Below are 57671 nucleotides of genomic sequence, written 5' to 3' on the forward strand. Positions count from 1 at the left end.
CAACACCTCTTTTTCAACTTCCTTTCGGCTTCGATGAACTGAAGCACTTGCTGCCGAAAACCTCATAACTCATTGTTTACCAAGGAGTTTTCCGTTTCGACTGCGCCGGAAGTGGGGCGAATTATAGGCCTCCAGAATCTGCCGTCAAGGGTTAATTACACTTTTGTTGCAGAAAGCGTTTTTTTAGCAATAAGGCGAGGAATTCGACGCATCACGGGTGGTATCCGCAGCACCAGGAGCAGCGCACCTATAGAAGCGTAGATAGCCCACTCTTTCAGATCAGCCCGGACTATCCACAACATGTGCAGCAATCCGAGCCCAAGGATCACATAGACCAAACGATGCAATTTCTTCCAGCGACTGCCCAACCGACGCTGGCTATAGCGATTCGAGGTGACGGCCAACACCAAGAGAGAAAGAAACCCCAGCGTACCGACAATTATATAGGGCCGCTTGCGCAACTCCACACCGAGCTGCGACCAATCCAGCCCCAGGACAAACACACAATAAGCCGCCAAGTGCAGCACAACATAAGCAAAGCACCACAACCCCAACTGTCGACGCACCGCTATCCACCCCGCCCAACCACTCAACTTCTGCAGCGGCGTCATCCCTAGCGTTACCAGCAGCAGGATCAACGTACCTAGACCCAGGCGATCGACCAACACTTTTCCTGGGTCAGGTCCCAGTGCAAAACTCCATGCCTCATAGAGCCAGAGCAATGGCCACACTGCCGCAGCTATAAAGACGCCGATGCGCCAGATCGGATAGCGCATCAGTAGTTGTTCCGCAGGTCGAGGCCTGTATATAAAGAAGCAACCTCATCCGAGTAACCATTGAACATCTGCGTCTCGCGCACGTTAGGGCTGAACAGGCCACTGGGTAGACGCCGCTCCCGCGCCTGGGTCCACCGCGGATGGTCAACCGTAGGGTTTACATTCGCATAGAACCCATACTCATCGGCCGCGATGCTTTGCCAGGTGGTTTTCGGCTGGTCGCTGACAAGACTGATCCGTACGATGGATTTCACACTCTTGAAGCCATACTTCCACGGAACGACGAGGCGCAGTGGTGCTCCATTCTGGTTAGGCAATTCCCGCCCATACATACCCACGGCCAGGATCGCCAGTGGGTTCATCGCCTCATCCAGGCGCAGCCCTTCTACATAAGGCCAGTCGATCAAGCCGAAACTTGAGCGCTGCCCCGGCATGCTCTTAGGATCCTGAAGGGTTTCAAAACGGATGTACTTCGCTTTGGACGTCGGCTCAACTTGCTTGAGCAGGGCCGAGATAGGGAAGCCGATCCATGGGATAACCATCGACCAGGCTTCGACGCAACGCAGGCGATAGATCCGCTCTTCCAATTCATAGGGCTTCATGAAGTCTTCCAAGGCGTATCGCCCAGGCTTTGCCACCTCACCATCAATCACCACACTCCAAGGCTCAGTCTTGAGCGAGCCTGCGTTTGCCGCCGGATCACCCTTGCCTGTGCCAAACTCATAGAAGTTGTTGTAGTGGGTTGCGTCCTTGAACGGCGTAATGGCCTCGTCTTTGACCGTCACCGCTTGCCATTTCGTACCTGGAAGCTTCTCGGCGAACCAATTGGGCGCCCTGCCCGGCTCGACATCGGCATAACGCGACGCATCGCCTGCAGTGGCCCAACGCGGCAAGCTGCTGGCAGCAATACCGGCAAGCGCACCGCCGAGCAAACTGCGACGAGAGAAGTAAAGGGATTCAGGCGTGACATCCGATTCATGGCAATCGGATGCTTTGGGTAATTTGATTAACATGGCAACTCCGCAGCATTGGAGAACTGATGCACCAATAGACTGCGGAGTATGGGGGAAATTACATTAAGACAATGTTTTGTCCCGACGCAGATGCAGCAAGTACTGAATCGGCCCCGAAGCGGCATAGGCCAGGAACGCCAGCAGCAGAATACGTGGCGGATCGCTGAACACCACTGCGAACACCAGCACTACCACAAGGATCGCCACGAAAGGCACGCGCCCCTTGAGGTCAAACTCCTTGAAGCTGTTGTACTTGATATTGCTGACCATCAGCATGCCGGCCGCCGCGACCATCAAGGCAACCAGGAACGACATCTTCGACCCCTGGATACCGTAGTCACTGAACGCCCACACAATACCGGCCACCACACCCGCTGCTGCCGGGCTGGCCAGACCAATGAAGTAGCGCTTGTCGGCAGTCCCCACTTGGGTATTGAAGCGCGCCAGACGCAATGCGGCGCCCGCGACATAGATGAAGGCAACCATCCAGCCGACCTTGCCCATATCGCCCAATGCCCAGGCAAACGCCAGCAGTGCGGGTGCGACACCAAAGGCAACCATGTCCGACAGCGAGTCGTACTCGGCGCCGAATGCACTCTGGGTATTGGTCATCCGCGCCACGCGACCATCCAGGCCATCAAGCACCATGGCCACGAAGATTGCGATGGCAGCAAAACCAAAGTATTTGCTGGCACTCACCGCATCACCCGCCGCCAACGCGCTCTGGGCACTCATGGAGTTGATGATGGAATAGAAGCCGGCAAACAGGTTCGCCGTCGTAAACAGATTGGGCAGAAGATAGATGCCACGATGCCGGACCTTGCGACCTTCCGCATCATGCCCTTCTTCGACATGTTCATCGATCGGTAGCAGGCTATCGGCGTCAGAAGCCTGGCTTGGCTCTTCGGGACGTTCGCTCATGGACTTTACCTTGCAACGGTGTGAAAAAAATTCGACAGATACTTGCGGCGAGTGTTCGCCCGCAAACGATGCAGCTTTATACCAGAACCAGCCCCTCAAACGAAAAAACGCGGCCTAAGCCGCGTTTTCCCTTGGTGCGTACGACTTAGTTCTTGGCTTTGTCGACGATCTTGTTGGCACCGATCCACGGCATCATGGAGCGCAGTTGCTCGCCGATGACTTCGATACCGTGAGCGGCGTTGTTACGACGCTTGGCGGTCATCGAAGGGTAGCCGGTAGCGCCTTCGCTGATAAACATTTTGGCGTATTCGCCGTCCTGAATACGTTTCAGGGCGTTGCGCATGGCCTGACGGGACTCGGCGTTGATCACTTCCGGGCCAGTTACGTACTCGCCGTATTCGGCGTTGTTGGAGATCGAGTAGTTCATGTTGGCGATACCGCCTTCGTACATGAGGTCAACGATCAGCTTCAGTTCGTGCAGGCATTCGAAGTAGGCCATTTCTGGTGCATAGCCAGCTTCAACCAGGGTTTCGAAACCGGCCTTGACCAGTTCAACGGTACCGCCGCACAGAACGGCTTGCTCGCCGAACAGGTCGGTTTCGGTCTCGTCCTTGAAGGTGGTTTCGATGATGCCGGTACGACCGCCACCAACGCCAGCGGCGTAGGACAGTGCAACGTTCTTGGCGTTGCCCGACGCGTCCTGGTAGATCGCGATCAGGTCAGGGATACCGCCGCCTTTGACGAACTCGGAGCGCACGGTGTGGCCCGGTGCTTTCGGCGCGATCATGATCACGTCGAGGTCAGCGCGCGGCACAACCTGATTGTAGTGAATCGCGAAGCCGTGGGAGAAGGCCAGGGTGGCGCCTTTCTTGATGTTCGGCTCGATTTCGTTCTTGTACAGCGCGGACTGGAACTCGTCCGGGGTCAGGATCATGACCAGGTCGGCAGCTGCAACGGCGGAAGCAACGTCGGTCACTTTCAGGCCATGGGCTTCAGCCTTGGCAACGGTGGCCGAGCCTTTACGCAGACCAACAGTGACGTCAACGCCGGAGTCTTTCAGGTTGCACGCTTGGGCGTGACCCTGGGAACCGTAGCCGATGATGGCGACTTTCTTGCCCTGGATGATCGACAGGTCACAATCTTTATCGTAATAAACTTTCATGAGGTTCCTCTATATATCCAGGCCGTAAGGCCATTCGCTAATTTGGGTTAGATGCTGAGTACTTTGTCGCCACGGGCAATCCCGGTGACACCACTGCGTACCGTTTCCAGAATCGAGGCCGTCCCGATCGACTGGATGAAGCTGTCCAGCTTGTCGCTTGTACCGGTCAGTTGAACGGTATAAACGCTGGCGCTCACATCGACGATCTGCCCGCGAAAAATATCGGTAGTGCGTTTGATCTCGGCACGTTGGGCACCCGTGGCCTTGACCTTGACCAGCATCAGCTCGCGCTCGATGTGGGCACTTTCCGACAAGTCGACCAGCTTGACCACTTCGATCAGCTTGTTGAGGTTCTTGGTGATCTGCTCGATCACCTCATCGTGCCCCACGGTGGTCAACGTCAGGCGCGACAGGGTCGGGTCTTCGGTCGGAGCCACGGTCAGGCTTTCGATGTTGTAGTTGCGTTGCGAAAACAGGCCGACAACACGAGACAGGGCGCCGGGTTCGTTCTCCAGAAGCAGGGAGATAATATGCCGCATGATTAAGTACGCTCCGTCTTGTTCAGCCACATGTCGCGCATAGAGCCGTCTTTGATCTGCATCGGATAGACGTGCTCGCTGGTGTCCACCTGAATATCGATGAACACCAGGCGATCCTTCATGGCGAACGCCTCTTCCATCTTCGGCTTCAGATCTTTCAGATCGGTGATGCGAATGCCGACGTGGCCATAGGCTTCAACCAACTTGACGAAATCCGGCAACGATTCCATGTAGGAATGGGAGTGACGGCTACCGTAGCTCATGTCCTGCCACTGACGAACCATGCCCAGTACACCGTTGTTCAAGCAGACGATCTTGACCGGAAGACCGTACTGCAGGCACGTCGACAGTTCCTGGATGTTCATCTGGATGCTGCCTTCACCGGTGACGCACGCCACGTCGGCATCCGGGAAGCTCAGCTTCACGCCCATGGCCGCAGGGAAACCAAAGCCCATCGTGCCCAGGCCACCGGAGTTGATCCAGCGGTTAGGCTTGTCGAACTTGTAGTACTGCGCTGCGAACATCTGGTGCTGGCCCACGTCGGAGGTCACAAAGGCGTCGCCCTTGGTTACCTCACACAGGGTTTCGATCACAGTTTGTGGCTTGATGATGCTGCCGTCGCCCTTGTCATACGGGAACAGGCCGCGATCACCACGCCATTCGTCAATCTGCTTCCACCAACTGGCAACGGATTCCTTGTTCGGCGCCTCGCCAATGTCCTTGAGCGCAGCAACCATTTCGGTTAACACGCTCTCCACCGGCCCAACGATCGGCACATCGGCCTTGATGGTCTTGGAGATAGACGCCGGGTCGATGTCGATATGGATGATCTTGGCATTCGGGCAGAATTTGCTCGCGCCGTTGATCACACGGTCATCGAACCGTGCGCCCACCGCCAGGATCACGTCGGCGTGGTGCATGGTCAGGTTGGCGGTGTAGCTGCCGTGCATGCCGAGCATGCCGACGAACTGACGATCCGAACCCGGAAATGCGCCGAGCCCCATCAAGGTGTTGGTCACCGGCAGATTGAGCAGCTTGGCCAGTTCGGTCAGTGGTGCGGAACCACCGCCCAGAATCACGCCACCGCCGGAGTACAACACTGGACGCTTGGCCGCCAGGAGCATTTCTGCCGCCTTGCGGATTTGCCCTGAGTGCCCACGGACGGCCGGGCTGTAGGAACGCAGCTTGGCTTTCTTCGGGAAGACGTATTCGAATTTCTCAGCCGGGTTGGTCATGTCTTTCGGGATATCGACCACCACAGGGCCCGGACGACCGGACTGTGCGAGGTAGAACGCCTTTTTCATGACTTCCGGGATTTCCGACGCATGCTTGATCATGAAGCTGTGTTTCACGATCGGGCGGGAAATACCGATCATGTCGGTTTCCTGGAACGCGTCGGTACCGACCATAGTGCTGGCGACCTGGCCGGAAATGATCACCATCGGGATGGAGTCCATATAAGCAGTCGCGATGCCGGTAATGGCATTGGTTGCGCCTGGGCCGGACGTCACCAGTACCACGCCGGCTTTACCGGTGGCACGGGCGTAACCGTCAGCCATATGGGTCGCGGCCTGTTCGTGGCGAACCAGGATGTGGGTAACAGCCGGTTCCTTGAACAGTGCGTCGTAGACATGCAGCAGAGCACCACCTGGGTACCCGTAGATATAGTCGACGCCTTCGTCACGCAAAAAGCGGACGAGCATCTCACCGCCAGATAAAAGCTCCACGTTGTTCACCTCTAAAACGCCAGAATACCGTCCGTTAAAAACCGACGGGTCTTAATAGGTTTACTTCTCAACAGAGCATGAGCGACGGTGGTCGCCGACTACGTCAGCACTGACTGAGCAAGTATTGGGATCGTCCCAAGTGTTGCGGGCTTTTCCCACCCAGCGCGAGGTAACGCGTTGCGGGTGTTACAGGTCGGCGCGGATGTGCGCCTCATGATCTGCTGAGCGGGCCTGCTTCTGGCAGTCCCGATACAGCGGACTTTGGATTCTTCTGTTTCAGGCCGTTCAAGTCAAGCAATAATTGCGCTTTTTTCCAACTAAGCGCATGAGAACGTAGAAGAAAGGGCTTTGAGGAGGGATAAAACTCGCCTGAATGTCGTCAAGCGGTAGAAATGTGCGCAAGACTGCCGGAAAACCCGACAGTCAGGCAATTAACGAGCGTCGGCGATCAATTGGTCGAACTTTTTCAGCGCGTTACGCAAGCCAAGGCTCTCCAATGGCCGGTCGGCGTAGACCATCTCGGCCATTTCCAGAATCCCCGACGCATTTGGCAATGGCAGGTCCTGCTCCAGGATCTGCTTCATGCGCACGAGGAAGATCCATTGCAGCCACTGGTGGAAGTCCAGGGTATCGACTGAAAAGGGCTCGAGGCTGCTGAGCGCTTCAGTGCTGGGGGACACTTCGTCCCACCAGCCCTGCACGCGCAATTCGCGCTCAATCAGCAATAACTGTTCGGCAATCGCTGGAAAACGCGCATCCATCAGAGGCTGACCTTGGCTTTCTGCCGTGCCTGGGCCGCACCGGCGGCGTCGCCCTGGGCGGCACGCGCATCACCGATCAAGGCCCACAAGCTGGCTTGCAGGTCCGGGCGACCATTGGCCAGGGTCAGGCCACGGCGAGCGAATTGCTCCGCTTGGGGCGCATCGCCCTGGGCCATGCGCACTTGAGCCAGGCGATACAACACTTGTGGCTCACGAGGCGCCACGCGCTGGGCACGTTCAAGGCTCGACGAGGCGCCATTCAAGTCGCCGCCCGACTGCTGCTGTTGAGCGGTAGTGAGCAGCGCCAGCACCGGGCCGTCCAGCTGTTCGTCAGCCGACAGCCCACCCGCGCTGGACGCCGACGGAATACCGCTCGGCGTCGACGGCATATTGTAGGTGCCCTGGTTGACCGGCGCGGTTTGAATCGGCGTGGCGTTCACCGGGCCTGAAGTGCTTGGGCCTGGAGTCCACGGCTCGGCACTGATAGGCGCCGAGGTCGCAGCACCACTGCCAGGCACCATCACTACCACGCCCGAATCCTGCGGTATTGCCTGGGTTGCAGCTTGGGCAGGCCGCTTGACCACGGTCTGACGGAAGCCACCATTGGCCGAGATGCGGTCGTTATTGGAGACGGACGTGCTTGAGTCCACCACGGGAATAGAGCCGCGCTGCACGCTGGAGCAACCGCCGAGCAAAGCCAGAGCCGTAATCGCTGGAATCCACAACTTGTTCACTTGAAACCCTCTTTGCTTAATTCATCCAGCCCTTGACCCAATCCATCACCGATTCCGCGTCAGCAGGAGCACTGCCACCGCATGCGGCGCCGGGTGGTGGTTCGCTGCCGCGAATATACGGCATCTGTACCGCGCCCGGACAGTTGGCATCAGAGCCTTGGCCCGTGTGCGGGTCGATCCAGGCCTGCACGATATTGTCTGGCTGCGGCATGTTGAGCGGCAATGGATCGGCCTTGCGCATGAAACTGGTCCACACCTGCAGCGCGCCGGTTGCACCGGTAAACGGCGTCTTGCCGTTGTCGTCGCGCCCCAGCCACACCACGGCCAGTACATCCTGGCCGAAGCCCGCGAACCAGCTGTCGCGCGAGTCGTTACTGGTACCAGTCTTGCCCGCCAGGGTCAGGTTCGACGGCAGCACGCTATAGACCGAACGCCCTGTGCCCTCACGCATCACACGCTGCATGGCGTTCTGGATCAGGTAGATGGACCCCGCGTCAAAACGCTGCTGGATCTGGAACGGATAGCGCTTGAGCGGCTCGCCCTCGGCGGTCAGCACACTGCGAATGCCGCGCATCGGCGTATTGAAACCACCGTTGGCCAGGGTCTGGTACATGGTGGCTACTTCCATGGGAGTCATGGCCGCAGCCCCCAGGAGCATGGACGGGAAAGCCGGGAACTCACGCTCGATCCCCAGTCGCGCCAAGGTCTTCAGAACATTAGGTACGCCCACTTCAAGCCCCAGGCGCGAGGTCGAGATGTTGTAGGAATGCGCCAGACCCTGATACAGGAACACGGTACCGTGGGAGCGGCGGTCGAAGTTCTTGGGGGTCCACACCTGGCCATTCGCGCCCTTGACCGACAGCGGGTCATCCGACAGCCAACTGGTCAGTGTGTACTTGCTGGGTTTTTCCAATGCGCTCAGATAGACCGCAGGCTTGACCAGCGAGCCAATCGGCCGCACGGCATCGAGTGCGCGGTTGAACCCGGCGAAGCTGGCCTGGCGGCTGCCGATCATGGCCTGGACTTCGCCAGTTTCCGGGTTGGTCACGACCATCGCGGCTTCGACCTCATCCGAGCCCTTACGGCCGGTCAGGCGCTTGAAGGTGTCGTTGACCGACGCCTCCGCCTTCATCTGCAGTATCGGATCGAAGCTGGTGAAGATCCGCAGCCCCTCTTCGGTCAAGTCTTCGTCGCGATAGTCTTCACGCAACTGGCGCTTGACCAGATCGATAAAGCCGGGGAATGAGCTATCCGCCAGCTTGCCGCGGGTGGTCACGCCCAGTGGCATCTTCTTCGCGGCGGCAACCTGCTCGGCCGTGGCAACGCCCTGCTGCTCCAGTACATCCAGTACCAGGTTGCGGCGCTCAAGCGCACGCTCCGGGTTGCGCCGCGGGTTGTAATAGGACGGCCCCTTGACCATCCCCACCAGCAACGCGACTTGATGCAACTTCAACTCGGATAACGGCTGCCCAAAGAAGAACTGGCTCGCCAGGCCGAAACCATGCACCGCGCGCTGGCCATCCTGGCCGACGAATACCTCATTGAGGTACGCCTCGAGGATTTCCTGCTTGCTGTAATGCAGCTCCAGCAACATCGCCATCATGGCTTCGGTGAGTTTACGGGTCAGGCTACGTTCGTTGGTCAGGTAGAAGTTCTTGACCAGTTGCTGCGTGAGCGTACTGCCGCCCTGGGTCATCTTGCCGCCAGAGGTGTTGACCCAAACGGCGCGGGCAATCGACTTCGGCGAGACGCCCCAGTGGCTGTAGAAATCGCGGTCTTCGACAGCCACCAGGGTTTCCAGCAAGTACGGCGGCACCTGATCGAGCTTGATCAGGATGCGATCTTCAAGGTTCTTAGGGTAGATACCGCCGATCATCAACGGTTCCAGGCGTACCACCGGCAGCTTGGAGCCATTGAGCGACGACAACTCGGCCACATAGTCGCCGGAGAAACGCACACGCACCGGCTGGGCTTTTTCCAGGCCTTCGTAGAACTGGAAGCCACGGGTATTCAGGTCGACGGTATTACCGCTGACAGCAGCAGCGCCCGGACCATTGCTCACGGGTTCGCGGCGGTAGCCCAGTGCGTCGAGCTCGGTCAGAAAGTCCTCCTTGCTCAGCTTCTGGCCGGAGAACAGTTCCAGCGGGCGGGCGTACACCTTGGCCGGAATGGTCCAGCGCTTGCCGGAGAACTTTTCCTGCACCACGGCATCGAGGTACACCGCAAAGCCGGCGATCACCACAAGGCCCACCAGGCCAAGCTTGAGCGCCCAGCCCAGCCAGGGGCGCAGGCCGCGGGAAGGAGGTTTTTTACGGGAACGGGGAGATCGGGTTCGAGTCATGGCGGCGGATTATACGCACTTTATTGATGATCAACATGAGCCGGACAGCGGTTTGCACGACTGGCATCAGCAGCCATAATGGCCACCATGATTTCTCCCCGACTTTGAAGGATCGCCCGTGAGCCAGTCCCTGATCGCTGCCCTGCAAAACCCGGCTTTGTACCCTCATCCGGTTGAAGCGTTTCAAGTTATCGAGACCCATATTTCCTGGGTGATTCTGACTGGCGCCTACGCTTATAAATTGAAGAAACCGATGAACTTCGGGTTTCTGGACTTCACCCAACTGGAAGATCGCGGCCACTTCTGCCGCGAAGAATTGCGCCTCAACCAGCGCTTGACCGAAGATTTGTATCTTGAAGTATTGCCGATTACCGGCACTGCCGAAGCGCCGCAATTGGGTGGTGACGGCCCGGTGCTCGAATACGCACTGAAAATGCGCCAGTTCCCGCAAAGCCAGATGCTCAGTACCCTTCAAGCCAACGGCGAGTTGACCAGCGCGCACATCGACGAGATGGCCAAGCAGATTGCGCACTTCCACCTCACCGCCCCCAAAGTCCCACAAGAGCACCCGGCCGGCACGCCAGAAGAAGTGATGGCCCCTGTGCGTCAGAACTTCGACCAGATCCGCCCGTTCCTCAGCGACAAGGCCGACCTGACTCAACTGGAAGCCCTGCAAGCCTGGGCCCAAAGCAGCTTCGAACGCCTCAAGCCTCTGTTTGAACAGCGCAAGCTCAATGGCTATACCCGTGAATGCCACGGCGATATCCACCTGGGCAACGCCACCCTGATTGACGGCCACGTGGTGATCTTCGACTGCATCGAGTTCAACGAGCCTTTCCGCTTTACCGATGTTTACGCAGATACCGGCTTTCTGGCCATGGACCTTGAGGACCGCGGCCTGAAATGCCTGGCACGGCGTTTTATCAGCCAGTACCTGGAACTGACCGGCGACTATCAGGGCCTGGAGGTGCTGAACTTCTATAAAGCCTACCGTGCGCTGGTTCGCGCCAAAGTTGCGCTGTTCAGCATGCCGAGCGAAGCAAGCCCGGTGCGACGCGCCACCACCCTGCGTCAGTACCGCAACTACGCCAACCTGGCGGAAAGCTACAGCACCATCCCATCGCGTTTCCTGGCAATCACCCATGGTGTTTCAGCCGTGGGTAAAAGCCATGTTTCCATGCGTCTGGTCGAAGCACTGGGCGCCGTGCGCCTGCGTTCGGATGTGGAGCGCAAGCGCCTGTTCGGCGAGCAGCAGGTAGAAAACACGCCACAGGCCGGCATCTACAGTCATGACGCCAGCGCTGCCACCTACGCTCGCCTGAACGAAATTGCCGACACCGTGCTACGCGCCGGTTACCCGGTGGTGCTGGATGCCACCTTCTTGAAACGCGCTCAACGTGACGCGGCAGCCCAAATCGCCGAAGCCACCGGGGCGCCGTTCCTGATCCTGGACTGCAACGCGCCTCAAGCCGTTATTGCCAGCTGGCTTGCACAGCGTCAGGCGGATAAAAACGATCCTTCCGACGCAACACTGACCGTTATCGAAGAGCAGCAAGCCAGTCGTGACCCACTGACAGCGCAAGAACTGCTGCTGAGCAAGCGTGTCGAGACCAATGAAAGCGGGACCCTCGATGCGTTAGTCGGGCATATTCGCCAGGCTTTGCCGGGGTTGTAAGAAATATTTCTTGGTCGTGTCGCCCACTTCAGCGCGCGACCCAGCAATAGTGGCACTATAATGGCGTCATAATTTCAACAGGAGTCGCGATCATGAGTCAGCCCAAGCTTCTCGATACCCCGCTCTACGCACTCCTGCACAAGGACGACATTCGCGGCTTCAATCAGGAACGCCCTGAAGACGGCACCATCGACATGCGCGGTGGCGACTTCCGAGGGCTGGACCTGCGCGACCTGAACGCCGCCGGTGTTGACTTCACCGACGCCTATTTCCGTTCCGCCGACCTGCGCGGCCTGGATTTACGCGACTGCTCGCTGGAAGGCGCCAGCCTGGCCCATGCGCAGATTTCGGGGACTTATTTCCCGCCCGAGCTCACGGCTGACGAGATTCTGATGTCAGTCAATTTCGGCACTCGCCTGCGCTACCGTACCAAGTAACCCCACGCCCAGAACCCCGGCTAAGCCCTAAGAGTGCCGGGCGTTTCCCGCCTGCCTGTCACTAAAGCCATCACCTCACTCTTATAAGCTTTTCGCCCGTCTCAGACCAAAGAACCACGCTTTTCCTACTGAGCGCTACACTCATTTTCAGGCTGCCTGGTCACGATACCCACCGCACCATTCGGCCGTCGCAAGGAGGCTTGATGAACGATGAGCTGCAACACCTGAAAAACCTTGGCAAGACGTCAGCGCAGTGGCTGCATGCGGTGGGCATCCACAGCGCGTCCGACTTGCGTCGCCTGGGAGCGGTCGATGCTTACCGGGCTGTGCGAACTCGCGGCTTCCGAGCATCGAAAGTCCTGCTGTATGCCATTGAAGGCGCACTGATGGATGTGCACTGGAACGACATTCCCACGGAGCGCAAGGAAGCACTGAACCGTCAGCTGGAGGCTATGTCAGCGAGTCATAAAAATTAGATTGGCGCTTAACCCCCCGTATATGGGCAATACAAACGAGCGTTTGAGAAAACTGGATGAGCGTGCAAAAACAAATGTTGACTCTCAAATGAGAATCGTTATGATTATCACAACTGGTCGCGAGATCAGCCGATAACTGAAAGACCATTGGTTCGGACTCTCAGATTATCTCCTCATCAGGCTAATCACGGTTATTTGACCCGGCTCTTGCCGGGTCTTTTTTTGCCCGCAGATAACCGACCTCAGCGCGCAATGATCAGCGGGTGCCCACGCTCCGGATGCGGCTGTACCAGTACATCCAAGCCAAAGACGGCCTTGAGCGGTTCAGGTCGCAGGACCTTTGAGGGTGTATCCAAGGCATGCGGGCGCCCGTCTTCCAGCAACAGGATCCGGTCGCAGTACCGCGCCGCCAGGTTCAAGTCATGCAGGATGACCAGCACCGCAGCGCCTCTATCGGCAAAGCTTCGAATAGCTTGCAAGGTTGTGTGCTGGTGCAGCGGATCGAGCATCGACGTCGGCTCATCCAACAACAACGTCTGCCCCGTCTCACCCGGCCACAACTGCGCCAATACACGCGCCAGGTGCACACGTTGGCGCTCGCCACCCGACAAGGCCAGGTAACTGCGCCCACTTAAATGACCGACATCCGCCGCCTGCAGTGCCGCGTTGATGATTTCGTCGTCGCGTACTCGCCCGGTCTGATGAGGCAAACGCCCCATGCCCACCACCTCTTCGACACGAAAAGCAAAATCCAGGGTTGAGCTTTGCGGTAACACGGCCAAGCGCTTGGCACGCTGTGCGCCACCCAGGCTTTTCAACTCTTGCTGATCCAGCCACACCTTGCCCTGATCAGGCTGCAATTCCCCGCACAGCGCTCCCAGCAAGGTACTCTTGCCAGCACCGTTGGGCCCCAGCACGCCCAGTACTTCGCCCGGCAATAGGTCCAGGGTGACATCGGCCAGCACGGTTTTACGCCCGCGCCGTATCTGCAACGCTTCAACTCGCAGCATCAGGCGCGACCCCGCAGTAGCAAATAGAGGAAAAATGGCGCACCGATAAACGCAGTGACAATGCCAATCGGTAGTTCCGCCGGCGCCAACGCCAGGCGCGCCACCAGGTCTGCAAACAACAGCAAGCTCGCCCCCGCCAGCACCGAGGCAGGCAACAACACCCGATGATCCGGCCCCGCCAGCAGCCGTACCAAGTGCGGCACCACCAAGCCGACAAAGCCAATCATCCCTGCCGCCGCCACCGCCGCACCAACGCCTAAGGCCGTGCAGAACACCAACTCACGCTTGAGCCCCTCTACATCGATGCCCAGATGATTGGCCTCCGACTCTCCCAACAACAGCGCATTCAGCGCCTTGGCCCGGCGCGGCAACCATAGCGCCACGCCTGCACTTACCAGCAGCAAGGGCCACAACCGCGAATAGCTCGCACCATTCAGGCTGCCCAGGTTCCAGAACGTCAGGGTGCGCAAAGTGGCGTCATCGGCCAAATAGGTAAACAGCCCGACCGCCGAACTGGCCAGCGCCGTAAGGGCAATACCCGCGAGCAGCATCGTCGCGACATTGGTCTGGCCATTGCGACGCCCCAGCCGATAGACCAGCGCCGTCACCCCCAAGCCACCGAGAAATGCACACAGCGACAACAGGTACGGCCCAAACGCATCCGGCAGCCCGCCCAAAAAAGAACCGCCGACAATCGCCACCGCTGCCCCCAACGCAGCGCCGCTGGACACCCCCACCAACCCGGGATCAGCCAGCGGGTTGCGAAACAGCCCCTGCATCGCCACGCCCGACAACGCAAGGACACCACCGACCGCCAGCCCCAGCAAGGTGCGTGGCAGGCGAATCTGCCCCAGGATCAACTCAGCCTGTTCCAACCCCGCCGCCTCGATCGGCACCCCCATCAGCCTTAAAGCGGCCCTGAGCGTGTCCAACAACGGCAGGCTGACCGGGCCCAAGGCCAATGAGAGCCAAATCGCCAATACGCACAACAACGACAGCCCGATAAACAGTGCTTTCGGCTTAACCAGAGTGGTCATGGAGCAGGCTTAGCCTGGGACGGATAAAACCCCGCAGACAACTTCGCCAGGCTTTGTGGCAAGCGCGGTCCCAGGCCACCTACCAGTAAGGTCGGATCGAGCTCAAACACTCGACCGGTCTTGGCCGCAGGTGTAGACGCGAGGATCGGGTTTTGCTTGAACAATGCCGCCCGCGCCGCATCACCGGTCAGCGCGCGATCGGCAAATACCAGCACATCAGGGCTCAACCCTGCCAGCGACTCCACTGAAAACGGTTTATAGCCGGTATGCGTGGCCAGATTACGCCCGCCGGCCTGCTGCAACAGCCAGTCGGCGGCCGTGCCCTTGCCTGCAATCAACGGCTTGCCACCGGCATGGCCCAGCAGCAGCAACACACCCGGCGTCTTTTGCGTGGCCTGGGCCTTGGCCACCCAGCTCTTCTGCTGCTCAAGCGCCTGCTCGTATCCGACGAACAAGGCGTTGGCCTTGGCTTCACTGCCGAGCAACTTCCCCAGGTGGTGGAGGTTGTCTTTCAAGGTCGGCAGATCTGGCTGGGCCGAGAACATATCCACCTGCACGCCAGCACTGCGAATCTGCGCCAGCACCGGCGGCGGTCCCATTTCCTCGGTGCCCACGAGGATTTGCGGTTGCAGGCTGAGAATGCCTTCGGCCGATAGCTGCCGTTGATAGCCAATGCTCGGCAACGCCTTGAGCGACTCGGGATGCTGACTGGTGGTATCCACCCCGACCAATTTCGATTCACCGCCCAGCGCCGTCACCCATTCCGATAGCGCCCCTCCGGCACTGACCCAGCGTTGTGGCAGTTCAGAGGCTTGTGCCCCGTGGTTGACCAGCAGTGAGGCAACAAGCGCAATAGCGCTGGTACTCAGGCGCATAACAGGGTTTCCTTCCTAGGGCAGGGCCACTCAAGCACTCATCGATGTGACAGATAATCCCTGCCAGGCATCGTATTGAGCACCCAGTCAGCTGACGGGCGAAGCAGGCATTTGATAATTGTTTGCATTTGAACGTCAAGGCACTTAAGGATTGAAATGAAGTTTCTCTGCGCCTCAGGCGACCTCGCTCCCAACAGCAGCCGCGGTTTTGATATCGATGGCCGTAAGCTGTTGGTTGTGCGCCGGGACGGCATTGCCTACTTCTATCTCAACCGCTGTCCCCATCGCGGTATTCCCCTGGAATGGCAGCCCGACCGCTTCCTCGACGCCAGCGCCAGCCTGATCCAATGCGCCACCCACGGCGCGCTGTTCCTGATCGAAAGCGGCGAGTGCATCGCTGGCCCGTGCGCCGGCCAAAGCCTCACCGCCCTGCCCGGTCGAGAAGACGAACAGGGCTTGTGGGTGGAACTCTAGTCGTCCAGCAGAACCTCGAGGCGACGCTCGATGTAAATCTCCTCGGGCGTGACCCTCACCCCGTACGCCAGCACTTCGACACCCACGGCCTTGGCCTCGCGCAGTGCAGCGGCGTAACCGGCATCGATTTCCACGGCTGGGCGCACCGCATCGACCCCCGACAGATTCACGCAATACAACTGCACCGCACGCACGCCGTCACGAGCCAGGTGAGCCAACTCGCGCAAGTGCTTGGCACCGCGCTGCGTCACCGCATCGGGGAAAGCCGCCACCGAGGTGCCATCAAAGCCCAGGGTGACGCTTTTGACTTCGACAAACGCTGCGCCCTGCGGATAATCCAGGCGAAAATCGATGCGGCTCTTCTCCTGACCGTAAGGCACTTCACGCTTCAACGCGGTAAAGCCGTTGAGTTCAGTGATCACTCCGGCCAGTAGCGCTTCTTCGACCAACTGATTGGCGCGCGCGGTGTTAACGCATGCCAGCCGCCCCTGCGGCGTTTCAGCAATCTCCCATGTGCCCGGCAATTTGCGCTTGGGGTCTGTGGAACGGCTGAACCAGACCTGGCCACCTTCGACCATGCAATTGAGCATCGAACCGGTGTTCGGGCAATGAATAGTGAGCAACTCGCCGGTAACGGTTTCGATATCGGTGAGAAAACGTTTGTAGCGGCGGATCAGCCGCCCTTCTTCGAGGGGAGGATTAAAGCGCATCAGCCTTGCCAGCTCCGCAAGCCACGGGCGATCCGTTCCACCGCCTCTTGTAGCCGATCGAGGTTTTGCGTGTAGGCAAAACGCACATGGTGGCCGGCTTGATAACGACCGAAATCTAATCCAGGAGTAAAGGCCACGTGTTCTGTCTCGAGGAAATGACGGCAAAACGCGAAGGCATCACCGCCGAACGCGCTGATATCGGCGTACAAGTAGAACGCTCCTTCCGGCTCTACGGCGATGCCAAATCCCAGCTCGCGCAAAGCTGGCAGCAGGAAGTCACGACGGCGACCGAATTCGGCACGGCGCTCTTCAAGAATGCTCAGGGTCTGCGGGGTGAAACAGGCCAACGCCGCGTACTGAGCCATGCTCGGCGCGCTGATGTAGAGGTTTTGCGCCAACTTTTCCAAGTCCCCGACCGCAGCGGGAGGCGCGACCAACCAGCCCAGGCGCCAGCCGGTCATGCCGAAATACTTCGAAAAACTATTCAGCACAAAGGCGTCATCGTCGACTTCCAGCACGCTGGCGGCGTCGGTGCCGTACGTAAGGCCGTGATAGATCTCATCCACCACCAGGTGACCGTTCCGCGCCTTGATTGCACTGGACAACCCTGCCAGTTCGTCCCGCGTCAGGATGGTGCCTGTAGGGTTGGCCGGGGACGCGACCAACGCGCCCACACTGTCTTGGTCCCAATGCCTGGCGACTAGATCCGCGGTCAACTGGTAGCGCACTTCCGGCCCCACGGGCACCAACTGAGCGGCTCCTTCTACCAGTCGCAGAAAATGTCGATTACAGGGATAGCCGGGATCCGCCAACAGCCAGTGCTTGCCGGGATCGACCAATAAGCTGCTAGCCAATAGCAACGCACCGGACCCGCCGGGAGTGATCAGAATGCGCTCAGGATCGACGCTGAGGCCATAGCGCTGTTGGTAAAAGCCACTGATCGCCTCGCGCAGTTCGGGCAACCCTCGGGCGGCGGTATAGCGGGTCTTGCCGTTGGCCAGCGCGGCCTGGCCGGCCTGGATGATCGGTTCGGCCGTGGTGAAGTCCGGCTCGCCGATTTCCAAGTGGATCACGTCGTGGCCGGCAGCTTGCAGCTCATTGGCCCGTGCCAGTAACGCCATGACATGAAATGGTTCGATGGCGCGACTGCGCGCACTGTAGGGCTGAGCCATTAGCCTTCCTTAACGGTGAGGACAAAATCAGGATTCTACCGAACCCTCGCGGTAAAACATGCTCTATTGCCTGCTCGGCCATCCAAGATGAGCCCGGCAAGCGCTTGCAAAACGACTAAAATCAACATTCGAGACGATACATACCCAGTCATGGCGGGCTGCTGCGGTTTGCAACCCCTTTGCCGTGGACCTCGACAACCGGGAGTGGCGCACCCTGAATCTATCTGGTAAGTTCGCCCGCTTGCAGCCGCAGGGCCGGCAGGTGTCGGTGACGTTGCAATCCTGCGCAATGGATTAGAAGAGTGAGAGGCGGTCTATTCATGTCCACCCAAGCAAAGCAACAGAGCATCAGCGGCTTCCAACCCTACGTTGAATCGAAGGGTGAGGAATACATGGGCAAGCCCATGCGCGAGCACTTCTCCAAAATCCTGAAGCAGTGGAAGCAGGACTTGATGCAGGAAGTCGACCGCACGGTTGACCATATGAAGGACGAGGCAGCCAACTTCCCGGACCCGGCAGACCGTGCCAGCCAGGAAGAGGAATTCGCCCTTGAACTGCGCGCCCGTGATCGCGAACGCAAGCTGATCAAGAAGATCGACAAGACCCTGCAACTGATCGAAGACGAAGAGTATGGCTGGTGCGAATCCTGCGGCGTCGAGATCGGTATTCGTCGCCTGGAAGCCCGCCCAACCGCGGACCTGTGCGTAGACTGCAAGACCTTGGCTGAAATCAAGGAAAAACAGGTCGGCAAGTAACCCTGCCGAACTGAACGAATGGGGCGTGCAAACGCCCCATTTTTGTTTCTGGCGTTTACCGGTTTTGCAGTAGTATCCGGCCCATGACAGCCTCTACCTATATCGGGCGTTTCGCCCCCACGCCCAGCGGCCATTTGCACTTCGGTTCCCTGGTCGCCGCCCTCGCCTCCTACCTTGATGCTCGCGCCCACCACGGCCGCTGGCTGATGCGCATGGAAGACCTCGACCCTCCCCGTGAAGAGCCCGGCGCGCAGGCGGCAATCCTGCATGCCTTGGAACGCTATGGTTTTGAATGGGATGGTGAACTGGTCCGACAGAGCGAGCGGCATGACGCCTACACCAAAGTCCTGAATGACCTGTTCAACCACGGCCTGGCCTACGCCTGCACGTGCTCGCGCAAGCAACTGGAGCCTTACAACGGGATCTACCCAGGTTTATGCCGCAATGCCGGCCACGATCAGCAAGATGCTGCCATCCGCCTGCGTGTACCCGAGCTGGAATATCACTTTACCGACCGCGTACAAGGCGAGTTCCGACAGCATCTGGGACGCGATGGCGGTGACTTCATCATCCGGCGCCGCGACGGCCTCTACGCCTACCAACTGGCCGTGGTCCTCGACGACGCCTGGCAAGGGGTTACCGATATCGTGCGCGGCGCCGACCTGCTGGACTCCACGCCGCGCCAGCTGTACCTGCAAGAACTGCTCGGCCTGCGCCAGCCACGTTACCTGCACGTGCCGCTGATCGTGCAGCCGGACGGCAACAAGCTGGGTAAATCCTACCGTTCGCCACCGTTGGCAGCGGACCAGGCCACACCTTTGCTGCACCGGGCACTGCGCGCCCTCGGCCAACAGCCCGGCGACGAACTGCTTCACGCCAGCCCACGGGAACTGCTGGATTGGGGCATTGCACACTGGGACGCCACCCGCATCCCGCGCACACTGACGCTGGCCGAAGCGCAATTGCGTTGAAGGCGCTTGCAGGTTGTCAGCCATCCGTTACCATCGCCGCAGATTTTTAATCAGAGGCCAACATGTACATCTATCGATTGGTCCTGCTGCTGGTCGTCGGGATCTACCTGTTTTCCCCCGCCATCATGGATTGGTGGATCGACGCCACGGGCGCCTGGTACCGCCCTTATCTGCTGTGGCTGATCCTGATCGTCGTGACCTTCATCCTGCAGAGCCAAAAAGATGCCGATGAGCTTTAGCCTCACCCAGATGCTGCTGATCAGCGCCGCCTACCTGGCTGCGTTGTTCGGCGTGGCCTGGATCAGTGAGCGCGGAATGATTCCGCGGGCGATCATTCGCCATCCGCTGACCTACACCTTGTCCTTGGGCGTGTATGCCAGTGCCTGGGCGTTCTACGGTACGGTGGGCCTGGCCTATCAGTACGGCTACGGCTTTCTCTCCAGTTACCTCGGCGTGTCCGGCGCATTCCTGCTAGCGCCGGTGTTGCTGTACCCGATCCTGAAAATCACCCGTACCTACCAGCTCTCGTCCCTGGCGGACCTGTTTGCCTTTCGCTTCCGCAGTACTTGGGCCGGCGCGCTGACCACGATTTTCATGCTGATCGGCGTTTTGCCGTTGTTGGCCCTGCAGATCCAGGCGGTGGCCGACTCCATCAGCATCCTGACCCGCGAGCCCGTGCAACATCGCGTCGCCCTGGCCTTCTGCGCACTGATCAGCCTGTTTACGATTTTCTTCGGCTCGCGTCATATCGCCACCCGTGAGAAACACGAAGGCCTGGTGTTCGCGATTGCCTTTGAGTCCGTGATCAAGCTGATCGCCATCGGCGGCGTCGGCCTTTATGCGCTCTACGGCGTGTTCGATGGCCCGCAACAGCTGGAGCTGTGGCTGCTGCAGAACCAGACTGCCCTCGCCGCCCTGCACACCCCGTTGCAAGAAGGCCCGTGGCGTACGCTGCTGCTGGTGTTCTTCGCTTCGGCGATCGTGATGCCGCACATGTACCACATGACCTTTACCGAAAATCTCAACCCACGCTCGCTGGTCAGTGCCAGCTGGGGCTTGCCGCTGTTCCTGTTGCTGATGAGCCTGGCGGTGCCGCTGATCCTGTGGGCCGGCCTGAAACTGGGGGCCACCACCAACCCGGAGTACTTCACGCTCGGCATCGGCATCGCCGCCAACAGCCCGGCCCTGGCGCTGCTGGCGTATGTCGGCGGTTTGTCGGCAGCCAGCGGGTTGATCATTGTCACGACGCTGGCGCTCTCGGGCATGGCACTCAACCACTTGGTATTGCCGCTGTACCAGCCGCCGGCCGAAGGCAATATCTACCGCTGGCTGAAATGGACCCGCCGTGCGCTGATCATCGCGATCATCATGGCCGGCTACGGGTTCTACCTGCTGCTCGGCGCCGGCCAAGACCTGGCCAACCTCGGCATCGTCGCGTTTGTCGCCACCTTGCAGTTCCTGCCGGGGGTGTTGTCGGTGCTGTACTGGCCGACTGCCAATCGCCGTGGCTTTATTGCCGGGCTACTGGCGGGGATTATGGTGTGGGTAGTCACCATGCTGCTACCGCTGGTCGGCAATTTGCAGGGCTTCTACATCCCATTGCTGAACATGATCTACGTGCTGGATGACACCAGTTGGCACATGGCAGCCATTGCCTCGCTGGCCGCCAACGTGCTGATGTTCACCCTGATCTCACTGTTCACCAACGCCAGTCCCGAAGAAACCAGCGCTGCCGAAGCCTGCGCAGTCGACAATGTGCGCCGCCCGCAACGCCGAGAGCTGCATGCGGCCTCGCCCCAGGAATTCGCCACGCAGTTGGCCAAGCCCCTGGGCGCGAAGGCGGCGCAAAAGGAAGTCGAACAAGCGCTGCGTGACCTCTATCTGCCATTTGACGAGCGCCGCCCCTATGCCCTGCGCCGTCTGCGCGACCGCATCGAAGCCAACCTCTCCGGGCTGATGGGCCCCAGCGTGTCCCAGGACATGGTGGAAACCTTCCTGCCCTACAAGGCGGGCGGCGAAAACTACGTCACCGAAGACATCCATTTCATCGAAAGCCGGCTGGAGGATTACCACTCTCGCCTCACCGGCCTGGCCGCCGAACTCGACGCCCTGCGCCGTTACCATCGCCAGACCCTGCAAGAGCTGCCGATGGGCGTCTGTTCCCTGGCCAAGGATCAGGAAATCCTGATGTGGAACAAGGCCATGGAAGAACTCACCGGCATCGCCGCGCAACGGGTGGTGGGCTCGCGCCTCAATACCCTGGGCGATCCGTGGAAAGAACTGCTCCAGGGTTTTATCAATTTGCCCGACGAGCACTTGCACAAGCAGCACCTGGCCCTCGACGGCCAGACCCGCTGGCTCAACCTGCACAAGGCCGCCATCGATGAACCGCTGGCGCCCGGTAACAGCGGCCTGGTGCTGCTGGTGGAAGACCTGACCGACACGCAAATGCTCGAAGACAAGCTGGTGCACTCCGAGCGACTGGCCAGTATCGGCCGCCTGGCGGCGGGCGTGGCCCATGAAATTGGCAACCCGATCACCGGTATCGCCTGCCTGGCGCAGAACCTGCGAGAAGAGCGCGAAGAAGATGGTGAAATCACCGAAATCAGCGGACAAATCCTCGAGCAAACCAAGCGTGTCTCACGCATCGTGCAGTCACTGATGAGCTTCGCCCACTCCGGCGCGCATCAGAATCAGGACGAGGCGGTGTGCCTCGCCGAGGTAGCGCAGGATGCCATTGGGCTGCTGGCCTTGAACCGGCGCAATTTCGAAGTACAGTTCTTCAATCTGTGTGATCCGGAACATTGGGTTGATGGCGACTCGCAACGCCTGGCCCAAGTGCTGATCAACCTGCTGTCCAACGCACGCGACGCGTCCCCGGCCGGCAGTGCTGTACGCGTCAAGAGCGAGGCTTTCGAGCATACGGTCGACCTGATCGTGGAAGACGAAGGCAGCGGCATTCCACAGAACATCATGGATCGACTGTTCGAACCTTTCTTCACCACCAAGGACCCCGGTGAAGGTACCGGTCTGGGCCTTGCACTGGTCTATTCCATCGTTGAAGAGCATTATGGACAAATCACCATCGACAGCCCGGCTGACACCGAAAGCCAACGCGGCACCCGTATCCGGGTGACCTTGCCGCGTCATGTCGAAGCGACGTCCGCTGTGAACTGAGACCGTCGAGAGAATTGAATCAATGCCGCACATTTTGATCGTCGAAGACGAAACCATTATCCGCTCTGCCTTGCGTCGCCTGCTTGAACGTAATCAGTACCAGGTCAGCGAAGCCGGCTCGGTGCAGGAAGCCCAAGAGCGATTCAGCATTCCCACGTTCGACCTGATTGTCAGCGACCTGCGCCTGCCGGGAGCCCCGGGCACCGAGCTGATCAAGCTGGGCCAAGGCACTCCGGTGCTGATCATGACCAGCTACGCCAGCCTGCGCTCGGCGGTGGACTCGATGAAGATGGGCGCGGTGGACTACATCGCCAAGCCTTTCGACCACGATGAGATGCTCCAGGCCGTGGCGCGCATCCTGCGTGACCGTCAGTCGGCCAGCAGCGCGCCTGCCGAACAGCGTCCCGCCGGCAAGACCATTGGTAGCGAGAAGCCAGGTGTCGACAACAGTAACGGTGAAATCGGCATTATCGGCTCCTGCCCGCCGATGCAGGACCTGTACAGCAAGATTCGCAAGGTGGCGCCGACCGACTCCAATGTATTGATCCAGGGCGAATCGGGAACCGGCAAGGAATTAGTGGCCCGCGCCCTGCACAACCTGTCCAAACGTGCCAAGGCGCCGATGATCTCGGTGAACTGCGCGGCGATCCCGGAATCCCTGATCGAGTCCGAACTGTTCGGCCACGAGAAGGGCGCGTTCACTGGCGCCAGCGCCGGGCGTGCGGGGTTGGTGGAAGCGGCTGACGGCGGCACCTTGTTCCTCGATGAGATCGGCGAGTTGCCCCTGGAAGCCCAGGCGCGTTTGCTGCGCGTGCTGCAGGAAGGCGAGATTCGCCGCGTCGGTTCGGTGCAATCGCAAAAGGTCGATGTACGACTGATTGCTGCGACGCACCGTGACCTCAAGAGCCTGGCCAAGATCGGCCAGTTCCGTGAAGACTTGTATTACCGCTTGCACGTGATCGCCCTCAAGTTGCCAGCCCTGCGCGAGCGCGGTGCCGACGTCAACGAGATCGCCAGTGCGTTCCTGTTGCGCCAGAGTGCCCGCATCAACCGTACCGACCTGAAGTTTGCCGCTGACGCCGAGCAGGCAATCCGGCATTACTCGTGGCCGGGTAACGTGCGGGAGCTGGAGAACGCCGTAGAGCGTGCGGTGATTCTGTCGGAGAGCCCGGAAATTTCCGCTGAGTTGCTAGGTATCGATATCGAACTCAGCGACCTGGAAGACGACGATTTCATCGGCCTGGCCCCACAACAGGGCGGCGGTAGCAATACCAGCCATGAACCGACGGAAGATTTGTCACTGGAAGACTACTTCCAGCATTTCGTCCTTGAGCATCAGGACCATATGACCGAGACCGAGCTGGCACGCAAGCTGGGCGTGAGCCGCAAGTGTCTGTGGGAGCGTCGCCAGCGACTGGGCATTCCACGGCGCAAGACCGGGGTCGCCAGCGAAAGCTGAGCGCGCGCGCCCACAGGTAACACCCGCTGATGTGAAAAAACTGTTACCGCTGACTTTTCACGTAACAAAAGCCGGGGCTTACGGTAACGAAGCCCCGGCTTTTTTTCGGCTCCAAAAACTGCAAAACCGCCTCTACCCCCTGGTTTTGCTGGCCGGCACAAAAGTTGGCACGCACCCTGCTATATGCTTAGTACAAAAACAATAACAAGCTTTGTACAAGACAATAAAAATAAGACGAATCGACTCACGCATAACAAAAACAACACGGCGGAGGCGCAGCTAACTGATTCTTTTGGAGAGGCGTTGCATTTGGGGCTTGCCCCGCAACCAGGCCGAGAACAACAAAAACTGCCCTAAGGCAGAGCCTGAACTGGTTGGATCGTAGATCAGCAACACAGCGACCAAAGCAATCCGTTTGCTCTTGACTCCCGATTGGGAGTGTCATGAAGGTGAAGCTTCATGGCGAGGGCGATCAACAAAAACAAGAAGCCCGACATCAATAATAAAAATAGAGCACGCAACTACTTCTGGGGGAGCTTCGGCTCCCCTTGTAGTTTCCGGCATTTGACGTTCAGAGGCTTATGGCGCAATGCCTGTAGCTTGTTCCTACACCATCCCCTGACTAAATGCTAGAATCCCGGCCCATCATGCGGTCATTCTTCGTTATGGCCGAACATTCCTTCAAACAGTGCATCCCATGCTGAAGAAGTTGTTCCAGTCATTCCGTTCTCCCTTGCGTCGAACGCAACACAAACGCAGCACGCCTGAAGTGCTCAATAGCAGCCAGCATTCGCTGCAACGCGCTCAGTTCAGCCGTTATGCAGTGAACATCGTCGAGCGTTTGCAGAACGCCGGCTACCAGGCTTATCTGGTGGGTGGCTGCGTACGTGACATGCTGCTCAACATAACCCCCAAGGATTTCGACGTCGCCACCAGCGCCACGCCTGAACAAGTGCGCGCCGAGTTCCGTAACGCACGTATCATCGGCCGGCGCTTCAAGTTGGTGCACATTCACTTTGGTCGCGAAATCATCGAGGTCGCGACCTTCCGCGCCGGTCACCCGCAAAACGACGAAGAGGAAGACACCAACCAGTCTTCCCGCAACGAGAGCGGGCGCATCCTGCGCGATAACGTCTACGGCACCCTGGAGGAGGACGCGCAACGCCGCGACTTCACCATCAATGCCCTGTATTACGACCCGGTCAGCGAGCGCATCCTCGATTACGCCAATGGCGTACACGACATTCGCAATAACCTGATCCGCCTGATCGGCGACCCGACGCAGCGCTACCAGGAAGACCCGGTGCGCATGCTGCGCGCCGTGCGGTTCGCGGCCAAGCTCAACTTCGGCATCGAGAAGCACACCGCTGCGCCGATTCGCGAGCTGGCACCGATGCTGCGGGAAATTCCCTCGGCACGCCTTTTCGAAGAAGTGCTCAAGCTGTTCCTCTCGGGCTATGCCGCCGACACCTTCGAAATGCTTGTCGACCTGCAGTTGTTCGATCCATTGTTCCCGGCCAGTGCCGAAGCCCTGGAATACAACCCGACGTACACCCATACGCTGATCAGCGAAGCGTTGGTCAGCACCGACCTGCGCATCAAGCAGAACAAACCGGTGACCCCGGCTTTCCTGTTTGCCGCCCTGTTGTGGCCAGCCCTGCCCAAGCGCGTGCTGCGCCTGCAGGACCGTGGCATGCCGCCTATCCCGGCCATGCAGGAAGCCGCTCACGAACTGATCGCAGAGCAGTGCCAACGCATCGCCATCCCGAAACGCTTCACCATGCCGATCCGCGAGATCTGGGACATGCAAGAGCGCCTGCCACGCCGCAGCGGCAAACGCGCCGACCTGCTGCTGGACAACCCGCGCTTCCGTGCCGGCTACGACTTCCTGCTGCTGCGTGAAAGCGCCGGCGAACAGACCGATGGCCTGGGTGAATGGTGGACCGACTACCAGGACGCCAATGACAGCCAGCGCCGCGAAATGATTCGCGAGCTGGGCAGTAAAGGCGATAGTGCTGGTGAGGGGCCGAAAAAGCGTCGCCGCAGCTCCAGCAAGCGTAAACGCAGCAGTGCCGATGCTTCGGGCGCCGCGGGCGAATAAACGTGGAGCGTATCTACATCGGCATGGGCAGCAACCTGGCTGCTCCGCAACAGCAACTGCGCAGCGCGGTGGAGGCCCTGGCGAAATTGCCTGGCACCCAGCTCGCCGGTGTGTCCGCTTTCTACCAAAGCGACTCCTTACTCCCGGGCCAACCGCGCTACACCAACGCGGTTGCGGCCCTGGATAGCGATCTCGCGCCACTGGACCTGCTCGATGCACTGCAAGCCATCGAGAATGACCAGGGCCGCGAACGCCTTGAGCGTTGGGGCCCACGCACGCTGGACTTGGACATCCTGCTGTTCGGCGATCGTTTGATCGACGAGCCACGCCTCAAGGTGCCGCACTACCAGATGCACGTGCGGGCGTTTGTGTTGTACCCGCTGGCGGAGTTGGCTCCAGGTACCCTGCAACTGCCTGACGGACGCCGCTTGAGCGACCTGCTCACTGCCTGCCCATTCGTCGGCTTGGAACGCTTACCTCTGTAGGAGCGAGCTTGCTCGCGAAAATCGTCAACGATAACGCGCACAGCCTGATTAAATCCGGTGGCTATTAGTTTTTCGCGAGCAATCTCGCGCCTACAATCGCGTCAGTAACAGCGGTAACACCGCCATCGTAACAATGCGGTAACACATCCAATTGACTTCCCGTGTCCTCCTCACGACTATAGGCGTCCCGCTGCCGCCAACCCGGCGCTAAAGGGCGCAATCCAGGCCTTATAAGCACTGCTTCCAAGACAGTGCGCCTGTATAAACGAAGACTCACGCGCGTTACTCGCTGTTTCCAAGCGCCTGAACGAGGACCCTTTTCATGCCAGACATTACCCTGACCACCTTGCAGAGCCTCAAGCTCAAAGGTGAAAAAATCACCATGCTGACTTGCTATGACGCTACTTTCGCCAACGCCTGCTGCCAGGCTGGGGTAGAGGTATTGCTAGTGGGCGACTCCCTGGGCATGGTTCTTCAAGGGAATGACAGCACGCTGCCCGTGACCACGGATGAACTTGCCTACCACACCGCCAGCGTCAAGCGTGGCAACGACGGCGCCTTGATCATCGCCGACCTGCCGTTCATGGGTTACGCCACGCTTGAGCAAACCTTCCAGAACGCCGGCAAGCTGATGCAAGCCGGCGCGCACATGATCAAAGTCGAAGGTGCCGTGTGGCTGGCCGAGTCGATCCGACTGCTGGCCGAACGTGGCGTACCGGTGTGTGCGCATATGGGCCTGACGCCACAGTCGGTGAACATCCTCGGCGGTTACAAGGTACAGGGCCGCAATGAAGCACAGGCCCGCCAGATGCGCGCCGATGCTATCGCCCTGGAACAAGCCGGTGCCGCGATGATTGTGCTGGAGTGCGTACCGAGCGAACTGGCCGCAGAAATCACCCAGGCCGTCAAAGTGCCGGTGATCGGCATTGGCGCAGGTTCCGCCACCGATGGTCAGGTACTGGTACTGCACGACATGCTCGGCCTGTCGATGACCGGCCACGTACCCAAGTTCGTTAAAAACTTCATGGCCGGCCAAGACAGCATCCATGCAGCGCTGGGTGCCTACGTCAGTGAAGTCAAAGCCGTCACTTTCCCGGGCATCGAACACGGATTCTCTGCATGAACACCGTTAAAACCGTCCGCGAACTACGGGCCGCCGTGACCCACGCCCGCAGCGCCGGCAAACGCATCGGTTTCGTGCCCACCATGGGCAATCTGCACAGCGGCCATGCCACCCTGGTCACCAAGGCTGCGCAGCAAGCGGATTTCGTGGTGGCGAGTATTTTCGTCAACCCGCTGCAATTCGGTGCCGGCGAAGACTTGGACAAGTACCCTCGCACGCTGGCCGCCGATCAGGAAAGGCTCTTGCAAGCCGGCTGTAACCTGCTGTTCGCGCCCACCGTCGAGGAAATGTACCCAGGCGGCATGACGGGCCAGACCCGCGTCAGCGTTCCACAACTGTCCGAAGGTTTGTGCGGCGCCAGCCGCCCAGGGCACTTCGAGGGCGTGGCCACCGTGGTCAGCAAGTTGTTCAACATGGTCCAGCCGGACATGGCCGTATTTGGTCAGAAGGATTACCAGCAACTGGCGGTGATTCGCGCCATGGTTCATGACCTGAACATGCCGATCCAGATCATCGGTGAGCCCACCGTACGCGCAGAGGACGGCCTCGCGCTGTCATCGCGCAACGGCTATCTCACCGAGGAGCAACGCGCTGTAGCGCCTGTGCTGTACCGCGCCCTCAGCCAGATCGCCACTGCCATCAAAGGCGGTGACCATGATTTCGCCAAGCTGCGTGCCGAGCAGATCCAGCGCATTGAAGCCGCCGGGTTGCGCATGGATTACCTGGAAGTACGCCAAGGCGTGCATCTGCGTCCGGCTACGGCTGAAGATCGTGATGTCGTGATACTGGTTGCGGCTTATCTGGGGGCGACACGTCTCATTGATAACCTGCACCTGAACCTCGCCTGAGCCCTCTTTACTCCCAACCTGTTGCCCCGATAGCTGTGCCGGTATAAAAAAGTACCGGCCACGGCACCGACAAAGCCAAGACATATCGACACGCTAGGTTTAATGTAATTGCCCTGCGCTATGGTTAGCGCTGTCTGGAACCCAGTCCTTGAGATAAGACTGGATGTTCCGGGCTTTGAAGTGTCCTAAAGGCAGTCCCCGTAATAAAAAGGAAACCCGCAGCGATGGCGTACTACCGCACCCCTCATGACGTTACCGCGCTGCCCGCCTGGCAAGCGCTTACCCAACATCGCCAAGCCATGCAGGATTTCAGCATGCGCGAGGCGTTCAATGCCGATCCTCAGCGTTTTTCCCAGTTCACCTTGAGCAGCTGCGGACTTTTCCTCGATTACTCGAAAAACCTGATCACCCGTGAAACCCGCGACCTGCTGGTGGACCTGGCCAATGAAGTAAATCTTAAAGGCGCGATCGACGCGCTGTACGCCGGTGAGCCGGTCAACTCCTCCGAAGGCCGCCCAGCGCTGCACACCGCGCTGCGCCGCCCAGTGGGTGACAAGCTGTCGGTCAATGGCGTGAACATCATGCCGGACGTGCACAAGGTGCTCAACCAGATCACTGACCTGGTCGGGCGCATCCACGACGGCCTGTGGCGTGGCTACACCGAGAAGCCGATCACCGACGTGGTGAACATCGGTATCGGTGGCTCGTTCCTCGGCCCGGAACTGGTCTCCGAAGCCCTGCTGTCCTACGCCCACAAAGGCGTGCGCTGCCACTACCTGGCAAATATCGACGGCAGCGAGTTCCACGAGCTGACCATGAAGCTGCGTGCCGAGACCACGTTGTTCATCGTCTCGTCCAAATCCTTCAATACCCTTGAAACCCTGAAGAACGCCCAGGCCGCACGTGCCTGGTACCTGGCCCAGGGTGGCTCGGAAGCCGAGCTGTATCGCCACTTCATCGCGGTCTCGAGCAACAACGCCGCGGCCGTGGCCTTCGGCATCCGCGAAGAGAACATCTTCCCGATGTGGGACTGGGTAGGCGGGCGTTACTCGCTGTGGTCCGCCATCGGCTTGCCAATTGCCCTGGCCATCGGCATGTCCAACTTCAAGGAACTGCTGTCCGGTGCCTATACCATGGACCAGCATTTCCAGAACGCACCGTTCGAAGCCAACATGCCCGTACTGCTAGGCTTGCTGGGCGTGTGGTACGGCAACTTCTGGGGTGCGCAGAGCCATGCGATCCTGCCGTACGACCATTACCTGCGCAACATCACCAAGCACTTGCAACAACTGGACATGGAATCCAACGGCAAGAGCGTGCGCCAAGATGGCACGCCGGTGTCCACCGATACCGGCCCGGTGATCTGGGGCGGCGTAGGCTGCAACGGGCAGCACGCTTACCACCAGTTGCTGCACCAAGGGACCCAACTGATCCCGGCTGACTTCATTGTGCCGATCGTCAGCTTCAACCCGGTGTCCGACCACCATCAGTGGCTGTACGCCAACTGCCTGTCCCAGAGCCAGGCACTGATGCTTGGCAAGACCCGCAGCGAAGCCGAAGCCGAGCTGCGTGAAAAAGGCCTGCCGGAAGCTGAAGTACAGAAGCTGGCACCCCACAAGGTGATCCCGGGCAACCGTCCGAGCAACACCATCGTGGTCGAGCGCATCAGCCCGCGTCGCCTCGGCGCGCTGGTGGCGATGTATGAGCACAAGGTGTTCGTGCAGAGCGTTGTCTGGGGCATCAACGCCTTCGACCAATGGGGCGTGGAGCTGGGCAAGGAGCTGGGCAAAGGCGTGTACAACCGCCTGACCGGCGCCGAAGAAACCCTGGCAGACGATGCCTCGACCCAAGGCCTGATCAACTACTTCCGCGGTCGTCACCGCGGCTGAAGCAGGTTTGGAGGCCAACGTCCGTTTGGACGTTGGCCTTGAACCCTCCCGCCACAGGGTGCATCTTTATTGCTTGTCGCAAAAACAAGAATAAGGATCGCTCATGTTCGATATCAGCACGTTCCCCACCGCCGATGCCGTCCGCCGGGCTGCGCAACTCAGTCAAGACGACTACCAGCGCCTCTATCGCCAATCCATCGAACAGCCGGACACCTTCTGGGCCGAACAGGCCAAGGGCTTTCTAGACTGGATAACGCCGTGGCACACCGTCCAGCAGTCAGACATCAAGACCGGCGCTGCCCAATGGTTTGCCGGTGGCCAGTTGAACGTCAGCTACAACTGCATCGACCGTCACCTGGCGCAACGTGCCGATCAGCCAGCCTTCATTTGGGAGGGCGACGATCCGACAAAATCCAGCAAAATCACCTACCGCCAGCTTCATGAAAACGTCAGCCGCCTGGCCAACGTCTTGAAAAGCCGTGGCGTGAAAAAAGGCGACCGGGTTTGCATCTACATGCCAATGATCCCGGAAGCGGCCTACGCCATGCTGGCCTGTACGCGAATTGGTGCGGTGCACTCGGTGGTGTTTGGCGGTTTTTCCCCTGACGCCCTGCGTGATCGTATTCTCGACGCCGATTGCCGCACCGTGATCACCGCCGACGAGGGCGTGCGTGGTGGCAAGCCAGTGGCATTGAAACAGAATGTCGACAAAGCCCTGGCCAGTTGCCCGAACGTCAGTACGGTGCTGGTGGTAGAACGCACGGGGGCAAGCGTGAACTGGAACGAGGGCCGCGACCTCAAGTATCAAGCCGCGCTGGAAGCCGCCAGCGACAACTGCCCGCCTGAACCGATGGACGCCGAAGACCCACTGTTCATCCTCTATACATCCGGCAGCACGGGCAAACCCAAGGGCGTGCTGCACACCACTGGCGGCTACCTGCTGCAAGCGGCGATAACCTTCAAGTACGTGCTCGATTACCAAGAGGGCGAAGTGTTCTGGTGCACCGCCGATGTAGGCTGGGTCACTGGCCACAGTTACATCGTCTACGGCCCGCTGGCCAATGGCGCCACCTCGCTGATGTTCGAAGGCGTACCCAGTTACCCGGACAGCTCGCGCTTCTGGCAGGTGATCGACAAGCACCAAGTGAATATTTTCTACACCGCGCCCACCGCGTTACGTGCCCTGATGCGTGAAGGCCACGGCCCATTGGAGAGCACCTCCCGCGCCAGCCTGCGCCTGCTCGGCAGCGTTGGCGAGCCAATCAACCCGGAAGCCTGGGATTGGTACTTCAACGCGGTCGGCGAACAGCGCTGCCCCATCGTTGATACCTGGTGGCAGACCGAAACCGGCGGCATCATGCTCAGCCCGCTGGTCAGCGCCCAGCGCATCAAACCCGGCTGCGCCACCCAACCGATGTTCGGCGTGCAGCCGGTGCTGCTCGATGAGCAAGGCAAGGAAATCAGCGGCGCCGGCAGTGGTGTGCTCGCCATCAAATCAAGCTGGCCGGGGCAGATTCGCAGCGTCTACGGCGACCCGCAGCGCATGATCGACACCTACTTCAAACCCTATCCCGGTTATTACTTCACGGGGGACGGTGCGCGCCGCGATGAGGACGGCGACTACTGGATCACCGGGCGGATCGACGATGTGATCAACGTCTCGGGCCATCGCATCGGCACCGCCGAGGTGGAAAGCGCCCTGGTGCTGCATGACCAGGTCGCCGAAGCCGCTGTGGTCGGCTACCCCCACGACGTCAAGGGCCAGGGTATCTATGCCTTTGTAACGCCAATGAATGGCGTCGAGCCCAGCGATGCGCTGAAAAAGCACCTGCTGGATCTGGTCAGCAAGGAAATCGGCAGCTTTGCCAAGCCGGAACTGATCCAATGGGCGCCTGCCCTGCCGAAAACCCGCTCCGGCAAGATCATGCGGCGCATCTTGCGCAAGATCGCCTGCAACGAACTGGACAGCCTGGGAGATACCTCGACCCTGGCCGACCCGAGCGTCGTAGACGGCTTGATCGACAAACGCCTGAACCGATAGGAACATCCCAGTCACCATGGAATTTATCCGCAGTCGTATCGAAACCCAGTTGATGAGCCTGACCGGCTTGTCACTGGGCCAACTGGACCTGGAAAACCCCAAGGGCGACCCGGGTTTGTTCGGGCCGCACTCAGCCTGTTGGCAAGTGCATGGCGACTTCAGCAGCATGCTTATCGGTGGCATCAGTGCCTTGATGCTGCAAGCCTTGCACCCATTGGCCCTGGCCGGCGTGTGGGACCATTCGAATTTCCGCCAGGACATGCTCGGGCGCTTGCGGCGTACCTCGCAGTTCATTTCCGGCACCACCTTCGGCTCGCGCAAGGACGCTGAGTGGTTAATCGAAAAAGTACGCACGATTCACCTTCAGGTGGTCGGCCATGCACCGGATGGGCGACCTTATGCGGCCAGCGATCCAGAGCTGCTGACCTGGGTGCATGTGGCCGAGGTCAGCAACTTTCTCGCTGCTTACCTGCGTTATCGCAACCCACAGCTTTCGGGTCGGGACCAGGATCGCTACTACAGCGAAATTGCCTTGGTCGCCGAACGCCTGGGCGCTCGGCGTGTGCCGCGTTCACGCCAGGAAATTTCGGATTACCTGGCGCGCATCCGCCCGCAACTGCGGTGCGACGAACGCAGCCGCGAGGTGCTGCGCCTGCTGCTCAATGCCCCTGCCCCCAGTACGTTGGCCAAACCCTTCGGCAGCCTGATGATGCAGGCCGGGATCGACCTGCTGCCCGACTGGGCAAGCGCAATGCTCGACCAATACCAGAGCCCACTGCAACGCCAGATGATCCGCGCCGGGGTCAGGCGCAGTGCGCCACTGCTACGCTGGGCGATGCGCAATGGTTCGGTGCAGCGCGCCCATCGGCGGATGGGGTTGATGTAGGTGGCGGCCCATAGCTGTTAAACTCCGCGCCCATATTGCCCTCATTTACCCGCTAGCAAGGCGCGCTTCATGACTCCCTTGAATCAGGCGCTGCGCGCCGCCCTCGATTATCGCCAAGACCTCCTCAATACGCTGCACGCCCAAGGTACGGACTGCTATCGGCTGTTCCACGGCAGCCAGGAAGGTGCCGGTGGCCTGACCATCGATCGCTACGGCCCGCAATTATTGGTGCAGAGCTTCCACCAGTCCCTTGAAAGCGCAGACCTGCAGGACCTGCACCAACTGATCAACCAGTACATGGGCCTGGAATTGCTGCTGGTATACAACGACCGTGCCCGGGGCAACTCGCGGATCGACCGCGAAGACACGGTGTACCGTGCAGAGCCTGCGGCGCTGGAAGACCTGGTCGGCCACGAATGGGGCCTCAACTACCGTGTGCGTGGGCGCCATGCCGGACAAGACCCGTTGCTGTTCCTCGACCTGCGTAACACCCGTGGCTGGGTCAAGGATCACAGTGCCGGCAAAAGCGTGCTGAACCTGTTCGCCTACACCTGCGGCGTGGGCTTGAGCGCGGCGGCCGGCGGTGCGCGCGAGGTGTGCAACCTGGATTTTGCCGAGGGCAACCTGGCGGTTGGGCGTGAAAACGGCCAGCTCAATCCGCATCTGCCAACCATGGAATTTGTGCAGTCCGATTACTTCCCGGCGATTCGCCAGTTGGCGGGCCTGCCGATCACCCAGCGTCGTGGCCAGAAGCTACCCAGCTATCCACGCCTGGAGCAGCGTCAGTACGATCTGGTGCTGCTCGACCCTCCGGCCTGGGCCAAGAGCGCCTTCGGTACCGTCGACCTGTTGCGCGACTATCAGAGCCTGCTCAAGCCCGCGCTGCTGGCTACCGCCGACAATGGCGTGCTGATTTGTTGCAACAACCTGGCGAAGGTCAGCATGGATGACTGGCGTGAGCAGGTGCTGCGTTGCGCAGAAAAAGCCGGTCGCCCCGTACGTGACTGGCAGGTCATGACACCCGGGGCCGACTTCCCCTCGAAAGATCAACAACCGCCCTTGAAGACCCTGATCCTGCAGTTGTAGGAAGTTTCCCAAGGCCCACGGTTCTTCGGAACCGAATTCCCGTGCCATACTCCAAGGCACTCTCGTTCGACATAGATGGCGTCACCCATGCCCAAAGGATTGATTCGCGCCGCAGGCGCCTTGTTGACCGCCCTTGCTTTGTACAGCTTGCTGGGCTTTCTGATCTTACCCGGCATTGCCCTTCGCATTGCCAACCAACAGTTGGCGAACTACGCCACGGTGCCAGCGCGAATCGAGCGCATCGAGCTCAACCCGTTCAGCCTCGAACTGACGCTGTGGGGCCTGAAGATCGGTGAGCCTGGCAAAGAACAAGTGGGTTTCGAGCGCTTTTACGCCAACCTGCAAGTGGACAGTCTCTGGACCCGCGCCCTGCACCTGGCCGATGTGCAACTGGACCAGCCCAAGACCGAACTGTTGTTCGACAAATCCGGCCAACTTAACCTGGCGCAGTTGTTCAAGCTGCCGCCGAGCGAGCCGACTCCGGCCGACCCCGATGCCAAGCCGTTTCCACTGCGTATCGACAGCATCAAGCTGGCGGGCGGCAATCTGCATTTCCAGGACCTGCGCCCCAGCGAACCCATCGAATTCCTCTACGACAAACTCGACTTCGAGCTGAAAAACCTCAGCACCTTGCCCGAAGACAACGCCGACATGACCCTGGTCGCCGCCGGCCCTGAAGGTGGGCAGATCGACTGGAAAGGCAATTTCAGCCTGGTACCGATCACCTCCGAAGGCACCTTGAAGGTCACCGATGGCAAGATGAAAGCCTGGTGGCCGTATGTGCGTGACGCCTTGCCACTGGTGCTGGAAGACGGTGTGCTCAACTTCAGCACCGACTATAAATTCAGCCTGGCCAAAGAAACCGAACTGAACCTGACCAACACCGCCGCCAGCATCGCACCCTTTGCGATCAAGGCGCCGGATGGTCGGCCACTGGCCCGCCTGGAGCGCCTGGATGTCAGCGAAACCACGGTGGACCTGGCTAAGCAGCAGGTGATTGTCGGCAAGATCCGCAGCAACAAGCTGGAAACCTGGGCCGCCCGTGAGGCCGATGGGCAACTGGACTGGCAGAAGCTGTTCGCCAGCCAGCCGAGCAAACCAGCCAAGGCTCCGGAACCGGCCAATGCGCCGGCCACTGCCGATGCCCCTGAAGCGCAACCGGCAGCCCCGAACAAACCCTGGCAAGTGCTGCTCAAGGATGTACAACTGCGTAACTATCAGGTGCACCTGGCCGACCGCCAGGCCAAGCCTGCGGTCGCGCTGGAGCTGGGCCCATTGAATGTCGACGTGCAGAACTTCGACAGCCTCAACCAGAGCCCATTTACCTTGAAGGTCGACACCGGCCTGGGCAAGCAAGGCAAGATCCAGGCAACTGGCGAGGTTAACCTCAACCCGGTCAGCGCCAAACTGAAAGTGAACACCCAGGACATCGACCTGCGTGTCGCCCAGTCCTACATCAGTCCGTTTATTCGCCTGGAACTGCGTAGCGGCATGCTGGGCAGCAACCTGGATGTGAACCTGAAAAGCACCGAGCCACTGGCACTTCAGGTCACCGGCCGCGCCCAGGTTGATCAACTGCATACCCTGGATACGCTAAAGACCCGCGACTTCCTCAAGTGGCAACGCCTGGTGCTGGAGGGCGTGAACTACCAGCACGGCCAAAGCCTGTCGATCGACAAGGTCAACCTGCAGCAGCCGTATGTGCGCTTCATGATCAACGACGACCGCACCACCAACATTGACGATCTGCTGATTCCACAGCCGGCAGACAGTGGCAACAAGTCGAAGTCGGCCGCCAAACCTGCAGCCAACAACGAGAAGCCACTGGGCGTTCATATCGGCCAGATCGCGATCAACGACGGCTCGGCCAACTTTGCCGACTTCAGCCTCACTCCCAACTTTGCCACCGCGATTCAACAGCTCAACGGCCAGATTGGCACCATCGACAGTCGCCAGGCCAAACCGGCCAGCGTCGACATAAAGGGCAAGGTGGACCGCTACGCACCGGTGACCATCAAAGGCAGCGTGAATCCGTTTGACCCGATGGCAGCGCTGGACATCGCCACCAGCTTCAAGCGTGTCGAGCTGACCACATTGACGCCGTACTCGGGCAAGTTCGCCGGTTTCCGTATCCGCAAAGGCCGCCTCAACCTGGACCTGCACTACGTGATCACCAAGGGCCAGTTGAAGGCCGAGAACAAAGTGGTGGTCGAGCAACTGCAACTGGGTGAGAAAGTCGACAGCGCTGACGCCGTGGACTTGCCGATTCGCCTGGCGGTTGCGCTGCTCAAGGACTCCGACGGCAAGATATCCATCGAACTGCCGGTGACCGGCGACCTGAATAACCCGCAATTCAGCGTGATGCCGATTGTGTGGCAGACCCTGCGTAACCTTGTCGTCCGTGCGGCAACGGCGCCCTTCAAGTTTATCGGCGGGCTGGTGACCGGTGGCGGCTCTGAAGATCTGGGGAACGTGTCGTTTGCCGCAGGCTCCAGTGAGCTGAACAAAGATGCCGAAGGCGCGCTGAACACCCTGGCCAAGGCGCTGAAAGAGCGCCCTACCCTGCGCCTGGAAATCGAAGGTACCGCAGCTGCCAGCAGCGACGGGCCGTTCCTGGCCGCACAACGGCTGGAGCGTGAATACCAATACAACTACTACAAGATCCTCCAGCGTCGTGGCGACAAAGTCCCGGCCCAGGCGTCGTTGCTTGAGGTGCCAGAAAAAGAAAAGGCACCGTTGCTGGAAGGTATCTACCGCACTCGCCTCAAACAGCAACCACCGGCCGAATGGAAGGACCTGGGCAGCGCTGAACGCACGGCGAAGCTCAAGGACGGCGTGATCAAGTTCTGGAGCAGCAGTGATGTGCTGTTGCGCCAACTGGGCCAGGACCGCGCCAGTACGATCAAGGATTACCTGGTGGACAAGGGGCAGTTGGAAGATGACCGGGTGTACTTCATTGATGCGCAGTTGGGGCAGGCCGAGAAAGATGGTCGGGTCGTCACGCCAATGCATCTGGATGCTGAGTAACCCGCGACTGCCACACAACTAATGTGGGAGCGGGCTTGCTCGCGAAGGCGATGTGTCAGTCACTGAATGTGTACCTGATACACCGCCTTCGCGAGCAAGCCCGCTCCCACATTTTTTGGTCTTCGTATGCCCTTCAAAATAGAACAGGCCCCGACACAAGTGCCGGGGCCTGTAATGACCACATCCATGTGGTCGGTCGCATGAACTCCAGAGGTGCATTGGGTGGATATCTAACTCACCCTAAGCCGCCGCAATCTAGTTCAAACGAAAAGGGAAGCGTTACTCTGCTTTCAGGCCGTCGGCCGATACAGCTTTAACGCCTTTGATTTTCTTGGCGATTGCCACCGCGGTAGTTTTCTGAGCATCGGTGACCGCTACGGTCGACGACAGGGAAACTACGCCTTTGTTGGTTTCGACTTTGATGTCGGTGCCAGGAATGCCTTTCTCGGTAACCAGATCAGCTTTTACCTTGGTGGTAATCCAGGTATCCGAAGTCCCTTCCTTGGCTTTGTCGATGTTGTCAGCTTTCACCGCACCGCCAGCCAGCAGGCCATCAGCAGAAACCGCTTTTACGCCTTTAATTTTCTTGGTGATGGCTACAGCGGTCGCTTTCTGGGAATCCGAGATAGCTACGTCAGAGGACAGGGAAACCACGCCTTTGTTGGTTTCAACCTTGATGTCCGAACCAGGAATGCCTTTCTCGGTCAGCAGGTCAGCTTTTACTTTGGTGGTGATCCAGGTATCCGAGGTGGACTCTTTAGCCTTGGTCATTTCACCAGCCGCCAGAGTCATAGGGGCTTGGGAAGTCTGAGCAAAGGCTACGTTAGCACCCATGGCCAGAGTCAGAGCGGTAGCAGTAGCGAGAGCGAACTTCTTCATACGAGTAACTCCTGTTTTATTAAAAGTCTGCAGCGCGTGAACCTTGATGCTGCAGCGTTAACAGGGATATTGCAGGCAGTGTGCCAAGTCGGAAAATCGAGTTAAACCCTTATAAATCAATGAGTTGAAAAACACATTGATTTTCGAAATCGTGCAACTTGCATGAACTGCGTCGTGCCTGCATGCAAGTTGCGGTTTTTTGCCTTGGGCTAAATGGCTGATTTTGCTTAATTTTCCAGCGCCCATAAAAAAAGGACTCCGAAGAGTCCTTTTTTCAGCCTGGGCTACGGGTGATTAAACGCCCGAAGCCTTGGCTGCTGCTACGTCCTTGATGGACAGCTTGATACGGCCGCGATTGTCCACGTCCAGTACCAGCACTTCTACTTCCTGACCTTCTTTCAGAATGTCAGTCACTTTCTCAACACGAGCGTCGCTCAGCATGGAGATGTGAACCAGACCGTCTTTGCCTGGCAGGATGTTAACGAATGCGCCGAAGTCGACGATGCGCTCAACCTTACCGACGTAGATCTTGCCGATCTCAGCCTCAGCGGTGATACCCAGGACGCGCTGACGTGCAGCTTCAGCAGCCTCCTTGGTTTCGCCGAAGATCTTGATCGAGCCGTCGTCTTCGATGTCGATCGAAGCCTTGGTCTCTTCACAGATCGCACGAATGGTCGCGCCGCCTTTACCGATAACATCACGGATTTTGTCGGTGTCGATTTTCATCGCGATCATGGTCGGAGCATTTTCCGACAGTTCGGTACGGGACTGACCAATGATCTGGTTCATCTGGCCGAGGATGTTCAGGCGCGCTTCCAGGGCTTGGCCCAGAGCGATTTCCATGATCTCTTCGGTGATGCCCTTGATCTTGATGTCCATCTGCAGCGCGGTCACACCTTTAGCGGTACCGGCTACTTTGAAGTCCATGTCGCCCAGGTGATCTTCGTCACCCAGGATGTCGGTCAGGATGGCGAACTTCTCGCCTTCTTTAACCAGGCCCATGGCGATACCGGCAACCGGTGCCTTCATCGGCACACCAGCGTCCATCAGTGCCAGGGAAGCACCGCAAACGGAAGCCATGGAGCTGGAACCGTTGGACTCAGTGATTTCCGACACAACACGGATGGTGTACGGGAACACGTCAGCAGCAGGCAACATGGCCTGAACCGAACGGCGTGCCAGACGACCGTGGCCGATTTCGCGACGGCCAGCACCGCCCATGCGACCACACTCGCCCACCGAGAACGGCGGGAAGTTGTAGTGCAGCATGAAGGGGTCTTTTTTCTCGCCTTCCAGGGTGTCCAGCAGCTGTGCGTCACGGGCAGTACCCAGGGTCGCGACTACCAGAGCCTGAGTTTCACCACGAGTGAACAGCGCCGAACCGTGAGTCTTCGGCAGAACGCCGACTTCGATGTTCAGTGGGCGCACGGTGCGAGTGTCGCGACCGTCGATACGTGGCTTGCCGTTAACGATGTTTTCGCGAACGGTGCGGTATTCGATTTCACCGAATGCAGCTTTAACGTCGCTGGCAGAAGGCTGACCTTCTTCACCGGACAGCTTGGCCACAACCTGATCCTTCAACTCGCCCAGGCGAGCGTAACGGTCGGCCTTGACGGTGATGGTGTAGGCGTCGGAGATGGCAGCGCCGAACTCGGAGCGGATAGCGCCCAGCAGCTCGGTGGCTTCCGGGGCGGCAGCCCAGGTCCAGGTCGGCTTGGCAGCTTCGGCAGCCAGTTCTTTAACAGCGTTGATCACAACCTGGAACTCGTCGTGAGCAAACAGTACAGCGCCCAGCATCTGGTCTTCGGTCAGCTCTTTGGCTTCCGATTCAACCATCAACACGGCTTCCGAAGTACCGGCAACGACCATGTCCAGGCTCGAGGCCTTCTGTTGTTCGTAAGTCGGGTTCAGCAGGTAGCCGGTGCTTTCGTGGAAAGCAACGCGCGCTGCGCCGATCGGGCCATCGAAAGGAATGCCGGAGATGGCCAGGGCAGCCGAAGTACCGATCATCGCAGCAATGTCCGGATCGGTTTTTTTGCTGGTGGAAACCACGGTGCAGACAACCTGCACTTCGTTCATGAAGCCTTCTGGGAACAGCGGACGGATCGGACGATCGATCAGTCGGGAAGTCAGGGTTTCTTTCTCGGAAGGACGGCCTTCGCGCTTGAAGAAACCACCAGGGATCTTACCGGCAGCGTAAGTCTTTTCCTGGTAGTGAACGGACAAAGGGAAGAAGCCTTTGCTCGGGTCAGCGGTCTTGGCGCCAACAACGGTCACCAGTACGGTAACGTCATCGTCAACGGTAACCAGCACTGCGCCGGAGGCTTGACGGGCGATACGGCCTGTCTCGAGGGTAACGGTCGACTGACCGAACTGAAATTTTTTGATAACCGGGTTCACGGTGTCCTACCTTCTTTGTGGCTCTTGGGGGAACTTGTCTTCTTGCGAAATTCTTGGGCAATGGCGGGAATCGGCCCGACGCTAGTCCAGGGTAAAACGTGTATCCAGATAAAACTTGAGGCTGGGAGCCTACCATGGGCCAGCGGGAATCCCACTGACACACGGCAGACAACCAACCTCTAGCGCAATCGCTGATTAGCGACGCAGACCCAGGCGACCGATCAGAGCCTGATAACGACCCAGATCCTTGCCTTTCAGGTAGTCCAGCAGCTTACGGCGCTGGTTTACCATGCGGATCAGACCACGACGGGAGTGGTGATCTTTACCGTTGGCCTTGAAGTGACCTTGCAGCTTGTTGATGTTGTGGGTCAGCAGTGCAACTTGCACTTCTGGCGAACCAGTGTCACCAACAGCTTGCTGATAGTCAGCTACGATTTGTGCTTTTTCTTGAACGTCGAGAGCCATGAGGCAATCCTTTTTTCAGGAAACCACCCAAAGGGCAGTCTCAACAGGCCAGGGACAAATCCCTGTATCTAAAAATGAGTGTTGACCGTGCCTGTTAACAGCCACACTCGTCCGGTCATTCTGACCGAATCAGTCGACGCGGCGCGATGCGCCCGTCTTCGCTCACTTCACCGATACCGATAAAGCGACCGTTATGATCCTGTACCCGCACCATGCCGAACTTCGGGGCATCCGGGGCACGTACCGGCTGGCCGTTGAGCCAGTAGAACGCGCTGTGCTCCGAGAAGTGCAGCAACGGCCAATCGAGCAAACCGCTGTCCGATGGCATCAGGAAGCGATCAACCGCTTCGTTGCCGCCTTCGGCGTGTACCGCCTCCAACTCTTCCAGCGTGACCGTCTGGGCCAGGCTGAAGGGCCCGGCCTGGGTGCGTCGCAGTTCTGCAACGTACGCGCCGCAACCGAGCTTTTCACCAATATCTTCCACCAGGGTACGGATATAAGTGCCTTTGCTGCAGTCCACGGCCAAGCGGGCAGTGTCGCCTTCACAGGCGAGCAATTCCAAGCGCGCAATAGTAACAGAACGCGGTTCGCGCTCCACTACTTCGCCCGCACGTGCCAGCTTGTAAAGTGGCTGCCCATCCCGCTTGAGCGCCGAGTACATCGGCGGTATCTGACTGATTTCTCCACGAAAAGCGGGTAAAGCAGCTTCGATGTCAGCACGACCAACGGTCACGTCGCGAACCTGCAAAACATCGCCCTCAGCATCCGCCGTGGTGGTGGTCTTGCCCAGTTGCATCAGGGTTTCGTAACCCTTGTCGGAATCAAGCAGGTATTGCGAGAACTTGGTGGCCTCGCCGAAGCACAACGGCAATACGCCGGTGGCCAGTGGATCGAGGCTGCCGGTGTGCCCGGCCTTCTCGGCGTTGAGCAGCCAGCGGACCTTCTGCAGCGCGGCATTGGAAGTAAAGCCAATGGGCTTGTCGAGCAGAATGATGCCGCTGACGTTGCGACGGATACGTTTGACCTGAGCCACCGCTTACTCCTTGGCGTCTTCAGGTGTGGACGGGTGCTGACTGTCTTCAGCAACGGCGCGCTCGATCAGCGCCGACAGGTGCGCACCACGCACGACGCTTTCGTCGTAGTGAAAGTGCAACTGTGGGACGCTGCGCAGCTTCATTTCGCGGGCCAACTGCATGCGCAAGAAACCTGCGGCCGAGTTGAGCACCTTGATGCTTTGTGCGATTTCTTCGCTGCTGTCCTGCCCCATCACGGTGATAAAGATCTTGGCGTGACCTACGTCACGGCTCACTTCAACTGCGGTGATGGTGACCAGCCCAACGCGGGGGTCTTTGACTTCGCGGCGGATCAGTTGGGCCAGCTCACGCTGCATCTGATCACCGATACGCTGGGTACGGCTGTATTCTTTTGCCATGTCTTGTTACCTGTTACTGCCACACGGTGAAACCCGTGGGGTCTGAAAGCGGCAAACGCCCGGCCTGACAAAAGCCAGACCGGGCGTTGCGTTTAGAGTCCGTACGCTACGCGGGGCATTTGCATGCCCACACGTTGCGTGGCTCCGGAAGTGCGCGAGTTAGAGGCTGCGAGCAACCTGAACCTTCTCGTAGACTTCGATCTTGTCGCCAGCCTTGACGTCGTTGTAGCTCTTGACGCCGATACCGCATTCCATGCCGGCACGTACTTCAGAAGCGTCATCCTTGAAGCGGCGCAGGGATTCCAGCTCGCCTTCGAAGATAACGATGTCTTCACGCAGTACACGGATTGGACGGTTACGGTGCACGACACCTTCGATAACCATGCAACCGGCGATCGCGCCGAATTTCGGCGAACGGAACACATCACGCACCTCGGCAACACCCAGGATGTTCTCCCGGACGTCACTGCCAAGCATGCCGGTAAGGGCTTTCTTGACGTCTTCGATGATGTCGTAGATGACGTTGTAGTAACGCATGTCCAGGCCTTCCTGCTCGACGATCTTGCGAGCGCCAGCATCGGCACGCACGTTGAAGCCGAACAGTACAGCGTTGGAAGCCAGTGCCAGGTTGGCGTCGGATTCGGTGATACCACCGACACCGCCACCGACAACACGCACTTGCACTTCGTCGTTACCCAGGCCGTTCAAGGCGCCGTTCAACGCTTCGAGGGAACCACGGACGTCAGATTTGAGGACGATGTTGAGCGTCTTCTTCTCTGCCTGGCCCATGTTCTCGAAGATGTTCTCCAGCTTGCCGGCGTGCGCACGAGCCAGTTTGACTTCGCGGAACTTGCCTTGACGGAACAGAGCCACTTCACGGGCTTTCTTCTCGTCGGCAACTACGCTCATCTCGTCGCCAGCGTCCGGAGTACCGTCCAGGCCGAGGATCTCGACAGGGATGGAAGGACCCGCTTCTTTGATTGGCTTGCCGTTCTCGTCGAGCATGGCACGTACACGGCCGTAGTTCGAACCGACCAGGACCATGTCGCCTTGGCGCAGGGTACCGTCTTGAACCAGAACGGTTGCAACCGGGCCACGACCTTTGTCGAGACGCGATTCAACCACAACACCACGACCCGGGGCCGATGGAGTTGCTTTCAGTTCGAGTACTTCAGCTTGCAGCAGGACCGCTTCGAGCAGTTCGTCTACACCGGTACCGACTTTCGCCGAAACCGAAACGAATGGCGTATCACCGCCCCACTCTTCGGAAGTCACGCCGTGAACCGACAGTTCGCTACGGATGCGATCAAGATCGGCGCCCGGCTTGTCGATTTTGTTCACTGCGACAACCAGTGGAACACCAGCGGCCTTGGCGTGCTGGACCGCTTCAATGGTCTGCGGCATTACGCCGTCGTCCGCTGCAACTACCAGAATCACGATGTCAGTTGCCTTGGCACCACGGGCACGCATTGCGGTAAACGCGGCGTGACCTGGGGTGTCGAGGAAGGTGACCATGCCGCGTTCGGTTTCAACGTGGTACGCGCCGATGTGCTGGGTGATACCGCCGGCTTCGCCAGCAGCTACCTTGGCACGACGAATGTAGTCGAGCAGCGAAGTCTTACCATGGTCAACGTGGCCCATTACGGTCACAACTGGCGCACGGGAGAACGTCTCACCTTCAAACTTCAAGGACTCGGCCAGGGAGTCTTCCAGAGCGGTATCGCTGACCAGGGTCACTTTGTGGCCCAGTTCTTCGGCTACCAGTTGAGCAGTTTCCTGATCAAGCACCTGGTTGATGGTCGCTGGAGTACCCAGTTTGAACATGAACTTGATGATTTCAGCAGCCTTGACCGACATCTGATTGGCGAGATCGCCAACAGAAATGGTCTCGCCGATCTGCACATCACGCACGACAGGGCCGGTTGGGCTCTGGAAACCGTGGGCGTTGCGTTTTTTCAGCTTGGCCTTGCCGCGACCACCACGACGGAAGCCATCGCTTTCTTCGTCGGTAGTACGCGGGGCAACGCGTGGAGCAGGCGCTTTCTCTTTGACCGAAGCACGATGCGGAGCATTTTTACGCTCGCCATCGCCACCACCACCGCGACGATTGTTATCGTCGGCACGTGGCTTGTCCGGACGACGAGGTTCGTCGCGCTTGCGGGCGTCTGCTGCAGGAGCAGGTGCAGCGGCAACCGGGGCGGCCTCACGCACAGCTTCAACAGGAGCGGCGGCCGCTTCAGTGGCAGCAGGTTGCGCAGCAGTAGGCTGGCGACGCGCTTCTTCTTCGGCGCGACGCTTGGCTTCTTCTTCAGCCTTCTGACGTGCAGCATTTTCTACTGCGCGACGTTCTTCCAGTTCGCGTTTGCGCTCGGCTTCGATTTCTTCCGGGCTGCGCTGTACGAAGACTTTCTTCTTACGCACTTCAACGCTGATGCTCTTGCTACCTGCAACACGCAGGGTGCTGGTGGTTTTGCGCTGCAATGTAATCTTGCGCGGTTCTTCCACTTTCGCCTTGTGGCTGCTCTTCAAGTGAGTCAGCAAAGACTGCTTCTCACTATCGCTCACACCTTCATCGGCGGCGGTGTGCGGCAGACCTGCCTCACGCATCTGCTGCAACAGGCGCTCTACCGGTGTTTTGACCTCATCGGCCAGTTGTTTCACCGTGACTTGCGTCATGCACTTCTCTCCTCAGGCCGCGCCTAATTACTCGAACCAATGGGCTCGGGCGGCCATGATCAACTTGCCGGCACGATCATCGTCAATGCCGTCGATGTCGAGCAGATCGTCAATAGACTGCTCGGCCAGGTCTTCGCGGGTAATTACGCCGCGCACCGCCAGTTCCATCGCCAAATCCTTGTCCATACCCTCAAGCGAGAGCAGGTCTTCGGCCGGATGGGCGTCTGCCAGCTTTTCCTCAGTAGCGATGGCTTTAGTCAACAAACGATCCTTGGCCCGAGCGCGAAGCTCGTTGACGGTGTCTTCGTCAAAGCCGTCGATGTTGAGCATTTCTTCCAACGGTACGTAGGCAATCTCTTCCAGGCTGGTGAAGCCTTCATCTACCAGCACCTGCGCCAGGTCTTCATCGACTTCCAGCTCTTCGATGAAGTTGCGCAGGATGTCACCGGTTTCAGCTTGCTGCTTAGCCTGGATGTCCGATTCGGTCATCACGTTCAGGGTCCAACCGGTCAGTTGGCTGGCCAGACGCACGTTCTGACCACCACGACCAATGGCCTGAGCCAGATTGTCTGCGCCAACGGCGATGTCCATTGCATGGGCATCTTCGTCAACGATAATTGCCGCCACTTCAGCCGGCGACATGGCGTTGATCACAAACTGCGCCGGGTTATCGTCCCAGAGGACGATGTCCACACGCTCACCGCCCAATTCGCCCGACACTGCCTGGACGCGCGAACCGCGCATACCGATGCAAGCGCCTTGCGGGTCGATGCGTTTGTCCTTGGAACGGACCGCGATCTTGGCACGCGAACCCGGGTCGCGGGACGCAGCCATGACTTCGATCAGGCCTTCGGCGATTTCCGGCACTTCGATACGGAACAGCTCAATCAGCATTTCCGGCGCGGTACGCGACAGGATCAACTGAGGGCCGCGGTTCTCGGTGCGGATTTCCTTGAGCAGCGCACGCAAGCGCACGCCGACACGGAAGGTTTCGCGCGAGATGATGTCTTCGCGGGCCAGCAACGCTTCGGCGTTGTTCCCCAGGTCGACGATCACGTTGTCGCGGGTGACTTTCTTCACGGTGCCCGAGATGATTTCACCCAGGCGCTCGCGATAGGCGTCGACGACTTGAGCGCGCTCGGCTTCGCGAACCTTCTGCACGATGACCTGTTTGGCGGTCTGTGCGGCAATACGGCCGAACTCGATCGATTCGATCTTTTCTTCGACGACATCACCAACCTTGGCACCTGGATGCGTTTCGGCAACCTTGCTCGGCCAGGTTTCGATGGCCGGATCATCAAGATCGGCTTCTTCGACGACCGTCCAGCGACGGAAAGTCTCATAGGCACCGGTGTGGCGGTTGATTTCCACACGCAGATCAACTTCGTCTTCAAAACGCTTTTTGGTAGCGGTGGCCAGGGCCAGCTCCAGCGCTTCAAAAATCACGTTTGCCGGTACGCCCTTTTCATTGGATACCGACTCAACAACCAGCAGTACTTCTTTGCTCATCGTACGCCTCGCCTTTCGCAAGCCATTGGATCCGCGGGATCCGCGTCTCAGTCAAAACTGGGAATAATGTTGGCCTTGTCGATCATATCGATCGGCAACAGGAATTCATGGTCTTCTACCTGCACCACGACATCCTGCTCTTCTACACCGCGCAGAAGGCCCTGAAAGTTGCGTCGCCCTTCAAAAGGGGATCGCAGCTTGATCTTCACTTGTTCACCGGCAAATTTTGCAAACTGATCAATAGTGAACAGTGGGCGTTCCATGCCTGGCGAGGAAACTTCGAGGGTGTATTCAACGGCGATTGGATCTTCAACATCCAGCACACCGCTGATCTGACGGCTGACAATGGCACAATCGTCCACCAGCACACCGCCCTCTTTATCGATATAAACGCGCAACATTGAGTGGCGACCTTGAGCCGAAAACTCAATACCCCAGCATTCATAGCCTAGGGCCACGATCACCGGGGCCAACAAGGCCTGCAACTCTTCTAGCTTGCTCGACACCTGAACCCCCTCGTGCATGTATGTGCATGCTGTGCAAAATAAAAAAATGGGCGAAACGCCCATCCTTGAAACGCCGTCGAACAGCGGCGTTGAAAGTGTCCAGCTAACAAAAAGCCCCTTAAAAGGGGCTCCGCTAAAACTGGTTGCGGGGGCCGGATTTGAACCGACGACCTTCGGGTTATGAGCCCGACGAGCTACCAGACTGCTCCACCCCGCGACAAAGCTGGGGCGGAAGTATACGACCGATCCCTTACAGGGTCAATGTAACCTTCCACCTACAAGAAAGCCCGCAACAGCGGGCTCTCCTGATAATTGGTACCGAGAAGGGGACTCGAACCCCTACACCCTATGGGCACAACCACCTCAAGGTTGCGTGTCTACCAATTCCACCACCTCGGCAATACAGCGTTTACAACCTTCTTACTTCTGCTCTTGAGCTGGAGGCACGTCAGTCGCTGGAGTAGCCGACTTTTGCTCTTGAAGCACCGGGACATCATCAGAAGCCGGTTTTGCTTTTGGTACTTCCAACACTGCTGGGTTTGGGAGACCTACTTGAGTCAGCACATGAGCTTTCTCTTTAGCAAAGTAACCTAACCCCAAGCTGGTTATGAAGAAACCGGCGGCAAGTATAGCAGTAAACTTACTAAGAAAGGTAGAGGAACCTTGGCTTCCGAACACAGTATTTGAAGCACCTGCACCGAAAGACGCACCAGCATCCGCACCTTTACCCTGTTGCAACAAAACCAGAGCCACTACGCTCAGGGCAGCCAACAGATGAAAAACGACTACGACTGTTTCCAGCATTTTTTCAGTTTCCCGCGGCGCGACAGATCGCACCGAACTCATCTGCATTCAGGGAAGCTCCACCAATGAGCCCCCCATCGATATCCGGCATGCCGAACAGTTCGACCGCATTGGCCGCCTTCACGCTGCCGCCGTATAGAAGCCGCACACCTTGCGCGACTTCAGAATTCTCTGCCGCCAACTGCGCGCGAATGGCTGCGTGCACATCCTGCGCTTGTTGCGGCGTAGCAGTCAGCCCGGTGCCAATGGCCCAGACCGGCTCGTAAGCAATAACTGCCTTTGCAAATGCACCAACACCCAGCTCCTCGATGATGCTGCCCAGCTGACGCGAGACAACTTCAAGAGTCTTGCCCGATTCACGCTGCTCAAGGGTCTCCCCTATGCACAACACTGGAATCAAGCCACAAGCCTGTGCCGCTGCGAACTTGCGGTTGAGTATCCCATCACGCTCGCCCATCATCTGACGACGCTCGGAGTGCCCGACAAGCACATAGGAACAACCCGCATCAACCAACTGACTTGGCGAAATCTCGCCAGTCAACGCACCTTGCATGGGTTCCACCGCAGAGTTCTGCGCCCCGACCTGAATCGACTTGCCTTTCAAACCATCAACCACTTGGTTGATATGCAAGCAAGGCGGGAAAACCGCGATATCAACACCGCTAGGCAAGGCCAAGTGACGAAGGCCATTGATCAGCTCAGCGACACTGGCGCGGGTACCGTGCATCTTCCAGTTACCAGCTACCATAGTGCGACGCATGCTGTACCTCGTCGGTCAAAGTGGGCGCAGATGTTACCCAACCACATCATTACTGGCAAGCCGAATTCAGGCGCAAACTTCAGTTACTAGTTTTGCCAGGTCTTCGGCATGACCGCGAACCTGCATTTCATCCTCGCCTTCAACCATGACGCGCACCAGAGGCTCTGTGCCAGACTTGCGCAATAACACACGCCCACGCCCAGCCATTGCCTGGGTTACGCGCTCGCAAGCCTCTTTGACTGCTGGATGCTCGATTGGATTCTCGCCACCGGCAAAACGCACATTGAGCAGCACTTGCGGGCATTTGCGCAGGGCTTGGCGCGCCTGTGCCAGGCTCTCCTCACGACGACGAAGGGCCAATAATACCTGCAGCGCAGCGATGATCGCGTCACCCGTGGTGGTGTGCTGGAAGCAAACCACGTGCCCCGAGTTCTCACCACCGACCAACCAATTTCGCTCCAGCAGCTCGGCGATCACATAACGGTCACCGACGTTGGCGCGAACGAAGGGAATCCCTATCTCAGCCAAGGCCAATTCCAGACCGAGATTACTCATGAGGGTGCCGACCACCCCACCTTGCAGTTTGTTACGCTCATGCAGATCACGAGCAATAATGAACAGCAGGTCATCACCATCCACGATCATGCCGGTGTGATCCACCATCAAGACACGGTCGCCATCACCATCGAAAGCGATGCCCAGGTCTGCATGCTCAGCCAGAACAGCGGCCTGCAGCTGCTCCATGTGCGTGGAGCCGCAGTTGTCGTTGATGTTCAACCCGTTTGGCTGAGCCGACAGCACGGTGACCTGCGCGCCCAGCTCCTTGAACACGCTTGGCGCAACCTTATAGGTCGCTCCATGGGCGCAATCGACAACAATCTTTAACCCGGCAAAATTGGTGCTGCTCGGAACGCTGCTTTTACAGAATTCGATGTAACGGCCAGATGCGTCATTAATGCGCGAGACCTTGCCCAGCTTACTGGACTCGACCACCGTCATTGGTGCATCCAGCAGTTCTTCGATCATCAGCTCGATTTCATCAGGCAGTTTGGTGCCCTGCCCCGAGAAAAACTTGATGCCATTGTCATCATGGGGGTTATGGGAGGCACTGATCACAATCCCGGCTTCAGCGTGAAAGGTACGCGTCAGGTAGGCGATCGCCGGTGTCGGCATAGGGCCCAGCAACATCACATCAGCTCCGGCGGCGGACAAGCCAGCCTCCAGCGCAGACTCAAACATGTAACCCGAGATACGGGTGTCCTTGCCGACCAGGATGCGGCACGCCCCCATACTGCGGAACGCCATGCCTGCCGCCCAACCCAGCTTGAGCATAAAATCAGGAGTGATAGGGAATTCGCCGACCCGACCACGAATACCGTCGGTGCCAAAATATTTTTTAGTCATAAGTGCTCCATCATTCTTATTCGGCTGATTCTACAGCAGCGAGCATGCGCACTACATCGACCGTTTCGGCGACATCATGCACACGCAAAATACGTGCACCCTTGGTCACGGCGAGCGCCGCAAGCGCCAAGCCTCCATACAAACGCTCACCCACCGGGCGATTCAAGGCGAGCCCGATCATGCTCTTGCGCGAAACGCCGACCAACAGCGGGCGACCAAGGGCATGCAGGGCATCCATATGCTTGAACAGGCTTAAATTGTGCTCCAGGGTCTTGGCAAAGCCAAACCCCGGATCAAGGATGATCTTCTCAGGCGCAATCCCCGCACTCACGCACTGGGTAATCCTGTCAGCAAGGAAACCACTCACTTCGCCAACCAGATCGCTGTAGTGCGGATCATCCTGCATATTGCCGGGCTCACCCAGCATATGCATCAAACAGACAGGCAGGCCGGTCGCTGCGGCGGCGTCAAGGGCACCGTCACGCCGTAGCGAACGTACGTCGTTGATAAGCCCCGCCCCGAGACGAGCAGTTTCGCGCATCACTGCCGGAGTGGAAGTATCTACCGAGATGATCACATCCAGCTCACGGGCGATGCGCTCGACAACTGGCGCCACTCGTTCCAACTCTTCCAAAGGAGAAACCACACGAGCGCCAGGCCGCGTCGATTCGCCGCCGACATCTATCAAGGTCGCGCCAGCAGCCACCATCGCCTCGGCGTGACGCAACGCAGCGTCCACCTGGCTAAAACGGCCACCATCGGAAAAGGAATCAGGGGTCACATTGAGAATGCCCATGACATGCGTATGGGCTAAATCAAGAACCCGGTTGCCGCAAGGCAACCGGGTAGAGGACAAAGCAGAAGTCATTTCAAACCTTAGTGGTCAGCTGCCGGGCCGCCGATTGGGGTTTCAGGGCGCTCGTTCTGAACTACGGGCGGAGTGCCCGAGGTGCCCGAACCACCTTCCCAATCTCGAGGTTCCCGCGGCGTACGGCCTGCCATGATGTCGTCGATCTGGTCGGCATCGATGGTTTCGTACTTCATCAGCGCGTCAGCCATGGCATCCAGCTTGTCACGGTTGTCGGTCAGGATCTGCTTGGCCGTGCCGTAGCACTGGTCAATGATGCTGCGAACCTCGGAGTCGATCAGCTTGGCTGTCTCGCCGGAGAAACTGGCGCTTTGACCGCCGCCGCCACGACCCAGGAACACTTCACCTTCTTCCTCGGCATACATCAAGGGCCCGAGTTTCTCCGACAACCCCCACTTCGTCACCATGTTCCGCGCAATCTGGCTGGCACGCATGATGTCGTTGGATGCGCCAGTAGTCACACCGTCGAAACCAAGGGTCATTTCTTCAGCAATTCGACCACCGTACAGTGAGCAAATCTGGCTGATGAGTGCTCGCTTGGAGAGGCTGTAGCGATCCTCCTCAGGCAAGAACATAGTCACACCCAGCGCCCGACCACGAGGAATGATCGATACTTTGTAGACCGGGTCATGCTCAGGCACAACGCGACCTACAATGGCGTGACCCGCCTCGTGATAAGCAGTGTTCTGTTTCTCTTTCTCGGACATGACCATGGATTTGCGCTCGGCGCCCATCATGATCTTGTCTTTGGCCAGCTCGAACTCTTTCATTTCAACGATGCGCTTGCCGGTACGTGCCGCGAACAGCGAAGCCTCGTTGACCAGGTTGGCCAGGTCAGCACCGGAGAAACCTGGAGTACCACGGGCGATCACAGCCGGAGCCACGTCGTCGCCCATTGGCACTTTACGCATGTGCACTTTTAGAATCTGTTCACGACCACGGATATCCGGCAGACCAACCACGACCTGGCGGTCGAAACGGCCTGGACGCAACAACGCAGGGTCCAGCACGTCCGGACGGTTGGTCGCAGCGATGACGATAATGCCGTCATTCATCTCGAAACCATCCATCTCTACCAGCAACTGGTTAAGGGTCTGCTCACGCTCGTCGTGACCACCACCCATGCCGGCGCCACGATGGCGACCAACGGCATCGATTTCGTCGATAAAAATGATGCACGGGGCGTGCTTCTTGGCCTGTTCGAACATATCGCGAACACGGCTTGCACCCACACCAACGAACATCTCGACGAAGTCCGAACCGGAAATAGTGAAGAAAGGCACCTTGGCTTCACCGGCAATTGCCTTGGCCAGCAAGGTTTTACCGGTACCCGGAGGACCTACCATCAACACACCACGAGGAATACGACCACCCAGGCGCTGGAACTTGCCCGGATCACGCAGGAACTCAACCAACTCACCGACTTCTTCCTTGGCCTCGTCGCAACCGGCAACGTCAGCCAGGGTGGTCTTCACCTGATCTTCGGAGAGCAGGCGCGCCTTGCTCTTGCCAAAGCTCATCGGCCCGCCCTTGCCTCCCGCGCCACCTTGCATCTGGCGCATGAAGAACATGAACACGGCGATAATCACCAGGATCGGGAAGCTCGCCACCAGGAGTTGAGTCCAGATGCTTTGCTGTTCAGGCTGCTTGCCTTCGACAACCACATGGTTATCCACCAGGTCACCGATCAGACCGTTGTCCTGGATTGCCGGACGAATGGTCTTGAAGCTGTCGCCGTCGTTGCGCTTACCGGTAATCACGTAGCCATCAACCGCTACGCGCTCGACCTTGCCATCCTTAACTTGCTGGATGAAGTCGGAATAGTTGAGGGTCTGCGGCTCGTTAGGGCTGGAGAAGTTGTTCATCACCGTCACCAGGACAGCCGCGATGATCAACCACAGGATCAGATTCTTTGCCATATCGTTCAATTAACTACCCTCTGAAGCAAGCTCCGCTACTGGCGCGCGCTTCGCATGATATTCACCGGCCTAACTTACTACATTACCTACAACTCTGGCAGGCGCCGTCTGTAACCCTTTGTGAAACTTTGACTACACAATATTCGTAAAGCTTCGTGACGAAAGCGATATAAAAAAACCTATCGCCTTCCTCGAATTTCTCAAAAACGCTCTTCACTCGCCGCGCCTTCGACGCCACGGAAGCCGCGGCACAACAGGTATTGCTCTCTGGACCTGTCCCGAGAGGAGTCCGGTTTACGTGTCTGTACCTTGTCGAACAACTTTCGGATGTTCTTGTGATACTCGTCGAAACCCTCGCCCTGGAACACCTTCACCAGGAAATCGCCACCTGGACGCAATACGCGACCCGCCAAATCCAATGCCAATTCGCACAGGAACATGGCTCGCGGCATATCAACAGCCGGTAATCCACTCATATTGGGGGCCATGTCGGAAATCACAAGGTCTACCTGCGAATTTCCTACAGCTTCCAAAATCTCAGCCAGCACGGCGTCCTGGGTAAAATCACCGTGCACGAAGGTGACATCCGGGATGCTGTCCATCTCAAGGATGTCGGAGGCGATCAGCCGACCTTGCCCACCAATCAGACGACTGGTCACCTGGGACCAGCCACCAGGGGCCGCACCAAGGTCAATAACGCTCATGCCTGGACGAATCAACTTGTCCTTGTCCTGGATCTCCAACAGCTTGTAGCTGGCCCGGGAACGGTACCCATCCTTCTGCGCCTTTTTGACGTAAGGATCGTTGAAATGCTCTTGCAGCCACTTAAGGCTAGTTTTGGAACGGGCCACGGGCCACCTCGAAAATAAAACGGGTCGTGATTAACTGGGCGGTCCCGGACTCGCTCGGGTAAACTGGCCGCCGCTTTTTACAAGATCAGACGCAGGGGTCAGATTATGCCGCTCACTCAAGAGCAGAAGAAACAGTACAAATCCATTGGCCACCATCTGAAACCAGTTCTGATTGTGGCAGACAACGGGTTGACTGAAGGTGTGTTAGCCGAATTTGAACGCGCACTGAACGATCACGAGCTGATCAAGATCAAGGTCAATATCCTTGATCGCGAAGCGCGTTTGGCCGCCGTTGCAGAACTGTGCAAGGTCGGCAAAGCGGACCTGGTTCAGGTCATCGGCAAGATGGCGCTGCTGTATCGCAAGAACTTCAGCGTCAACAAGCAACTGTCGAACGTACACCGTTTCAAGTAGCTTTTAAATTACAAAAAGGGTCAAGGGCGTGCTTCGCGCGCCCTGCCACTCCATCCCGGCGCAGGCTGCATAACCAGCACCAGACCGGAGAACCCTAGCACAAGATAGCTGAATAACTGCCAGCGCAACGCTTCCGGCAGCCATACACGCACCACGCAAAACATTGCGCACGCATACAGCGCCATCAACAGCAGTTGCCCACGAATATCCCGCCACAAACTCCCCAAGCCCTCAGCCTTGATCAGCACTAACGCCTGAAGTATCACGCACGCTGCCGCAAAACCTACCAGCAGTGCACTCAATAATCCGTCGACCTCATCGATCAGCAGCGGTGCCAGGCCAATCAAGCCCAGCGCCGGTAACACACCAATATGTAACAGCCACAGGCCGCCGACCCAAAGCATCTGGGAGAGCTGCCAAAGCATGGCGCCCGCACGAAGCGGGCGCCGCCTTTCAGACGTGGCGAACTTCAACGATCTCGTACTCGATCACGCCACCCGGCGTCTTGACGGAAACCACATCACCCTCCTCCTTGGCAATCAAGGCGCGGGCGAGTGGCGAGCCGACAGAGATTTTGCCGAGTTTGAAGTCAGCTTCATCTTCACCCACGATGTGATAAACAACACGCTCATCGGTCTCGACGTTGGCGATTTCCACAGTAGTACCGAAAATCACTTTGCCGGTATGCGGGATGGTCGTGACGTCGATGATCACCGCATTCTGCATGCGGCCCTCAATGTCACGAATCCGCGCCTCAACCATACCCTGCTGTTCACGAGCAGCATGGTATTCAGCGTTCTCCTTCAAGTCACCCAGCTCGCGGGCCGTACCGATGTCCTGGCTCAGCTTTGGACGTACAACCTTGGTCAGATGGGCGTGTTCCTCTTCCAGGGCCTTGGCGCCCTGGACGGTCATTGGGTATTTGGTCATGCCTTCAATCCTGCGTGTAGATCCTGCAAGCGACGCACGGTCTTTTCCGGACCGAACTTGAGCGCTTCGCAGATGGCTTCGCCAGCAGCAATAGTGGTGGTGCAGTAGATCTTGTGCTGCAAGGCATTACGACGAATGGAGTAGGAATCCGCGATCGACTGACGACCTTCGGTGGTGTTGATGATCAGGGTAACTTCGTCATTCTTGATCATGTCGACCACGTGCGGACGGCCTTCCGTCACCTTGTTCACGCGACGTACTTTCAGGCCGGCAGCTTCGATCAGCTTGGCGGTCCCGGCAGTAGCCACGACTTCAAAGCCCAAGTTGATCAGATCACGGGCAACCCCTGCAACCAGTGGCTTGTCGTCATCACGCACACTGATAAATGCGGTACCGCCGGTCGGCAGCACTTCGCTGGCCCCCATCTGGGCCTTGGCGAACGCTTCACCGAAGGTATCGCCTACGCCCATCACTTCACCGGTGGACTTCATCTCTGGGCCCAGGATCGGGTCAACGCCAGGGAACTTGGCGAATGGGAACACCGCCTCTTTCACGCTGTAGAAGTTCGGAATGATTTCCTTGGTGAAGCCGATTTCCTTCAGGGTCTTACCGGCCATCACGCGAGCGGCGATCATGGCCAGGGAGACACCGATGCACTTGGAAACAAACGGCACGGTACGCGAAGCGCGCGGGTTGACTTCGATGACGTAGATGTCTTCGCCTTGCAGCGCCAACTGTACGTTCATCAGGCCAACCACACCCAGTTCCAGGGCCATTTTCTTGACCTGTTCACGCATCTCGTCCTGGATGTGCGCCGGCAGCGAGTACGGCGGCAGCGAGCACGCAGAGTCACCAGAGTGAACGCCCGCTTGTTCGATGTGCTGCATGATCGCGCCGATCACCACGTCGGTACCGTCGCACACCGCGTCCACGTCCATTTCGATGGCGCAGTTGAGGAAGTGGTCCAGCAGCACCGGGCTGTCGTTGGACACTTTCACTGCATCACGCAGGTAGCGCTTGAGTTCTTCTTCTTCGTAGACGATCTCCATCGCCCGGCCGCCCAGTACGTAGGACGGACGCACCACCAGCGGGTAGCCGATCTTGCTGGCCGCACGGATGGCTTCGTCTTCGCTGCGCACAGTGGCGTTTGGCGGCTGACGCAGGTTCAGGCGCTCAACCATTTGCTGGAAGCGCTCACGGTCTTCAGCACGGTCGATGGCATCAGGGCTGGTACCGATGATCGGCACGCCAGCCTCTTCCAGGGCACGCGCCAATTTCAGCGGGGTCTGGCCGCCGTACTGGACGATCACGCCTTTAGGCTTCTCGACCCGGCAGATTTCCAGCACGTCTTCCAGGGTCACTGGCTCGAAGTACAGGCGATCGGAGGTGTCGTAGTCTGTGGAAACGGTTTCCGGGTTGCAGTTGACCATGATGGTCTCGTAACCGTCTTCGCGCAGGGCCAGTGCCGCGTGTACGCAGCAGTAGTCGAACTCGATGCCTTGGCCGATACGGTTTGGACCGCCGCCGAGGATGATGATCTTGTCGCGACCCGAAGGCGCGGCTTCGCACTCTTCCTCGTAAGTCGAGTACATGTACGCGGTGTCGGTGGCGAACTCGGCCGCGCAGGTGTCAACGCGCTTGTAGACCGGGAAGATCTCCAGCTTGTGACGGTGGCGACGCAGCGCTTTCTCTGTCACGCCCAGCAGCTTGGCCAGACGCATGTCGGAGAAGCCTTTGCGCTTGAGCTTGAACATCAGGTCGCGATCGATGCTGGCCAGACCCAGGGTCTTAACTTTCTCTTCTTCCTTGATCAGATCTTCGATCTGCACCAGGAACCACGGGTCGATCATGTTCATGCCGAAGATATCTTCGACCGACAGACCGGCGCGGAAGGCGTCCGCCACGTACCAGATGCGCTCGGCGCCCGGCACGGTCAGTTCGCGCTTAAGGATGCTCATGCTTTCCGGATTGCTCAGGTCGAGCTTCTCGTCCAGGCCGCAAACGCCCACTTCCAGGCCGCGCAAAGCTTTCTGCAGGGATTCCTGGAAAGTCCGGCCGATGGCCATGACTTCACCGACCGACTTCATTTGAGTGGTCAGGCGCGCGTCGGCTTTCGGGAATTTCTCGAAAGCGAAACGTGGCAGCTTGGTCACGACGTAATCGATC

At 58.7% G+C, this 57671-nt stretch carries 50 protein-coding genes and 2 tRNA genes (1 of these 52 running past the window's edge); 19 read left to right on the forward strand and 33 right to left on the reverse strand.

Translation table 11 applies throughout. The features are described from left to right. Positions 1-155 precede the first annotated feature (155 nt). The 9 genes from msrQ to mrcB all read right to left on the reverse strand — a co-directional run bounded on the left by msrQ (position 156) and on the right by mrcB (position 9974). A complete protein-coding gene (gene msrQ, locus JFT66_RS26595) occupies positions 156-776 on the reverse strand; it encodes a protein-methionine-sulfoxide reductase heme-binding subunit MsrQ (protein WP_153839904.1) in 621 nt (206 codons plus the stop codon). After that, a complete protein-coding gene (msrP, locus tag JFT66_RS26600) occupies positions 776-1789 on the reverse strand; it encodes a protein-methionine-sulfoxide reductase catalytic subunit MsrP (RefSeq protein WP_198860466.1) in 1014 nt (337 codons plus the stop codon). Before msrP ends, msrQ begins: the two co-directional genes overlap by 1 nt. A gap of 63 nt (positions 1790-1852) precedes the next feature. Continuing rightward, positions 1853-2710 carry a CDP-diacylglycerol--serine O-phosphatidyltransferase gene (gene pssA, locus JFT66_RS26605; RefSeq protein ID WP_034117880.1) on the reverse strand — a complete coding sequence of 286 codons (858 nt, stop codon included), beginning with the start codon at positions 2708-2710 and terminating at the stop codon, positions 1853-1855. A 145-nt stretch (positions 2711-2855) separates the two neighbouring features. Further along, the gene (gene ilvC, locus JFT66_RS26610; RefSeq protein WP_003176099.1) at positions 2856-3872 is read right to left on the reverse strand and encodes a ketol-acid reductoisomerase; all 1017 of its coding nucleotides are present in this window, start codon (positions 3870-3872) and stop codon (positions 2856-2858) included. 47 nt (positions 3873-3919) lie between these two features. Then, entirely contained in the window at positions 3920-4411 is a 492-nt protein-coding gene (gene ilvN / locus JFT66_RS26615) for an acetolactate synthase small subunit (RefSeq protein WP_019410366.1), read from the reverse strand. 2 nt (positions 4412-4413) lie between these two features. Next, positions 4414-6138: an acetolactate synthase 3 large subunit gene (locus JFT66_RS26620; RefSeq protein WP_034117934.1), complete on the reverse strand. Its 1725-nt coding sequence runs from the start codon at positions 6136-6138 to the stop codon at positions 4414-4416. Between the two features lie 431 nt (positions 6139-6569). Continuing rightward, positions 6570-6899 (reverse strand): YqcC family protein, encoded by a 330-nt coding sequence (locus JFT66_RS26625; protein ID WP_198860467.1) that lies wholly within the window; start codon positions 6897-6899, stop codon positions 6570-6572. Beyond that, positions 6899-7633, reverse strand: a complete 735-nt coding sequence (locus JFT66_RS26630) for a tetratricopeptide repeat protein (protein WP_034117878.1) — start codon at positions 7631-7633, stop codon at positions 6899-6901. The genes JFT66_RS26625 and JFT66_RS26630 overlap by 1 nt, the downstream gene beginning before the upstream one ends. Before the next feature lie 16 nt (positions 7634-7649). Then, positions 7650-9974 carry a penicillin-binding protein 1B gene (mrcB, locus tag JFT66_RS26635; protein WP_034117877.1) on the reverse strand — a complete coding sequence of 775 codons (2325 nt, stop codon included), beginning with the start codon at positions 9972-9974 and terminating at the stop codon, positions 7650-7652. 118 nt (positions 9975-10092) lie between these two features. Here mrcB and JFT66_RS26640 point away from each other — a divergent pair, with 118 nt between their 5' ends. The 3 genes from JFT66_RS26640 (at position 10093) to JFT66_RS26650 (ending at position 12562) form a co-directional block, all read left to right on the forward strand. Beyond that, complete coding sequence (locus tag JFT66_RS26640) at positions 10093-11649, forward strand: bifunctional aminoglycoside phosphotransferase/ATP-binding protein (RefSeq protein WP_198860468.1); 1557 nt, start codon at positions 10093-10095, stop codon at positions 11647-11649. Positions 11650-11741: 92 nt separating this feature from the next. Next, positions 11742-12086, forward strand: a complete 345-nt coding sequence (locus tag JFT66_RS26645) for a pentapeptide repeat-containing protein (RefSeq protein ID WP_034117875.1) — start codon at positions 11742-11744, stop codon at positions 12084-12086. Positions 12087-12289: 203 nt separating this feature from the next. After that, on the forward strand, positions 12290-12562 hold the full coding sequence (locus JFT66_RS26650) for a TfoX/Sxy family protein (RefSeq protein WP_034117874.1): 273 nt from the start codon (positions 12290-12292) through the stop codon (positions 12560-12562). 242 nt (positions 12563-12804) lie between these two features. Here the strand turns inward: JFT66_RS26650 and JFT66_RS26655 are convergent, their stop codons facing one another. From JFT66_RS26655 to JFT66_RS26665, 3 genes are read right to left on the reverse strand one after another with little or no spacing between them, the layout of a single operon-like run. Then, positions 12805-13572, reverse strand: a complete 768-nt coding sequence (locus JFT66_RS26655) for a heme ABC transporter ATP-binding protein (protein WP_198860469.1) — start codon at positions 13570-13572, stop codon at positions 12805-12807. Continuing rightward, complete coding sequence (locus tag JFT66_RS26660) at positions 13572-14609, reverse strand: FecCD family ABC transporter permease (protein WP_034117872.1); 1038 nt, start codon at positions 14607-14609, stop codon at positions 13572-13574. The genes JFT66_RS26655 and JFT66_RS26660 overlap by 1 nt, the downstream gene beginning before the upstream one ends. Then, on the reverse strand, positions 14606-15484 hold the full coding sequence (locus JFT66_RS26665) for a heme/hemin ABC transporter substrate-binding protein (protein ID WP_034117871.1): 879 nt from the start codon (positions 15482-15484) through the stop codon (positions 14606-14608). The genes JFT66_RS26660 and JFT66_RS26665 overlap by 4 nt, the downstream gene beginning before the upstream one ends. Positions 15485-15640: 156 nt before the next feature. Between JFT66_RS26665 and JFT66_RS26670 the strand changes: the two genes are divergently transcribed. Further along, a complete protein-coding gene (locus tag JFT66_RS26670) occupies positions 15641-15958 on the forward strand; it encodes a Rieske (2Fe-2S) protein (RefSeq protein WP_034117870.1) in 318 nt (105 codons plus the stop codon). Here the strand turns inward: JFT66_RS26670 and sfsA are convergent. Next, on the reverse strand, positions 15955-16668 hold the full coding sequence (gene sfsA, locus JFT66_RS26675; RefSeq protein WP_153839898.1) for a DNA/RNA nuclease SfsA: 714 nt from the start codon (positions 16666-16668) through the stop codon (positions 15955-15957). The two genes, JFT66_RS26670 and sfsA, sit on opposite strands and share 4 nt — an antisense overlap. Next, entirely contained in the window at positions 16668-17840 is a 1173-nt protein-coding gene (locus tag JFT66_RS26680; protein ID WP_153872637.1) for a pyridoxal phosphate-dependent aminotransferase, read from the reverse strand. Before JFT66_RS26680 ends, sfsA begins: the two co-directional genes overlap by 1 nt. A 320-nt stretch (positions 17841-18160) precedes the next feature. Here JFT66_RS26680 and dksA point away from each other — a divergent pair, with 320 nt between their 5' ends. The 14 genes from dksA (at position 18161) to JFT66_RS26750 (ending at position 37688) form a co-directional block, all read left to right on the forward strand. Further along, entirely contained in the window at positions 18161-18595 is a 435-nt protein-coding gene (gene dksA / locus JFT66_RS26685) for an RNA polymerase-binding protein DksA (RefSeq protein WP_005791430.1), read from the forward strand. Between the two features lie 83 nt (positions 18596-18678). Beyond that, complete coding sequence (gluQRS, locus tag JFT66_RS26690; protein WP_034117867.1) at positions 18679-19566, forward strand: tRNA glutamyl-Q(34) synthetase GluQRS; 888 nt, start codon at positions 18679-18681, stop codon at positions 19564-19566. Between the two features lie 62 nt (positions 19567-19628). Continuing rightward, positions 19629-19805 carry a hypothetical protein gene (locus JFT66_RS26695; RefSeq protein ID WP_003176118.1) on the forward strand — a complete coding sequence of 59 codons (177 nt, stop codon included), beginning with the start codon at positions 19629-19631 and terminating at the stop codon, positions 19803-19805. Next, positions 19789-22743 (forward strand): sensor histidine kinase, encoded by a 2955-nt coding sequence (locus tag JFT66_RS26700; protein WP_162524998.1) that lies wholly within the window; start codon positions 19789-19791, stop codon positions 22741-22743. The genes JFT66_RS26695 and JFT66_RS26700 overlap by 17 nt, the downstream gene beginning before the upstream one ends. Before the next feature lie 22 nt (positions 22744-22765). After that, a complete protein-coding gene (locus JFT66_RS26705; protein WP_034117865.1) occupies positions 22766-24202 on the forward strand; it encodes a sigma-54-dependent transcriptional regulator in 1437 nt (478 codons plus the stop codon). 697 nt (positions 24203-24899) lie between these two features. After that, entirely contained in the window at positions 24900-26303 is a 1404-nt protein-coding gene (locus JFT66_RS26710) for a polynucleotide adenylyltransferase PcnB (RefSeq protein ID WP_153839895.1), read from the forward strand. A gap of 2 nt (positions 26304-26305) precedes the next feature. Next, entirely contained in the window at positions 26306-26788 is a 483-nt protein-coding gene (gene folK, locus JFT66_RS26715) for a 2-amino-4-hydroxy-6-hydroxymethyldihydropteridine diphosphokinase (protein WP_162524997.1), read from the forward strand. Positions 26789-27110: 322 nt separating this feature from the next. Then, the gene (gene panB / locus JFT66_RS26720) at positions 27111-27911 is read left to right on the forward strand and encodes a 3-methyl-2-oxobutanoate hydroxymethyltransferase (RefSeq protein WP_198860470.1); all 801 of its coding nucleotides are present in this window, start codon (positions 27111-27113) and stop codon (positions 27909-27911) included. Continuing rightward, positions 27908-28759: a pantoate--beta-alanine ligase gene (gene panC / locus JFT66_RS26725; protein WP_198860471.1), complete on the forward strand. Its 852-nt coding sequence runs from the start codon at positions 27908-27910 to the stop codon at positions 28757-28759. The genes panB and panC overlap by 4 nt, the downstream gene beginning before the upstream one ends. 224 nt (positions 28760-28983) lie before the next feature. Beyond that, positions 28984-30648 (forward strand): glucose-6-phosphate isomerase, encoded by a 1665-nt coding sequence (gene pgi / locus JFT66_RS26730; protein WP_153872632.1) that lies wholly within the window; start codon positions 28984-28986, stop codon positions 30646-30648. A gap of 103 nt (positions 30649-30751) precedes the next feature. Further along, on the forward strand, positions 30752-32689 hold the full coding sequence (acs, locus tag JFT66_RS26735) for an acetate--CoA ligase (RefSeq protein ID WP_198860472.1): 1938 nt from the start codon (positions 30752-30754) through the stop codon (positions 32687-32689). Between the two features lie 16 nt (positions 32690-32705). Then, positions 32706-33575 carry an oxygenase MpaB family protein gene (locus tag JFT66_RS26740; RefSeq protein ID WP_153839891.1) on the forward strand — a complete coding sequence of 290 codons (870 nt, stop codon included), beginning with the start codon at positions 32706-32708 and terminating at the stop codon, positions 33573-33575. A gap of 69 nt (positions 33576-33644) precedes the next feature. Beyond that, entirely contained in the window at positions 33645-34661 is a 1017-nt protein-coding gene (locus tag JFT66_RS26745) for a class I SAM-dependent rRNA methyltransferase (protein ID WP_034117857.1), read from the forward strand. A gap of 87 nt (positions 34662-34748) precedes the next feature. Continuing rightward, positions 34749-37688, forward strand: a complete 2940-nt coding sequence (locus tag JFT66_RS26750; protein ID WP_198860473.1) for a DUF748 domain-containing protein — start codon at positions 34749-34751, stop codon at positions 37686-37688. Positions 37689-37967: 279 nt separating this feature from the next. On the opposite strand, the gene JFT66_RS26755 is transcribed toward JFT66_RS26750, so the two are convergent. From JFT66_RS26755 to rlmE, 16 genes are all read right to left on the reverse strand, one after another. Further along, positions 37968-38567 carry a BON domain-containing protein gene (locus JFT66_RS26755; RefSeq protein WP_034117855.1) on the reverse strand — a complete coding sequence of 200 codons (600 nt, stop codon included), beginning with the start codon at positions 38565-38567 and terminating at the stop codon, positions 37968-37970. Between the two features lie 294 nt (positions 38568-38861). Beyond that, positions 38862-40967: a polyribonucleotide nucleotidyltransferase gene (gene pnp / locus JFT66_RS26760; RefSeq protein WP_034117854.1), complete on the reverse strand. Its 2106-nt coding sequence runs from the start codon at positions 40965-40967 to the stop codon at positions 38862-38864. A 195-nt stretch (positions 40968-41162) separates the two neighbouring features. Continuing rightward, the gene (gene rpsO / locus JFT66_RS26765; protein ID WP_003176135.1) at positions 41163-41432 is read right to left on the reverse strand and encodes a 30S ribosomal protein S15; all 270 of its coding nucleotides are present in this window, start codon (positions 41430-41432) and stop codon (positions 41163-41165) included. A 115-nt stretch (positions 41433-41547) separates the two neighbouring features. Further along, positions 41548-42465: a tRNA pseudouridine(55) synthase TruB gene (gene truB, locus JFT66_RS26770; protein ID WP_034117853.1), complete on the reverse strand. Its 918-nt coding sequence runs from the start codon at positions 42463-42465 to the stop codon at positions 41548-41550. Between the two features lie 3 nt (positions 42466-42468). Beyond that, a complete protein-coding gene (gene rbfA, locus JFT66_RS26775) occupies positions 42469-42864 on the reverse strand; it encodes a 30S ribosome-binding factor RbfA (protein ID WP_016973761.1) in 396 nt (131 codons plus the stop codon). A 159-nt stretch (positions 42865-43023) separates the two neighbouring features. Next, positions 43024-45540 carry a translation initiation factor IF-2 gene (infB, locus tag JFT66_RS26780; protein WP_034117852.1) on the reverse strand — a complete coding sequence of 839 codons (2517 nt, stop codon included), beginning with the start codon at positions 45538-45540 and terminating at the stop codon, positions 43024-43026. Positions 45541-45567: 27 nt separating this feature from the next. After that, a complete protein-coding gene (gene nusA / locus JFT66_RS26785; protein ID WP_025857112.1) occupies positions 45568-47049 on the reverse strand; it encodes a transcription termination factor NusA in 1482 nt (493 codons plus the stop codon). Positions 47050-47096: 47 nt separating this feature from the next. Beyond that, entirely contained in the window at positions 47097-47555 is a 459-nt protein-coding gene (rimP, locus tag JFT66_RS26790; RefSeq protein ID WP_034117933.1) for a ribosome maturation factor RimP, read from the reverse strand. A 140-nt stretch (positions 47556-47695) separates the two neighbouring features. Then, a tRNA-Met gene (locus JFT66_RS26795) sits at positions 47696-47772 on the reverse strand. A 96-nt stretch (positions 47773-47868) separates the two neighbouring features. Further along, positions 47869-47954, reverse strand: a tRNA-Leu gene (locus JFT66_RS26800). Positions 47955-47975: 21 nt separating this feature from the next. Next, positions 47976-48359 (reverse strand): preprotein translocase subunit SecG, encoded by a 384-nt coding sequence (gene secG / locus JFT66_RS26805; protein ID WP_003194191.1) that lies wholly within the window; start codon positions 48357-48359, stop codon positions 47976-47978. A gap of 4 nt (positions 48360-48363) precedes the next feature. Further along, positions 48364-49119 (reverse strand): triose-phosphate isomerase, encoded by a 756-nt coding sequence (gene tpiA / locus JFT66_RS26810; RefSeq protein WP_034117851.1) that lies wholly within the window; start codon positions 49117-49119, stop codon positions 48364-48366. A 66-nt stretch (positions 49120-49185) separates the two neighbouring features. Continuing rightward, on the reverse strand, positions 49186-50523 hold the full coding sequence (gene glmM / locus JFT66_RS26815) for a phosphoglucosamine mutase (protein WP_198860474.1): 1338 nt from the start codon (positions 50521-50523) through the stop codon (positions 49186-49188). Between the two features lie 16 nt (positions 50524-50539). Next, entirely contained in the window at positions 50540-51391 is an 852-nt protein-coding gene (folP, locus tag JFT66_RS26820; RefSeq protein WP_198860475.1) for a dihydropteroate synthase, read from the reverse strand. 8 nt (positions 51392-51399) lie between these two features. Beyond that, on the reverse strand, positions 51400-53310 hold the full coding sequence (gene ftsH, locus JFT66_RS26825; RefSeq protein ID WP_032803717.1) for an ATP-dependent zinc metalloprotease FtsH: 1911 nt from the start codon (positions 53308-53310) through the stop codon (positions 51400-51402). Between the two features lie 200 nt (positions 53311-53510). Next, positions 53511-54161 carry a 23S rRNA (uridine(2552)-2'-O)-methyltransferase RlmE gene (rlmE, locus tag JFT66_RS26830; RefSeq protein ID WP_034117848.1) on the reverse strand — a complete coding sequence of 217 codons (651 nt, stop codon included), beginning with the start codon at positions 54159-54161 and terminating at the stop codon, positions 53511-53513. A gap of 105 nt (positions 54162-54266) precedes the next feature. Between rlmE and JFT66_RS26835 the strand changes: the two genes are divergently transcribed. Next, on the forward strand, positions 54267-54575 hold the full coding sequence (locus tag JFT66_RS26835; RefSeq protein ID WP_003176146.1) for a YhbY family RNA-binding protein: 309 nt from the start codon (positions 54267-54269) through the stop codon (positions 54573-54575). Positions 54576-54595: 20 nt separating this feature from the next. On the opposite strand, the gene JFT66_RS26840 is transcribed toward JFT66_RS26835, so the two are convergent. The 3 genes in view from JFT66_RS26840 to carB are tightly spaced (at most 28 nt apart) and all read right to left on the reverse strand, a layout consistent with a single transcriptional unit that may run on beyond the window. Next, complete coding sequence (locus tag JFT66_RS26840; protein WP_198860476.1) at positions 54596-55000, reverse strand: MFS transporter; 405 nt, start codon at positions 54998-55000, stop codon at positions 54596-54598. A 28-nt stretch (positions 55001-55028) separates the two neighbouring features. After that, a complete protein-coding gene (gene greA / locus JFT66_RS26845) occupies positions 55029-55505 on the reverse strand; it encodes a transcription elongation factor GreA (RefSeq protein ID WP_034117846.1) in 477 nt (158 codons plus the stop codon). Continuing rightward, positions 55502-57671: the 3' portion of a carbamoyl-phosphate synthase large subunit gene (gene carB, locus JFT66_RS26850; protein ID WP_034117845.1), read on the reverse strand. It continues 1052 nt past the right edge of the window; the window shows 2170 of its 3222 coding nt (coding positions 1053-3222); its start codon lies beyond the right edge, outside the window; its stop codon occupies positions 55502-55504. Before carB ends, greA begins: the two co-directional genes overlap by 4 nt.

This window comes from Pseudomonas sp. MF6755 (assembly GCF_016405635.1).
Lineage (GTDB): Bacteria > Pseudomonadota > Gammaproteobacteria > Pseudomonadales > Pseudomonadaceae > Aquipseudomonas > Aquipseudomonas haemolytica.

Coding starts and splice junctions, on each gene's coding strand:
- JFT66_RS26745 (WP_034117857.1), top strand. CDS start 33,645: ATGACTCCCTTGAATCAGGCGCTGCGCGCCGCCCTCGATTATCGCCAA.
- folP (WP_198860475.1), bottom strand. CDS start 51,391: ATGACTTCTGCTTTGTCCTCTACCCGGTTGCCTTGCGGCAACCGGGTT.
- glmM (WP_198860474.1), bottom strand. CDS start 50,523: ATGACTAAAAAATATTTTGGCACCGACGGTATTCGTGGTCGGGTCGGC.
- pgi (WP_153872632.1), top strand. CDS start 28,984: ATGGCGTACTACCGCACCCCTCATGACGTTACCGCGCTGCCCGCCTGG.
- JFT66_RS26670 (WP_034117870.1), top strand. CDS start 15,641: ATGAAGTTTCTCTGCGCCTCAGGCGACCTCGCTCCCAACAGCAGCCGC.
- JFT66_RS26680 (WP_153872637.1), bottom strand. CDS start 17,840: ATGGCTCAGCCCTACAGTGCGCGCAGTCGCGCCATCGAACCATTTCAT.
- msrQ (WP_153839904.1), bottom strand. CDS start 776: ATGCGCTATCCGATCTGGCGCATCGGCGTCTTTATAGCTGCGGCAGTG.
- secG (WP_003194191.1), bottom strand. CDS start 48,359: ATGCTGGAAACAGTCGTAGTCGTTTTTCATCTGTTGGCTGCCCTGAGC.
- gluQRS (WP_034117867.1), top strand. CDS start 18,679: ATGACAGCCTCTACCTATATCGGGCGTTTCGCCCCCACGCCCAGCGGC.
- JFT66_RS26655 (WP_198860469.1), bottom strand. CDS start 13,572: ATGCTGCGAGTTGAAGCGTTGCAGATACGGCGCGGGCGTAAAACCGTG.
- ilvC (WP_003176099.1), bottom strand. CDS start 3,872: ATGAAAGTTTATTACGATAAAGATTGTGACCTGTCGATCATCCAGGGC.
- rbfA (WP_016973761.1), bottom strand. CDS start 42,864: ATGGCAAAAGAATACAGCCGTACCCAGCGTATCGGTGATCAGATGCAG.
- JFT66_RS26700 (WP_162524998.1), top strand. CDS start 19,789: ATGCCGATGAGCTTTAGCCTCACCCAGATGCTGCTGATCAGCGCCGCC.
- nusA (WP_025857112.1), bottom strand. CDS start 47,049: ATGAGCAAAGAAGTACTGCTGGTTGTTGAGTCGGTATCCAATGAAAAG.
- JFT66_RS26660 (WP_034117872.1), bottom strand. CDS start 14,609: ATGACCACTCTGGTTAAGCCGAAAGCACTGTTTATCGGGCTGTCGTTG.
- JFT66_RS26695 (WP_003176118.1), top strand. CDS start 19,629: ATGTACATCTATCGATTGGTCCTGCTGCTGGTCGTCGGGATCTACCTG.
- infB (WP_034117852.1), bottom strand. CDS start 45,540: ATGACGCAAGTCACGGTGAAACAACTGGCCGATGAGGTCAAAACACCG.
- JFT66_RS26705 (WP_034117865.1), top strand. CDS start 22,766: ATGCCGCACATTTTGATCGTCGAAGACGAAACCATTATCCGCTCTGCC.
- sfsA (WP_153839898.1), bottom strand. CDS start 16,668: ATGCGCTTTAATCCTCCCCTCGAAGAAGGGCGGCTGATCCGCCGCTAC.
- pssA (WP_034117880.1), bottom strand. CDS start 2,710: ATGAGCGAACGTCCCGAAGAGCCAAGCCAGGCTTCTGACGCCGATAGC.
- JFT66_RS26835 (WP_003176146.1), top strand. CDS start 54,267: ATGCCGCTCACTCAAGAGCAGAAGAAACAGTACAAATCCATTGGCCAC.
- msrP (WP_198860466.1), bottom strand. CDS start 1,789: ATGTTAATCAAATTACCCAAAGCATCCGATTGCCATGAATCGGATGTC.
- JFT66_RS26645 (WP_034117875.1), top strand. CDS start 11,742: ATGAGTCAGCCCAAGCTTCTCGATACCCCGCTCTACGCACTCCTGCAC.
- tpiA (WP_034117851.1), bottom strand. CDS start 49,119: ATGCGTCGCACTATGGTAGCTGGTAACTGGAAGATGCACGGTACCCGC.
- dksA (WP_005791430.1), top strand. CDS start 18,161: ATGTCCACCCAAGCAAAGCAACAGAGCATCAGCGGCTTCCAACCCTAC.
- ilvN (WP_019410366.1), bottom strand. CDS start 4,411: ATGCGGCATATTATCTCCCTGCTTCTGGAGAACGAACCCGGCGCCCTG.
- mrcB (WP_034117877.1), bottom strand. CDS start 9,974: ATGACTCGAACCCGATCTCCCCGTTCCCGTAAAAAACCTCCTTCCCGC.
- panB (WP_198860470.1), top strand. CDS start 27,111: ATGCCAGACATTACCCTGACCACCTTGCAGAGCCTCAAGCTCAAAGGT.
- greA (WP_034117846.1), bottom strand. CDS start 55,505: ATGACCAAATACCCAATGACCGTCCAGGGCGCCAAGGCCCTGGAAGAG.
- JFT66_RS26755 (WP_034117855.1), bottom strand. CDS start 38,567: ATGAAGAAGTTCGCTCTCGCTACTGCTACCGCTCTGACTCTGGCCATG.
- JFT66_RS26750 (WP_198860473.1), top strand. CDS start 34,749: ATGCCCAAAGGATTGATTCGCGCCGCAGGCGCCTTGTTGACCGCCCTT.
- JFT66_RS26665 (WP_034117871.1), bottom strand. CDS start 15,484: ATGCGCCTGAGTACCAGCGCTATTGCGCTTGTTGCCTCACTGCTGGTC.
- JFT66_RS26740 (WP_153839891.1), top strand. CDS start 32,706: ATGGAATTTATCCGCAGTCGTATCGAAACCCAGTTGATGAGCCTGACC.
- JFT66_RS26840 (WP_198860476.1), bottom strand. CDS start 55,000: ATGCTTTGGCAGCTCTCCCAGATGCTTTGGGTCGGCGGCCTGTGGCTG.
- acs (WP_198860472.1), top strand. CDS start 30,752: ATGTTCGATATCAGCACGTTCCCCACCGCCGATGCCGTCCGCCGGGCT.
- JFT66_RS26625 (WP_198860467.1), bottom strand. CDS start 6,899: ATGGATGCGCGTTTTCCAGCGATTGCCGAACAGTTATTGCTGATTGAG.
- rpsO (WP_003176135.1), bottom strand. CDS start 41,432: ATGGCTCTCGACGTTCAAGAAAAAGCACAAATCGTAGCTGACTATCAG.
- JFT66_RS26650 (WP_034117874.1), top strand. CDS start 12,290: ATGAACGATGAGCTGCAACACCTGAAAAACCTTGGCAAGACGTCAGCG.
- JFT66_RS26710 (WP_153839895.1), top strand. CDS start 24,900: ATGCTGAAGAAGTTGTTCCAGTCATTCCGTTCTCCCTTGCGTCGAACG.
- ftsH (WP_032803717.1), bottom strand. CDS start 53,310: ATGGCAAAGAATCTGATCCTGTGGTTGATCATCGCGGCTGTCCTGGTG.
- panC (WP_198860471.1), top strand. CDS start 27,908: ATGAACACCGTTAAAACCGTCCGCGAACTACGGGCCGCCGTGACCCAC.